This is a genomic window from Microcoleus sp. S13_C5 (assembly GCF_036700845.1).
GTDB lineage: Bacteria > Cyanobacteriota > Cyanobacteriia > Cyanobacteriales > Microcoleaceae > Microcoleus.
In genome coordinates this window covers 1-57,671 of sequence record NZ_JAUBPR010000010.1, presented here as the reverse complement: position 1 = coordinate 57,671, position 57,671 = coordinate 1, and the positions used below count along the sequence as shown (strand labels likewise).

Below are 57,671 nucleotides of genomic sequence, written 5' to 3'. Positions count from 1 at the left end.
TTTCCTTCAGCGTCCATGCGGGCGATCGCCTTAGTATTTATATCAATCTTTCTGCCGTCTTTTCCTAATACTATATTTTCGTACTGAAACACTGTTTTTCCCGTCAGCAAGCGCTGCTGAAGTTCCCATTTCCAGTCTATTTCTCCTGGAACCAAGAAATCGCTAAAAGAACAGCCGAGCATTTCTTCAGGCTCGTAACCGTAGATTTGTTTAACTGCTTGGTTCACAAAAGTAATTTGCCCTTGAGCATTGCAAGACCAAATAATATCTTGGGAAGTTTCAACTAAATGACGGTATTTTTCCTCGCTCTCTGCAAGGGCTATTTCTGCCAGCTTGCGTGGAGTAATGTCCATCAAAGTTGTGAATAGTTTTGTCACTTGCCCTTGTTGATTGACAACTACTTCTCCTCTGGCTTCAATGTAGCGGATGAAGCCGGCTTCGCTTATTTGTGATGGGCAATTATCCGCAGCAATTTTCGGTTCCGGGCGCAGAATTCGATATTCCAAACTGTAAGATTGCCCGCTAGCAATAGCAGTGTCGATAGTTGTTTGCCACTTTTGTCGATCGTCCGGATGCACGTATTGCGAAAACTCAGTTAGTGTTGGCGCAGGCTGGGTTGGATCGAGCCCAAAAATCCGAGATAACTCTTCCGACCAAGTAGTTGTGTTGGCAGAGAAATCGCATTCCCAATTACCGACACGGGCGATTCTTTGCGCTGCTGCTAAAGAAGCCGCTACAGATCGGAGTTTTTCTTCAGCTAATTTGCGATCGCTAATATCTTGAATCACAGAAATCACGCAGGTTTCGCCATGAATGTCAATGATTTCTGCTGACAGCAGCCCGGTTCGGAGTCCCCCTGTATTAGTGCGAAAATCAAATTCGTAGTTGAGAACAATTTTTTTTTCGTCTAACATTTTAAACAACTCCGCGCGGGCTTGTATATTTTCCCAAAAATTCAACTCAAGCGCCGTGCGATCAAGAATTTCTGCCGCCGAATAACCGATTGTCTGGCAAAAAGCCTCATTAATTTCTAAATAACGACCGTCATTAAGTCTGGTAATAGTAATCGGGTTGGGAGAAGAACGAAAAGCTTTAGCAAACTTTTCCTCAGACAAGCGCAGTTGTGCAGTCCGCTCCTCGACTAAAGTTTCCAATTCTTGATTCAGCTCTTGGAGTTGAGCATTTTTTTCGGCTAATTGCTTCTCCCTAAAATAACTGTTGATGGCTTCTTTTACCGTCAACTTCAAATCTTCGGACTGCCAAGGCTTCGATATATATCGGTACAATTTAGCATATTTAATAGTATTCGCCACTGCTTCTAGGTCTGCTTGCCCTGTCAGCATAATTTTGATAGTTTTTGGCGACATTCTGTGAATCTGCTTCAGCAATTCGTCCCCTTTGATATTCGGCATCAGATAGTCGGAAATCACTGCTACGATTTCGCAGCCCTCTGCCAGCAATTCCTCGATTAACTCTAAAGCATCTTCGCCGCCTTCAGCGGTTTCTAATAAGTGTTCTTCCCCCAGGGTTTTTTTTAACTCAATTTTCAAACTTTCAAGAATTATCGGTTCGTCATCCACACAAATAATCACAGGTTTATTGTTCATTTTTTGCCAAACCCGATTTTATAGTTTCTACTAATTCTTTACGATCCCACGGCTTGTACAAACAGCGGTGCAAGTTTGCTTGCTCTTTCACCCGTGCTATTGCTACTTCGTCGGCTTGTCCGGTCAGCATAACTTTCACAATTTTGGGATATTTTTGGTGAACCATAATCAAAAAATCATCTCCTTTAATACCTGGCATTAACCAGTCAGATACTATAACCAAAGTATCACTTTCATCTTCTTTGTGAATTTCCTCCAGAATTTCCAGAGCTTCATCTGCATTTTCTGCTACTTCATAAAGGTAAGCATCCCCAAATTCTTTTTTAAGTTGAATTTTTAAACTATTTAAGACCACAACTTCATCGTCAACGCACAGAATTACTGGTTTAGGCATAAAACTTTACTTCTATTAATTTTTAAAACTTGGGCTTTCCCCTCTTGTTTAAATTGCTCTCAAGGAATTTCGAGGGGCAAGGATATAGTAAATTTTGTTTGACCAGGCACGCTTTCTACTTGCAGTTCACCTTGGTGTTTTTCTAGAATTTTTTGAACTATATCTAATCCCAAACCACTGCCTTCCCCTGGAGGTTTAGTTGTAAAAAACGGCTCAAAAATTCTCGGCATAATTTCTGGGGGAATGCCGGGGCCACTGTCGGTAATACTGACTGATATTACGTCCGCTTGGTTTTTGACATCAATTTTTAACACTCCTTTGTTGCCCATCGCTTGTAAAGCATTGTGAACCAAATTTGTCCAAACTTGATTGAGTTCATCAGGATAGCATAGCACAGAGGGCAAGTTAGTACCATAGTTTCTGACTACTTCCACACCGTGTTTGATTTGGTAGTGGTAAAGTGTTAAAACAGTATCAATACCGTCGGTAATATTAGCCATTACTTTGGAACCCGACTGGTCGTAACGAGAGTAGCTTTTCAAAGCAAAAACGATCTTGGCTGCCCTATCTGTAGCAGTTGCAATATTTTTAGTGCTTTTTTGTACCGTAGCAAATTGGTAGGCAGTTTGTACAATGTTTCGACTTTGACTGTCTTTCAACAAAGGTAAAAAAGGTTTTACATTATTGCCGATGCCGATATCTAATAAAGTACAGGCAAGACTGGCGGCGTCGTCAATGTTTTCTGATTCTAATTGCCCCTGCAAAAGTTTCTTTAACTGACGTTTTTCTTTACTAGATAATGTATCTGTTTCTTGGCTGGACTTGTGTAGCAAAGCAAAAAAATCCTGCCGCCGTTCCGGGGATAGTTGTTGAAAAAAAATCGGCAACTGCTGCAACTGTTCCGTCCAGAAGTCGGCGATGTTCTGCACAGAAGAGCGAATCGCCCCTAGAGGAGAATTGATTTCATGAGCAACTCCGGCAATTAACTGTCCCAGGGCTGCCATTTTTTCTGATTGAATGAGTTCTTTTTGAGTCCGCTTCAGTTCTTCTAAGGTATGAGATAATTCTGCATTTTTTTGGCACAGTGCTGACTCGGCTATTTTGCGGGCGTTGATGTTGCGGGCCACCCAAATGACTGCATCTTTTGAGAACAGAGAAATGCAGGCGGAAAACCAAATTTCTCGCCCACAAACTCTTAAGCTGTAGTCAAAATTGAGAGTTTGTTGTGTTTCTAACACTTGCTGAACTAACACCCACCAATCATCCGGGTTGTCGTCGTCAAAAAAATGTTCTATGGTCAAGCTGACTATATCACAATCAGGCTCAGAAGCCGCTGCCACATTCGTTGGCAAAATTTCTATGTTCCGCTGACTGTCTAGCACGAGAACGATGTCGGTCATCGCTTCAAAAACGGCGCGGACTTTCTTTTCAGAAAAGTGCAATTTTTCTTCGAGCAATTTTCGCCCGCTAATTTGTTGCTGCAATTCTTCGTTACTTGCTGCTAGTTGAACTGTGCGGTCTAGAACTCGCTGTTCGAGTTCGGTGTTGAGGCGACGAACTTCAGCTTCAGCGGTGGTGCGGTCTTGTATTTCCTTTTTTAACTGACTGTTGGCATTAATTAATTCTAAAGTTCGCTGTTTGATTTGTTCTTCCAAATTATCATTTAAAAGTCGCAATTTTTCTTCGACTTCTGTTCTCCGCAACGCTTCTTTTTGCAATTGTTCGTTCATTTTGTTCAACTCCTGAATTTTGTCGGCAACTGTTTCCTGCAAAAGCTCGACATTTGCGTGCATTTCTACCGGATCTAAGGCCTGCAGCAGGCTAATTTCAGTCACAATTCCGGCTAAATATCCTTCCTCGTCCACCACCACCAAGCGCCGGATGCCGTGTTGCTGCATTAACTGGTGAGCCTGCCACAAGGTGGCTTTTACCTGCAACGGTATCAGCGGAAAACTCATCGCGGCGGTGACGGGAGTACGTGCAAAATCTAGTCCAGAAGCTTGGAATTTAACAATGTCGCGTTCTGTTATTATGCCCACAGGTTTCTGATTTTTGTTGTCGCTGTCAGTGCAAATGACTATGCAGCTTTTCCGCTGGGTTCTCATCTGTTTTGCGACTTCTAAAACTGAGGCGCTGCTTGAGGTAAATATTAATTGTCTAGTCATAATTTCTTCGGCGCGCCACATTTTCAGCAGGTCTGCAGGTTTGAGAATTTGACGGATGCTTTCGCAGGTGATAGCGCCTAGCAAGTTGCCACCTTCGTCTAGGAGGGGTAAATGACGGATTCTTTTCGATCGCAATATGCTCAATACTTTGAAGATATTTCCCGCTTGATCGAGGGAAATGGCGATCGGGTTTTCAGTCATCACCTCAGAAATTGCCACCCCTGCTAGCGGTATTTCGCTAGCAGTTATTTTCACAACATCGCGTTCTGTAAAAATCCCGAGCAATTGCTGCTCAAACGCGATTAAAATGCAACTGGCACTCGCCTGAGTCATGGCAGCAATTGCGACTTTCAAGGGTGTGTCTGGAGGCAGCACCGGCGGTTTGGGGTCGATCGCCTGTTCTAGTAAGCTTTGGGTATCAGAAACTGTTGTTGACATGGGCAAATCAAGGGGGATAGATGCAGGCGGAACCGGCACTTAATACCATTTTAGATTTCCGATTTTACTCTCGCGGTGCGCTCACCGCAATCCAGCTTTGACATCGGTCTAGAGTTGCATTTTTAGTCGCGCATTGGTATGATTTTTAATGGGAGCGCGCTAAACGGCGATCGGAATTAACACCATACATATCCTTTGAGCGATAACTGATGTTACTTCTATTTTACCCGAATGTTTTTCCACACTTTTTTAAAAAAATCTCCCGTCCCCACCCGCTGCCTTCGTCGGCGGGTTTTGTGGTAAAGAACCGAGCAAATATTCGTGGCAAAATTCCCAGGTAATTCAGTTGCCACTGACGAGCAGGCTCTGATTTTCTGCTGTCCCCTCTACTTTTAAAATTAGGCAATTCTCTATAGCTTGTAAAGCCTTGTGCATCAGATTTATCGAAACTTGTTTTAGTTGGTCAAGCTCAGACAACTATTTAGGCAGTTGAGCTTGAGAAGTTCTGACAAATTCTACTCTGTGTCCTAGTTATTTTAATCAAAAGTCAATATAGTTTTAATAGCTCAGTAATATTGGCAATGAGTTTTTTCCCTACAGTTCTAGCGAGAATATTTTTTGAAATAAAAATTACTTGGGTGGCTCTTTATAGCAAATTATATTCTTGGGAATTGGTGAGTAAAGGCTAGAGACTATCTTCCTAACTCAGCAAGTTAAGCATCCTTTAATGAAATATTTGATTGCAGCGCAAGTTTATGGATTCCTTCATTTGATCAAGCAGGTTGCTCGATTCAGAAATTCCGCGTTTTATTTCTGTAAGTTCTTGATATACCAAATAGGAATATTGAGATTTTTGGCACAATGACCTACAACTTCCAATTCCGCGTTTTTGAGAAAACTTTAATAGCTTTCTCGGAACATTGGTTGGGTTTCCCTGATAAAACTTGCTGTGAGCGATACAAGCTGCTACTAAATATAATATCCTGCCTCAGAGGCTGTGGGCATTGAACATCGATAACTGTAGCTACGTGTTGCAGTAACTAGCAGCCCAGAAAATCATGGTGCCCGCAATTGTAAATAATAACCCTGCCTTTGCGCGCAAGCATTCAAGGCAGGGTTATTATTGAGTATTCCGAATTCTCAAGGGTGAAGCGACGGCGCTGCTGCCGACTGCGGCTGCCCAGCAGTGCACTACTCGCCCAATCGAGTGATTTTAGCGCTGCGTTGGGCCAACATCAGCACTACATAAATAGTCATTACATAGCCGGCGGCCAGAATGGGAATAATTAGAGGAATATCGCGATAAATCATAATTAGAACCAAAAGTCAAGGACGAGGAGGAGCAGGACAAGTTCAAGACCTACTACATTAAGTCAGCACGCAAGACCATGCCTTGGTTCTGAAGGCTGTTTTTCCATATCAAGCCTGCGGGAACATTTAGGCGTTCCCGGTCATCAATAATGATTTACTGCTTTACAGATGCTTAAACAGCCTAAAACCATCCACTTTAGCTGCTTTGAGCTACCGTGCACATAAGATGCGCTACTCTTAACTTCTGAAAACTTTTAGCCGCGAGGAACTAAAAATCTGTACCAGAAATTTTGGCTGCGATCGACTAAAAAGGCTGGCTCTACGAAACTTTTACAGGCACCTAAAAGCTACCTGCCAGTCTGGCTGTACTTAATGTATAGAATTGTTTAAATCCTTAATACCTATAATAACACAGGGTTTCTGGGATTTAGAGATTTTTTGGCAGTGTCCTTAACAATTCGATACAATAGGGGCAACCCCTCTGACAGCCGGCGACTCGCCTCTGGGAGTCGGGTGACGACCATCGCGTGCAGATGACAAATAACTGCCGATCGCCTAGATTTTTCTTTTCTATTGCAGAGAATTACCTTAAAATAAAGATATGATATGTAAAATTTTGTTACTTTACGGCTTGAGTCGGCGTATCCATGATCTCTAGCACTCTCCTATTTTCCTCGGTTGAAGAAGACCTGCGACTGTTGACAGAAAACTTAAAACAGTTAGTGGGTGCCCGTCATCCCATCTTGTACGCGGCTGCAGAATACTTATTCGGCACAAAGGGAAAACGAGTGAGACCCGCGATCGTCCTGTTGATGGCCCGGACAACTATGCCCGATCGGGAAATCACAGAAAAACACCGCCGCCTCGCTGAAATCACGGAAATGATCCACACAGCTAGTCTCGTGCACGACGACGTGGTGGACGAGTCGGATCTGCGCCGGGGAGTGCCGACGGTTCACAGTCGGTTTAACAACCGAGTGGCAGTATTGGCGGGAGACTTTCTGTTTGCTCAATCTTCCTGGCATTTGGCAAATCTCGACAACCTGCCAGTAGTCAAACTGCTTTCAGAAGTGATTATGGATTTAGCTGAGGGGGAAATTCAACAGGGACTCAATGGATTTGACACCAGCTTGTCGATCGAAGCGTACCTCGAAAAAAGTTATTACAAAACAGCGTCTTTAATTGCCAACAGTTCCAAAGCAGCGGGCTGTTTGAGCGATGTTTCAGCGGAAATAGCAGACGATTTGTACAACTACGGTCGGAACATTGGTTTGGCATTCCAAATAGTAGATGATATATTAGATTTCACCGCTTCAACCGAAACTTTGGGGAAACCAGCAGGCTCGGATCTCAGAAGCGGTAATCTGACAGCACCAGCACTATTTGCCCTAGAAGAAAAACCTTACTTGGAAGTTCTCATAGAACGCGAATTTGCCCAAGAAGGAGATCTAGAGCAGGCTCTGGCACTGGTAGAAGATTCTAGAGGCATAGAGAGAGCGCGAGAACTAGCCACAAATCACGCACAGAAAGCCGTCGAATACTTAGCTGCGCTGCCCCATTCAGAGTCCCGTCAAGCTTTGATTGATTTGGCTGAATACGTTTTGAGTAGGCTTTATTAGAGGTTAAAAAGTTACACTTTATTGGTAATGGGGAATTCGTAAGGGGGAATTCCCAATGCCTAATGCCCTGTTACCAATTAATAGAAAATTGAGTTGTTTAGGCGATATCCGGCGGTGGAGCCGATCGATACTGTTGCAAGTAAACGTTAATTAAACTCTGTACTTGCTCGCGAGGGATTTCCGTCCCGACTTCCTGATTTCCGGGACTTTCAAAAAAAACAATGCTGTCAAGACCTTCCAGAGCTATCATCTGAAATAAAATGTGAGTGACAGGCAAAAGCACCGGTCTGAGGCGATCGCCCCCAGCAGCCGCAGCCTGCGACGCATCTTTAAGACTGTTCCAAGCATAAATCACCCTCTTCTCCCGTCCCGGTTGCTTGAGATTGCTCAAAACCACGATCGCCCAACTTTGGTCTACCGCTTGCAGGATCGAGTATTCGAGGTGCTGTAGCTGTTGGGCAATTAACACCAGGGCCGGGGCGATCGCCTTTAAGATTTGTGGCGTCGAACCGTCGGGCGGAGCTTTTTCGATCAATGCTTGAATCTGTTGGTCTAAATCCATCAGTCAGTTCTTTGATATCTAAAATTAAAAATTTCAGGTTAGCAGGTCCGCATCCAAGTATATATTACCCAGCACTGCCCTATTAAAGATAAGCTGACACCCATCTAAATTTAATATTTTGCAGCCTAGAGTCCTTGTAGCGAGCATTTGGGCAAAAAAATTAAGTGCGTAATACCTTACACAAGGTCATCCAAAAAGTCTAACCATAGGGTGCTGAGCGCTAGCCCTGTCCAGGTGTGTTAAATCTGAGCCCGATCAAAAGCCGAAAACGGTTATTTCACGTTCGGATTTTTCACACTTAAAGCTATAAAAACTGTTTGGGGGAGTTTGGTTTCAAAATAAAAACGCCCAAAGTTAGTAACCTCATGAGCGGGCTGGGTGCTGATGGCGCACCTTACCCCAGATGGCGGCTCAAAGGATTTGTTGGCCCTACTCCTATATATCTATTGTTCATATTTATAGTTGGTCGATCGTCCTTGACGCTACCCATACCTGCCGCTGCACCTCGGCCTCATCAGCTACACCCCTAACTTTTTCGTTGTTAACTGCCCCAGAGTCACCTCAAATGTAACGAAATATTACAAGATGACGTTAAAGCAGCATAGAGGCTTGACAGCAAAGAATTAAGCGGCTAATCTGATATACATACCCGGGTAAGTCAATTCACTGTCATATGCAAGAAAAGCAAAAAGTTACATTGTATCTTCCACCAGAACTGCATCGCCAGCTCAAAATCCGAGCCGCAGTCGAAACTGAACCGATGTCATCAATTGCAGAAAGGGCAATTGTCTTCTACCTAGGAAATCCCGAACTGGTTGACGAAGTAGAAGCCTCTTACGGACAAACCCATCGGGTATACAACTGTCCAGAATGCACGGGTTCAGTAGTAATGCGAGATGGAGAACTGGCATCCGTAACAAGTCAGCCGAGCGTATTGGCTGAACAGGATCTTCCAGTAAAGCAGGTGTCGGGCGTCAGTGCCAGCACGGCCAAACCGGGAGAGGAAGAATTGGTTCCCTGCTAAGAATGCCTTGCTTCCCCAAAAAGCTAAAACTGAAATTTTCAGTAAGAGGGCGAAGGGCAGCATTGAGATTCAGCAAAGATAGCACCGTCTCTAGTGGGTCGAGGACTATGCAAGAAGAGATCAGTATTCTAATCCAAGCTCAATATCCTCTGATCTACCTCGTGACATCCGAGGAAGAGCGGTGTGAGCAAGCAATTTCGACAATAGCTCAAGCGAAACCACAGCGACGAGTATTTATCTGGACTGTAACTCACGGCATTGTGGAGTATGGTCAACCCCGCACCACCACCCAACACAACACCGTCTCGCCAGAGGCAGCAATTGAATGGGTGATCAGGCAGCGAGAACCCAACAGTAACGCTAGCATCTACATTTTCAAAGATTTGCATCCTTTTATAGATTCTCCTCCGGTAACGAGGTGGTTGCGCGATGCGATCGCCAACTTCAAAGGAACGCAAAAGACAATTATACTGATGTCTCCTTTGCAGCAAATTCCGATCGAGCTAGAAAAGGAAGTGGTGGTATTAGACTTCGCGTTGCCCGACATGAAGGAACTAAACCAAGTATTGTCTGGTCAGTTGGAGCAAACGAAATCGCGACGCATTACCACAGAAGCGCGAGAAAAACTTTTAAAAGCAGCCTTGGGATTGACCAAGGACGAAGCTGAAAAAGTTTATCGTAAAGCCCAAGTTTCGACTGGGCGCCTCACAGAAGAAGAAGTAGACATAGTTCTTTCGGAGAAAAAGCAATTAATTCGGCGCAACGGCATTCTAGAGTTCATTGAAGAAGACGAAACCCTGGATGCAGTCGGCGGTTTAGAAGAGCTGAAGCGGTGGTTGAGACAGCGTTCCAACGCCTTTACAGAAAGGGCGAGAGAATACGGTCTGCCCCAACCAAAAGGGATGTTAATTCTAGGCGTACCGGGATGCGGAAAATCGCTGATTGCTAAGACCACCTCCCGCCTCTGGGGACTGCCCCTGCTGAGGCTAGATATGGGTAGAGTCTACGACGGCTCGATGGTGGGTCGATCGGAAGCAAACCTCCGCAATGCCCTCAAAACAGCAGAATCCATCTCTCCAGCCCTCCTCTTCATCGACGAACTAGACAAAGCCTTTGCAGGAGGCACTGGTTCTGCCGACTCAGACGGAGGCACCTCCAGCCGGATTTTCGGTTCCTTCCTCACTTGGATGCAAGAAAAGACTTCCCCAGTCTTCGTAATGGCAACAGCCAACCGAATCGAGCGGTTGCCGGGAGAATTCTTGAGGAAAGGCCGATTCGACGAACTCTTCTTTGTTGATCTGCCTACCAAGGAAGAACGCCAAGATATATTTAAGATTCACCTGTCAAAGCGCCGTCGGGAAATTACTCGCTTCGATTTAGAGCAACTTTCCACTGTTTCCGAGGGCTTTTCAGGTGCAGAGATTGAGCAAGCGCTAGTAGCCGCAATGTACGAAGCCTTCGCTCAAGATCGAGAGTTTACGCAGCTAGACATCATCGCGGCCATTAAATCCACAATGCCACTGTCTAAAACAATGACCGAACAGGTCACCGCCCTGCGAGATTGGGCTAGACAGCGTGCACGGCCCGCTGCGTCTTCCGTCGCTGAATACCAGCGAATGGAATTCTAAAAGCTTTCTCCTGGTCCAAACAGGAGCAAAGGCTAGCAACAGCTAGCAGTTCGATTGAAAAGCCGCCAAGCGGCACCGTTAAATCCAGACCGTTGTTGTTTCTCTCTCAGTTGTATTAGGAGGAAATCCAATGTCTCACTTTAGCACACTGCGTACCAAAATCACCGATGCCGAAATCCTGAAAGCTTCCCTGCGCGACTTGGGCATTTCAGTCAAGTCAGAAGCTGATGTTCGTGGCTATAACGGTCAGCGCGTTCGCTCCGACATCGTGGCGATTCTCGAAGGCGAATATGACCTGGGTTGGTCTCGCAATAGCGATGGTTCTTTTGACCTGATTGCCGACCTCTGGGGCGTCGCCAAAAAACACAATCAAACTGAGTTAATCAACTCCATCAACCAGAAGTACGCAGTTAACAAGACCTTGGCCGCAGTCAAGCAGCGTGGTTTGCAAAATGCCAACGTTAAGCTGGTAGTGCAAAACTAATTGATCAGCAGGTTTCCAAGCTCGCGGGTTAACCAAACAAACGGGTTAACCCGTTTTTAGATCGCTAGGATGTAGAGGGGGGTCTTTGGGCCGCCACATACTTTTTTAGCACCCCCAAGCAGCAGCTCTCCAGGTGAAAGCTGCTGCTTTATGCTTTAATGGTCGGCTACCTAATGCTTCGGGCAATCGTCGATCGTTTGTTGATAAATTTCAAGTATTCGATCTACTTTGCGTTCCCAATCAAAATGCTGCCGGACTCGTTCCCGTCCCGCACAACCCATACTCTTCCCCCATTCTGGTGAATGAGCGAGCTTGAGCATCGCATCTGTCAGTCCCTGGACAAATCCTTCTTTAGAAGTCGGTTCTACTAAAATACCGCAACTGGAATTCAGATAATCCGCGGGACCGCCCCAGTTCGTTGCTATGACTGGCAAGCCCACTGCCATTGCCTCCATTACCACTGCCCCGCCGCATTCCCGCAAACTGGGAAAAACCATTGCATGAGCTTGTTGCATTTTGAGAGCGCACTCCTCCTGAGACAGCCAGCCACTAAATACAACGCGGCTGTCGATGCCTAAACGAGCTGTTTGAGCTTCTAGTTCCCCTCGGATGTGCCCATCACCGATGATTTCCAAGACAGCATCAGTTTGAGCGACGACGGGCGCGAAGGCTTCCAGCAGCAAGTCTACAGCTTTCCAGTCGATCAGCCGGCCTAAAAAAATAAAATGAACCTGCCCGGTCGCTGCTCTTGATAAGCTAGAGTCTGATCGCCAGACCGAGAAATCGACGCCGTTTTCCACAAGTTCAATAATTTTACCCTGCACCCCAGATGCAAGTGCCTGCTTCGTGCGATCGTTTGCCACTAACAGCGTCTCGGCTTTGATTTTACCTGGAAAAAGGCGATTGAAGAAATCGACGCACTTGTGACCGAGCTCGATTAAAATATCAATGGTAGGATTTTGGCGCGATCGAAAAGCCAGAGGAAATTTAACCGACGTGTTCATCGGCCCGATAACTACAGGCACTCCCAATCCGAACATCAACGAAGGAACTGTTGCCGAGACAGGTGTCGGTTCGTGTACAATATCAATCTCGTGTTCGCTCACGAGCCTCCGGACAATGCGACGCTGTAACACTTGGGTGTACAGGTGACTGAGCAGCCCAAAAGTAAATTCATTAACTCTTGCAGGGATAAATCGCCCGCAATTATAAAGCAGCCGGTGCAGCCAAGTGTCGGGTACAAAGTACATTCGATCGCGCTCTTCTGGAAATAGTGCTGTGAGTTCTGCCTGGGTGCGGGCGTGCGCCACTAACCATGTCTCTATTTGGCGCGATCGAAGTATCCGGAAGTAGTTGAGCGGCAGCAATGACTCGCCGCCGAATTTAGTTGAGGCGTTCTGAGCAACAATTAAAATTCGCATAACTTGTTTGGGACTCAACTAGATTTATGTAGGGCTTGCTGAATAAGTTAGGAAAAATCGCGATGCCTCCAGCCGGCGGAGCCATCACACTTGCTTGATGGGTGATTCAAGCTCGATGAAACATAATCTTTTGTTGACTATAACTTGCCCAGTTATAGCTTTTGATAATGATTGGCCCGTAAACAGGTGTGATTTTCGGTTTTTGACATAAAAATACACAAAAAACCCGTCTTAACCCGGTAGAAAGGTTCATTACTAAAAAAGTAATAGCAATAGCTGTTTCAGAAGTATTATCAAGTTTTGCTATCACTCGATTCACGCTGAATCTTCTTTTTCGCAAGTCCCAAATTTGCCCTCCAATTGCATTCCTAATTCTCTCATCTTCTCAGGCTTGTTTCTTGGTTTCCTTAGTCACAATTGTTGGTTGCCTTCCTAACGGAGGTCTACTCATTCTAATTCCTCTTTCTTTACACGCCCGCTCGGTCTTCCCTTGTTCGATAGATGCGATCGGCATGGACTGATTCGGGGTAATCCGGTGTAGCTTTTAAATGCTTCTATTTGGGCTTCTAAGTCTCCCAGTTCGTTAAAATTCTCCCAACTTATCGGGTATAAAAATAGATATCCTTCAAAGCAACTTGCTGCTTTTTTAGCTCCCAAATCTACGGTTTTCCCTGGCTTTCCTCCTGCCTTTACTCGGATAATTGGACGGATGTGGGGTTGGCTTAAACTTACTATTAAGTCCTCTATGCTCTGTTTGTTATTTGACCATAACCATAGTTGTTGGCGATAGACTTCTGTGAGGACTAGCAAGGTTTTATATTGCTTTTTGCTCAGACTTTGTAGGGTGGCACCTTATTCGATTAGTTGTTCAATATGAGCGAGGTTTCTTTTGATATAGTGCAGTTGTTCTTTAAGTGCTTAATTTTTTTTTCCGGGAGGCTCGTTTTTCTTTGGCTACTGCTAAGTAGCCTTTTCTGGCTATTTTTCGGTAGGTTCTGGGTTTTTGCTTAATTTTTTATTTCAGGTATTTATAGAGGATAGCGATGATTTTTTCGGTATGAACTCTGGCTCGGTTTAATAACCCTAAGTCCGTCGGATAGCTAATATCCGCTGGAGCACAGGTCGCATCTACAATTAATTTTCCTTGATTGGATGATTCATTTTTTGCGTCCGAATCCTTTTTTTTCGGGTTTGACTGGGATGGTTTCGTGCATTTTTTCCACCAGGCGTTTGTTCACTTTATTAATTAGATTCGCACTAATTTGTTGCCGAAAGTGAACTAATAGCGACGGGTCAAATGAGATATCGTTGCTGTAGATTGATTGACCGATCAAGTATTGCAGATACGGTTTTTCACGGATTTGTTCTACTGTTTCTTGCTGAGCTAATTCCCACTTTTTCTTTGATGATTAATGCCCCCAATGCCATCCGAAATGATTTCGCCCTTAAGCCCATTTCGGTGGGGAAATTTTCAGCATATTCTGCTTCAAATTCATCCCAGGGGATAAGTTCGGCCATCTTTACCCAACGGTTATCTGCTGACAACCTTCCTTCAAAGGGTAGTTTAAAGTCGGATGGGGGGCTTGGGGCAAGCTCAGATTTTGTGTACACGCTCGCAGGTGGTGATGCACGGGTTTTGAGTCATTATACCTGTTTTTCTTGCACTCTTCCACCTTTTTAGGGTAACACAAGTCATACAGTGTTTACTTTTGCAACTGCTTCAGCAAACCCTATGTACTCTGAGATTAAATTTCTTCTTTGGAATAACTAAGACAGGTTAGTTATTCCAAGTTTTTCCAAGCACTGAGCTAAAGTTTCTGCACTGCGGCCGTGGCTAAATTTGGCAATGATTTTTTTCCGAGCTTCCTGACTGAGACTCAAAGCAAGTTCTGGATTTTGGAGGAGATTGGCGATCGCATCTGCCATTTCTTCGGGTTTTTCTGATTGGACTAATACAGCATCAGCGCCGTCATCTACTAGCTCAGAAGTTCCGCCTACATTAGTAACTACCGACGGCACCTCCATCGCCATTGCTTCCATCACAGCAACCGGAACTCCTTCATTCAAACTCGCCAAAGCGAAAACGTGAGCTGCTTCTAGACCTTGGCGAATTGCCTGTTCCGAAACAGCCCCACGTAACTCCACGCATTCGGACATCGATTTAGATTCAATCATTTTTTGTAGCTCTTGGTGATATCCGCTGCCCCCTTGTTCATCCTCGCCTGCAATTTGCAGCCTCACGTCATATCCCCGATTTCGCAGCAATTCTACAGTTTCAATCAAGTATTGATGACCTTTCACCCGGTTGAGGCGGCCGCAAGCAAAAATCTTGCACGGACTTCCTTCTTGCCAAGGCGTGTAAGGGTGGCTGCGTTTAATTTCTGCAATATTAACTCCCATTGGAGCAACAGCTAATTGTTTGGGCAGGAAGTTCGCTAATTTATGTTTGACATCATTGAGAAGTAGTTGAGATATGACGATCACAAAGGCAGCATTTTTCCACTTTTGTTTCTGATTTGACCCGTACACTTCTAGAGTAGGCCCGTGAAGAGTCATACTGTAAGTACAGCTTGTAAGAATTGAGTTAAATAAGGCTATATTGGCGGCATTGGCACAGGAATGAACGTGGATGTGAGACCAACCTTTTGTTTTTGTTAACCCTGCTAGTTTGCCAGCCACAAAAATCCATGCTAAGAGTCGCACCTTTTCAGATAACGATGTGTCACTCGCTTTGGCAATAACTGCGAGGCACTTCCACCATGCAGCGGGACCAGCTTTGAGAACCTCTAGGAATGAGTTAATAAAATCTTTCGCAGCAAAGGGAAATAGATAAACAGTATTTTTTTGAGCTTCTTCTGCCCATACGTGAGAAGCGATCGCTCTGGGGGGCGGTTGAGTTGATACTAAATCTGTTTCAATTCCAAGTTCTGCAAGAAATTGTCGCTCCCGCCACAAAAAAATGTGTGTTTGTCCTGGAAATTGTGGAATAAAGTATCCAATTTTTGCCTTCATTTCGTACCTGCTTTCTAAATTTTAGCTCAAGGATATTTATCTACTATGCCGATGTACGAACACCTTTCTCACCGAGCATTTTTTCGTAAATCTCGGCTATTTTTCTGGCCTTGTTCTCCCATTCAAACTCTTTTGCTCTTTCGATCGCCTTAGCTGACATACTTTCCCGCAACTTATCATCTTCCACCAACATCTTAATTTTAGTTGTCAACTCCTGGGTGAGATACTCTCTAGAAATCGGCTCGATCTTAAAACCAGTTTCTTCATTCACGTATTCACCAATACCCCCGTTATTGGCAACTATGCAGGGCAGTCCGCAAGCCATAGCTTCGATTACCACTGCGCCACCAAACTCTCGAATCGAAGGGAAACAAAAAATATCTGCTTTCCTGTAATAATCCAGAGTTTCTGATTGATTAACCCATCCTGCAAAGCTGACTCTTTCCGCTAAATTAAGCTCCTGGACTCGGTTTTCCAAGTTATTTCTTTCCGAGCCATCTCCTACGATAGTTAAGCGTATTTTACTTTGCATTGCCTGGTCTAATTTCCCAATAGACTCTATGACAACATCGGCGCATTTGTAAGGCACTAACCTGCCCACAAAAAGTAAATTTATGTGGGAACCTTCTTCTTTTGGTGGTTTGACAGACATTAAAAATTCCTGGGCAATCCCATTTTCGTAAAACAGCTCTATTCTTGTATCGGGGATAGCAAACAATTTTTTTAGCAAATTTAGAGTATATGTTGAACCTGCCAATACTTTGTCTGCTTTCTTGTAAGTTTCTACATAACCTGGAATTAATGCTCGCCCAACTGCTCTCAAAAAGTTGAATTGAGCAAATTCTTGTCTGGCCGTTTCTTGAAACCCCGGTGGAAACGGAATGCCCCCATTCACAGGTCCTAGAATAAAAGGAGTCTGCTGGCACACACTGACTACCTTAAACGGATACCGCGGCATTATCGGGGTAATTCCATGAACTATGTCATAATCTCCGTTGAGAATTTTTCCTTTGAATTTTTGATAGACTTGCTGATTAAATTCTTCATAAATTGGGTAGCTCAATGCATTATAAAGAGGCCAATTTACTCGTCCCTTGGCTGTAATTTTTTCGACCAGTTTATAATATTGTTTACTTAATTTTCTTTCCTCAATGTAGAAAATTTTTTTGAATTCTGGGTGTTTTTCAAGAGCTGGTTTATTTCTAATATGGGTAACGAGTGTTGCATCAACTAAATTGTTAATTCCTCGAAAATAATTGTAGCCCTCCAAAGGTACAGATGCCCACTCAGGATTGCACTGCTCTACAATTAGTAAAACTTTTAATTTTTTATTACTCATTTGTTTGCTACTCAGGGGTGAACTTTCTGGGACGTTAGCTGTAATTCTAGCTGGCTGAATTAATAGAGTTGGTTGTTTTATATTCGATTAGTTTGCTCTGCTGCCCCAGCAATCGGCGCTGGTGAAACTGGATTTGACCTTGTAGCTGGGGAAATTTGGCTAATACGCAAGACAAAGCGTAGATGGCAGCGTCTTTAGTTGTGATATCCCGATGCTTTAGATAATAGTTATAGGTGCGATAGGTTGCTAAGGGGTAGCCACTCAATAGTAACAGGCTCCAGCCTTTTGTTGACAATGCCATTGCTAAGGCTAGGGCTGGTAAGACTAATCCCCACAGCCAGGTGCTTCGGGTTTCTTTGACCCAATGGCGCTCTGGTTCGCTTCCGTGCATCCAGGAACCCTCGGCATAGGCGTGACCCGCTCTTTGAGCCCGCTTCCACCACTGAGCGAAACTGGTCATTTGCGCGTCGTGCAGGGTCATTTCTGCATCTAAGCGGAGGATTTTCCCACCTTTTTGGCGCAACCGCACGCACATTTCTGGTTCTTCGCCGGCGATGAGTGCTGGATTAAAACCGCCGACTTGCTGAAATGCTGCTGCCCGCATCATGAAATCGCCACCGCAGGCTTTGGTTTCGCCGATAGGGGTATCCCACTCGATGTCGCACAATTGGTTGTAGATGCTTGCTTCGGGGTATCGTTCGCGCCTGCGCCCGCATACTGCTGCTACGTCTGGTTTGGCTGCGAGTTCGCTGTAGGCCCGATCGATCCAGCCGTCAACGATTTCGCAGTCGCCGTCTACAAATTGGACAAATTCGATGTCTGGAACTAATTGCAGCAAGCGGGCAAAGCCTTCATTTCTGGCGCGTGCTGCGGTAAACGGTATAGATAGGTCGAGTTCAACTGTATCGGCTCCGATCGATCGGGCTAACTCTAGGCTACCGTCTGTTGAGCCGGAATCGACATAGACGACGCGGGCAACTTTATTGGTGGCCGAGACTAGGCATTGGCGGAGGCGCTGCCCTTCATTTCGTCCGATCGCCACTAATCCAATTTGTGTCAAGTTTTACCTCTTGAATTCGACTACTGAGTAGTTCGTTTTATATTTTAATAAAAGTCCAGCTAATTTCATAATTTTTCTGCGACTTCTATAATTTTTCTCAGACTTTCGGGGTCTTTTTTTCGATAATTTTTGCGGGTATTCCCACTGCGGTTGCGCCCGGTGGTACGTCGCAAATCACCACAGCATTAGCACCAATCAAAGCATGATCGCCGATCGTTACGGAGCGAATAATTTTTGCACCTGCACCGATATCGACGTGACCGCCAATTTTAACATGAGCAACAATTGTGACCTGTTGAAAAATCATACAGTTCGGGCCAATAGATGCCTCTGGATGAATGACAATCCCATTAGGATGAAGCATAACGAGTCCCCCTCCTATCTGGCAGTTCAAAGGGATGTCAGTTCCAGCTACAATAGTCCAGAATAGATGCGGGATTATGTTGAACCGGGATAAAAAATATCCTAAAATTCCACCTCGCTGCTGCCATTTTTGATAGTTGCGGATAGATTTTAGCAGTTGGCGACTGGGTTCCCACCAGTTGCTAAGTTTTTCGCGGCTCCAGTCTGCTTCTGTAGCAGAAACCATTGGCTCAGTGATGGATCCAACCATTGTTTGTGCAATATTTTGATGATGTAGACAATTCGGCCTATTTGTGCGGTTTATCTTAAGAGGAATGTCTAACTTGACGAGGGAGATTGTGAGAATTGGGCCACCGTTGGAGTTGATGTGTTGCCGTAGAAGTGCGACACTCGTAACTTTACGAGATCGGGTTCAATTTCGGGGTCGAAGCTGCCTTTGCGGCTCTTAATCAAATCAGCCCAGGGTAGGCTTTGAGTTTGGGCTTGCAATTTTTTCACTAAGTCTTCGACGCGGCCCATCGGTCTGGCGGGGATATCGGCCACTATATCGCCCTCGGCGACATCTTTGGTGACGACTGCACCGGCGGCGACGATCGCATTTGGGCCGATGGTGACGTTGCGAAGGACGCTCGCATTTAAGCCGATAAATACGTTGTCCCGGATGTCTATCTTGCCTACGGCATCTACTTTAACGTTGTAAGCCCGGTTAAGCATGGCGATCGAGCCATCGTGGCAGAGGAGGGTACCATATGAGAAGTGGACGTTGTTGCCGATGCCGACGTAGGCGGGCTCTGTAAAGACGGTGCTGGGCAGGATGCTGCAATTAAAGCCGAGCGCGTACAAGTAGCCGTGCCGACGGAGAAATTCGGTGTATTCTTCGGAACTGGGGTTGCAGAATTTGGTGTAGAGGCCGGGGAACTTGCCGTAACGCATCGCCAGGTGGCGGAGGATTTTTTGCACTGTTGATTTAAGCATTTTCGTGGTTATTAGTAGATGCAAGAATCTTCGCGGGGATGCCCACTGCTGTTTTGCCTGCTGGAACATCGGATAAAACTACAGCATTGGCGCCGATATTTACATCGTCTCCCAGGTTGACCTTGCCGAGGATTTTTGCCCCGGCGCCGACGTTCACCCGATCGCCCAATTGAGGAGATTCTAGCGGTTTGTCCAAATAGCGGTTTCCCAAAGTTACACCTTGGCGGATAATGCAGTCGTCGCCGATCGTACAATATCCGTGAATAATAATAGCGTTTTGATGTTCAATCACCACGCGACGACCGAGCTTCACAGTGTAAGGCAAGTCTATCCCGTAACTATTGCGGACTTTTCGGTAGAGCGAGCGATAAATAATGCTCAAAGGCGCTCGAAGTAATTTCGGTTCTATTTGCATTCTCCAGACGCCAAAACGCTGCACTGCTACGGCACGAAATCCCGGTTTGGTCCAATCTCGACCATGAGCAATCCAGTCTTCTTTAATTTGCTGCCACAGTCCCAGGCCGGGGTCTTCTACTTGATTTTCACTGGTGATTAAGTTTTGCTCAGTTACCATAAGCTCTAATTCACACTATTTCTTGTTTACTCTATTGCTAGATGCCGACGGTATTAATGGGTATATCAGGTTTTTGAGGAAGTAGCAAGCCGATTTTATCGAGCGAGAATACTAATTTCTCTGCTGCATCATAAAATATTTTGCTTGCCTAGGTTAACCTGGTTTAGTTGGCTTTTACCGATTTACCAACTCCCTTTAAAAGTTTTTGGATTTTTCAATCTTACCCCCCTTAAAAAATACACTATTTAATACAAAATCCCTCAGCAATTGTGGTGGATCGCCATCTGGTTTGCCTTGAAGTACGCGGCGCAGCCTCCAGGCTGCAAAACCCGAAGCCCATGATATATCAGTTAATGCTGTGTAAACCAAGCCGTAGTTTTTGATAAAGTACCTACGCCGGGAATCAAACCAATAGGTAGGCAGCCGCTTGGCGGGCTTTTTGGTGTCAGTGACGCCTGAGCTTTGGCCGACTAAGTGGACAACGCGACTTTCGGGTACGTACCAGCAACTCCAGCCAGCTTTGTTCGCTTGCAGACAAAAGTCCATTTCTTCGCAGTACATGAAATAAGCTTCATCCATTAAGCCAATCTTTTCAAATACTTCGCGACGGACGATCATGCTGGCTCCAGCTACCCAATCAGTTTGACAGGTTTCTTGGGAAATGGGAGGCGCTGCGGCCCAGTTGGCTAATAACTTGGATATAAAACCTGTGCGCCAACCAAAATCGACTTCGGTAAAGATGTTGTGAAACCGAAAAGCTGACTCCTGGGGGGTGCCGTCGGGGTCTTCCAAGCGGCTGCCGGCGATGCCGGCTTCGGGATGAGTGTCCATGAAATCGACGAGGGCTTTTAAGGCACCGGGGCGAACTATGGTGTCTGGGTTGAGCAGCAGGAAGTAAGGGGGGGGATTGGTGGATTGGAAGGCGGGACGAATCAGGGCGTTGTTGCCGAAGGCAAATCCGCCGTTACGCTCTAGGGGAACGAAGGATGCCCATTCATTCCAGCCTTCTGAGGCGATCGCACTGCTAATTTCTTCGACGGAGCGATCGCCTGAAGCATTGTCGGCAACTGCAACTCGCATACCGGGCAGCGATTCGACTTCGCTAACTAGAGAGCGCAAGCAGTCAATTGTCAAACTAGGGGTTCGGTAGTTAACAATGACAACCAGCAGTGGATAGGGGTGATTGGACTCGCTGGCCTTCGACATAAGTACCGTTGTTTGTTTAACAACTTTTTAGCTCAAGTTGTACCGTTCTGGCAAGCTGGAGCGATGACTAATAGTATTTTTATTAGTTTCGGTGAGGGAGACTGTTTTTTCGGCCATATTTCGGAAGTCTCGCCGCTCTGCATCAAAGTCGATACTGCCTGTAGGCTTGACTGGCGGCTCGGTGCAGCAGCGAATGCCGGTAAACTAACCCCTTAGCGTCATCGGAATAGCCTCCGCCAATCACGCAGGCAACGGGGTAGCCCCCAGCCAAACACGCCATCAAAACTTGCATTTCCCGGCGAAATAAACCCGTATCAGTTAAAGCTAATTTTCCCAGTTTGTCGCCCTGATGAGGGTCTACTCCAGCATCGTACAAGACTAAATCTGGCTTGACATTTGAAAGCAAATCTGGTAAAAATTTATCCAATGTTTGTAAATATTCGTCGTCCTCAATACCCACAGGAAAAGGTACATCTAAATCGCCCTTTTGTTTAGTGCCGGGAAAATTGACTTCGCAGTGCATTGAGAAAGTAAAAACGCTGCTGTCATCTTGGAATATTACGGCGGTTCCGTCTCCTTGGTGGACATCTAAATCGACAATTAAAACTTTGCGAACTAAACCATTTTTTTGTAAGACGCGAGAGGCGATCGCCAAATCATTAAAAATACAAAAACCAGACCCAAAAGCAGGGAAGGCGTGATGAGTTCCGCCCGCAGTATTGCAAGCCAAACCGTACTCTAAAGCGAGCTTGGCAGTTAGTACAGTTCCTGCAACCGCAGTGCAAGTGCGATTAGCAAGGGCCCGACTCCAAGGCAGACCAATTCGCCGAGTCGCTTTGTTATCGAGCGTCCCGTTGCAGTAAGCTTGAACATAGGAGTGGTCGTGGACTAATTCAATCCATTCTTGAGGCGGAAGTTCGGGAGCGTGAAATTGCGATTTATCTGCTACCCCGTCCGCGAGCAGCATCTGGTAAAGCATCCGAAACTTGGCCATCGGGAAGCGGTGATCCGGTGGCAGAGGTGCAACGTAATCTTCGTGGTAAATAATTGGTAAGTCCATTAAAATTATTGTATAACGAATGAATCTCCAATTGAACGCCTGCAATCTCAAATTTAAATTCGCTGGAGAACCTGTATATGCAACAACTAAAAACAGTCTGGCAGTCCGGCAGCAGCCACCCCGAAAATGCTGACAATCTCGATAATATCAGTCAGTGGTGGGGAAACCTGAACGGGAAAGAAATTAGCTGGGTAGAGCGACTGATTCCGCAAATCGGCGGTCTGAGCGAAATTCACTGGCACCCCCAGCGTTTTGACGAAACATTTGTGATAGTCAATCCCGAAATTCGGGAGGAAACTCTCTATTGGTACAAACCAGATTCTCCTGTCCAACGTAACAACACTGTTGGCAAATTAGAACTTGACAACTTGCAACAGCAATTGTACATCTATCCTCAGTTGGAATCGGAACTGGTAATTCGCGTAGGAATTCCGGAAGTTAAATATCAAACACTTGAATTAAACAATCCCGAAATCGCCTTGGGCGAAGATAATATGCTGCTGCTGTGGGAATCTGACCAAGAACTAGAAATTAAAATTTACTTTAGCAATGAAAATATTGCTAAACTTAAGGAATTGCTGACCTAGAAAAGACCGAGAAAATAGTTTATATGGTAGGCTTTGCGTGCGGGAGGAGCGAGCTATTCTCTTAGTTACCTATAAATATCTTAATACTGATGGGCGGGTGCGTCAAAACCGAGGTTTTTCACAGCCATACTTTGTGGCAGGGACAAGAGTAAAAAAAAACGGTTTCTTCCCCTCGCGGTACGTCCAGGTGTGTAGCTCGGCTAAAATCCTTTGAAGGTGGCAGCAAAATGTCAAGAAACTTGCGTTATCCTCCTGGGACTTTTAATGCAAAAGTCAAGCAAAAAACTGTCCTGGACGCATCAACCGGGTTGTACGAAAATACTTGGTCGCAGCCCTTAAACAAAGTCAAAAAACCCGATTGCTTTGGTCAGGAGTGCCTAAGCGATGATTGTTGTTATGCCAACTTAATTGGGACATAAAATAAGGAGATTTGTTTCGGTAATAAAATATGGTTAAATACGGTTAATTTGAGTGGAAAACTTAAGACAGCCAACCAATAAGTTTAAAAAATAGAAGGTGCGTTAGTTGATGGCTAATATCTTAAATTAATCCTCTATTTGCTGAGTTTGAAAAGGTTTAATAAATAATTATGAGGGAAGGAATCGCTAAATTTATTAAATCATCAATCTGCTCCTAGCACTAAAAAATTCACAATTTTCAGACAAAAAATGATATTTGACAAAGGAAATATTCACATTTTAATTATTGATGATCAGCCCCACAACCTGCGGTTTATATCAAACATATTGACGAAAGAAGGGTATAAAGTTCAGCGGGCGATTTCGGGAGAAATGGCGGTTAATGCTAATTTCACAGTTCTCCCAGACTTAATTTTGCTAGATATTGCCATGCCCCAAATGAACGGATATGAAGTCTGCGACAGACTGAAATCCAACGAAAAAACGAGGGAAATTCCGGTTATTTTCTTGAGCATTTTTGATGAAAGTTTTCACAAAGTCAAAGCTTTTGAAGTCGGGGGTGTTGACTACATTACTAAGCCTTTTCAAGTGGAAGAAGTTTTAGTGCGGATCGAAAGTCAATTGACTATACAACAGCTATCAAAACAATTAAAACAGCAGAATGCCCAACTGCAACAAGAGGTAGAATTTCGCAAGCGAACAGAACAATCACTCCGGGAAAGCAAAGCGCGGTTGCAGAAATTGGCGGTCAATATACCGGGAGTTCTTTATCAATTTATCAAGAAGCCCGATGGAAGTTTTAAATTTGAATATATTAGTTATGCTTGTCGGGAGATTTACGAATTAGAGAGTGAGGAAATATTAAAAAACCCCGACTTTTGCTTCGATCAAAATCATCCCGATGACCAAGAATATCTTATCAAGAAAATTGCTAGTAGCGCCAAAACGTTAGAACCTTTTGCCTTTGAATGGCGGATTATTACACCGTCGGGTAAACTCAAATGGCTGCAATCTAATTCTCGGCCAGAAATGCGCGATAATGGCGATATTGTTTGGTATGGCGTACTTTTTGATATCACCGAGCGCAAGCACGCAGAAATAGAAATGGCAGGAGCTAAAGCTGCTTTAGAACGGCAAGTTCAGCGAGAATTGCTGATTGCAAAAATAACTCAAGAAATTCGCTCAAGCTTGCAGCCAGAACAAATATTTCAAATAGCTGCAACTCAAATAGGTCTGGCATTCTGCGTCAATCGCTGTTTGATTCATACTTACGTCACTACCCCCCAAGTCGATATTCCTCTGGCGGCAGAGTATCTCGAACCCGAGTGCGAATCTATTCGGAACGTACCTGTTCCAATTTGGGGCAATCCTCACGTCATACAAATGATGATACAAGATCGGCCGATCGCCTCCAACAATGTTTATTCAGACCCTCTGTTGCAAGCTGTTCAACCTATTTGCCAGAAGATTGGGTTAAAATCGATGCTGGCAATTCGCACTTCCTACCAAGGCAGGGCAAACGGCGCTATCGGTTTGCACCAGTGCGATCGTTACCGGGAATGGACTTCCGAGGAAATCGACTTATTAGAAGCTGTGGCGGCTCAAGTAGGGCTCGCTATCGCTCAAGCTACACTGATCGATCGAGAAAAAAACCGAATTCAGCAGCTCGATCGGCAAAATAAAGTGCTGCAAGCAGAAATTCGCACCCGTGTCCGCGCCGAGCAAGCTTTGCAAGAATCTGAAACAGAATTGCGGGCGATTTTTGCCGCCATGACTGACACAGTTTTAGTGAGAAATGCAGAAGGGCGCTGCATCAAAATTGCCCCTACAGCATCAACAAATTTGGTGAAACCTCCCAGCGAAATGATTAACAAAACCGCTCATGAAGTCTTGCCGCAACCTATAGCAGATTTAGTATTAAATGCCATCAAACAAGCTCTAAAAACGAAGCAAACCATCAATGTTGAATATAGCTTTCAAATGGGAGAGCGCGAAGTTTGCCTCGATGCTAAAGTTTCTCCGCTGACTCCAGATTCAGTGATTATAGTGGCGCGAGATATTAGCGTTCGCAAACAAACAGAATCCGCACTCAGAGACAGCCAGCACTTCATTCAAGCGATCGCCGATTCCAATCCCAACCTATTGTACGTTTACGATGTAATTGAACAGCGGAATGTCTACAGCAACCGACAAATTGCAACGATGCTCGGATATACCGCCCAAGAAATACAAGATATGGGTACAGAAATGATGCCAATGCTGCTCAACCCCGACGATTTGCCAGACTTTTTGGAAAGCGTCAAAAAAATAGAGCAAGCCCAAGACGGCGAGGTCATTGAATGTCAATACCGAATGAAACACAAAAACGGTGAATGGCGGTGGATGCACAGTTGGGATACAGTATTTCTCAGAACAAATGATGGTAAACCCAAACAAATTCTCGGCACTGCTAATGACATCACAGACCGCAAATTAGCCGAAGAAAAACTGCTAGCATCGCAGCAAAGAATCTCATTTTTATTGCAGCAAACGCCGATCGCAATTATCGAGTTAAACCTCAATTTAGAAATTATCACTTGGAATCCCGCAGCCGTTGCTATTTTTGGCTACAGTGAGCAAGAAGCGATTGGTCGAGTCGCCTCCGATTTGATCGTACCTGAAAGCTACCACCCGCAATTATCTGAGATTTTCAATCATGACTTGAATGCCAAATCCAGCGGGACTACCGAAAATCTGACTAAAGACGGCAGAATTATCATCTGCGAGTGGTACAATACTCAGCTAATTGACGATAACGGTACAGCAATCGGCATTGCTTTAATGGCTGTAGATATTACTGAACGCAAGCAAGCAGAAACCGAACTGCAAGAAAGTGCTTTACGACAAAGAGCGATCGCCCGCATCATTGAAAGAATGCGGCAAACTTTAGATATCCGAGAAATTTTTTACGCCACAACCCGAGAATTGCGCCAAACCATGAAGTGCGATCGAGTCGCCATTTACCGTTTTAATCCAGACTGGAGTGGCGAATTTGTAGCCGAATCCCGTGACCACAGGTGGGTTTCTTTCATCCAAGCACAGGAACTCGATTCTCACCTTACTGAAGGCGCTTTAGACAGCGAACGTTGCGTTGTCAAAAGATTAGATAGCACCTCACAAGAACTACGCGATACCTATTTGCAAGAAACCCAAGGCGGAGCCTACAGCCGAGGTAAAACTTACCTTTGTGTCCCAGATATTTACAAGCAAGGTTTCGATAATTGTTACATCCAATTGCTAGAAAAATTTCAAGCTAAATCCTACATTATTGTACCAATTTTTTCCGGCAAAAAGCTCTGGGGATTACTAGCATCCTATCAAAATTCTGCTCCCCGCCAGTGGAGTGAAGCTGAAATCAACGTGGCAGTTGATGTAGGTACTCAGCTAGGAGTAGCATTACAGCAAGCGGAATTGCTCGCCCGCACTCAAAGGCAGTCGATGGAACTGATGAAATCCAAAGAAAACGCCGAAGTGGCCAACCGCGCCAAAAGCCAATTTCTAGCTTCCATGAGCCACGAACTCCGCACACCTCTCAACGCCATTCTCGGTTTTTCCCAAGTCATGGCCCGCAACAGTTCTATCACGGAAGAACAAAAAGAATACATAGAAATTATTAACCGCAGTGGCGAACATTTGCTCGAACTCATCAATGATGTTTTGTCAATGTCCAAAATAGAAGCAGGTCAAATTACCATCAATCCCAGCCGCTTCGATCTCTACAACCTTCTCAACAGTCTCAAAGAAATGCTGCAACTAAAAGCCAACTCAAAAGGTTTGCACCTAATTTTTGAAAATGCCGAGGATTTGCCGCAGTACATTCAAACAGACGAAGCTAAATTGCGGCAAGTTTTAATTAACCTACTCGGCAATGCGATTAAATTTACTCAACAGGGAACCGTTACTTTGCGCGTCAGCAGCAACGAGGAAAAAGACCCGACAGAAGAAAACAAATCCCAATTGTATTTTGAAATTGCCGACACGGGGCCAGGCATTTCTCCCTTGGAACTTTCCACATTATTTAAGCCCTTTGTGCAAACCGAAACTGGTCGAAAATCCATGCAGGGAACTGGTCTGGGGTTGCCGATCAGCCAACAGTTTGTCCGGATTATGGGAGGTGATATTGCTGTTGAAAGTCAACTCGACCAAGGCACAACTTTCAGTTTTAATATCTGGGTTAACTTAGTAACAGAAAGTGATGAACAAGAAAAATCGCCGATTAAACAAGTTATCGCTTTAGAAGCCGGACAAGAAACTTATCGGATATTAATAGTTGAAGATGTAGCGGAAAATCGCCAACTGCTGCTTAAGCTGCTGGTTCCCCTGGGATTTGAAGTCCGGGAAGCAACTAACGGTCAAGAAGCAATTGCTTTGCATTCAAGTTGGAAGCCGCACTTGATATTAATGGATATGCTGATGCCCGTGATGGATGGGTATGAAGCGACAAGACAGATCAAAAAAACTATAGAAGGTAGAGAAACAATAATTATTGCCTTGACGGCCAGTGCTTTTGACGAGCAGCGGCAAGTAATTTTGTCTGCTGGTTGTAACGATTTGATATGTAAACCGTTTCGGGAAGAGGTACTCTTTGAAAAGATAGCGCATCACCTCAACCTGCGTTATATTTATGAAAAAGAAAACTTATCTACTTCTTTTGCAACACCGACGCTGCTTAAAAGTTTGACCACCGAGGATTTGAGTGTAATGCCCACAGACTGGGTGGTCGATTTGCACCGAGCAGCACTTTGTGTTGACGACAACCGCATCCTCGAACTGATCAAGGAAATTCCCGAAACTGAGGCAAATCTCGCTAACGCTTTAACAGATTTAGTCGATAATTTTCGGATAGATATCATTATCGATTTAACTCAATTATATGATGAACGACCATCCATTACCAGCGACTCCTAAAGACATTCTGATCGTTGACGATATGCCGGATAATTTGCGACTTTTATCCACTATGCTGACATCTTACGGGTATCATGTCAGGAAGGCTATTAACGGACACTTGGCTCTGCAAGGGGCACAAATATCTCCTCCCGATCTAATTTTACTAGATATTAATATGCCGCAAATGAACGGGTATGAAGTTTGTGAGCAGTTAAAGTTAAGCGAAAAAACTAAAGATATTCCGGTAATTTTTATTAGTGCGCTAGATGACGTGCTGGAAAAAGTTAAAGCTTTTCAAGTAGGAGGAGTGGATTATATTACTAAACCGTTTCAAGTAGAAGAAGTCTTAGCCCGCGTCCAAAACCAACTTTCCCTTCGTTCGCTGCAATCCAAACTGCAACTGCAAGCTAGGGAACTGCACGATCGCAATTCTAGATTGCAGGAAGAAATCGCAGAACGGCAGCGGGCTGAAGAATCAATCCGGTTTTTGCTGGAAACTACGCGGGCGATCGGCGAAGCTGTAGACTTTCACTCAGCTTTAGAAGTAATTCTGCACCAAGTGGGCGAAACAATCGGATGGGATGTAGGAGAAGCTTGGATTCCCGATGCAGAAGGAACTGTCCTAGAATCAGCCCGGGGCTGGTATGCCAGCAACGCCAGCATGGAATCGTTCCGTACCCAAAGCCAACAACTGACATTTGCCCAGAATATAGGACTACCGGGACGAGTTTGGGCATCCAAGCAACCGGAATGGGTAGAAGATATTACCCGTGGATACCCCCATTTTCTCCGAAGTCAAATAGCACTAGAACTCGGATTCAAAGCGGGTTTTGGTGTGCCGATTTTGGTAGGCGATGAAGTATTGGCAGTGCTAGTTTTCTTTAAAATTTCGTCTGGTGGGAAAGACGCACGATTTATAGACGTTTTTAATGCGGTAGGCACTCAATTAGGTTCTTTAATTCAGCGTAAACAAGCAGAAGAATTGCTGCGTATTGCTCAAGAAAAATATCACAGCATTGTAGAAAATGCGATGGAAGGCATTTTTCAAAGCACGCCTTCAGGAGGCTATCTCAGCGCTAATCCAGCTTTGGCAAAATTGTACGGTTACGACTCGCCAGAAGAACTGATGTCCGAGATTAAAAATATTGCTCAGCAACTTTACGTTGACCCAGAACGCCGCCTCGAATTTGTGGCTGCTATGGATGCTGAAAATGCCGTTTCGGGGTTTGAATCTATGGTATGTCGCAAGGACGGACGCCGTATTTGGGTGTCAGAAAATGTTCGGGCTGTTCGAGATTCAAAAGGTGAGCTGCTCTACTATGAGGGTACTGTTTCTGACATTACAGAACGCAAATTAGCGCAAGAAGCGCTAAAAGTTCAACAAGAACAAAGCGAGAAGTTGCTGTTAAATATTTTACCCAAACCAATCGCAGAACGCTTGAAGGCAGAGCAAAGCACGATCGCCGACAGTTTTGCCCAAGTAAGTGTTTTATTTGCTGATATTGTTGGCTTTACTGAGTTATCGGCGAGAATGTCTCCCACCGAGTTGGTAAAGCGCTTGAACGTAATTTTTTCGCACTTCGACCAGTTAGCTGAAAAGTACGGTGTGGAGAAAATTAAGACTATTGGCGATGCTTACATGGTAGTCGGGGGGTTGCCTACGCCGAGACATGACCACGCCGAGGCGATCGCCCAAATGGCCCTGGGAATGCAGGCAAAAATAGCAAAGTTGTGCGCCGAGACAGGGGAAAAACTGGCAATTCGCGTTGGCATCAATTCCGGGCCAGTGGTTGCGGGAGTGATTGGTGTGAGCAAGTTTACGTATGATTTATGGGGAGATACGGTGAATGTGGCGGCGAGGATGGAAGCTACGGGTTTTGCAGGCAGCATTCAAGTTACTGATGTTACTTATAAGCTTCTGAAAGATAAGTATTGGTTTGAGAGGCGAGGCGTGATCCCGGTAAAAGGTAAGGGGGATATGATGACTTATTGGTTGCTAGGAAAAAAGTAAAAATGGGAATTGGGTATGGGGCATTGGGCATGGGGCATTGGGTATGGGGCATTGGACATTGGGTATTACAACAAATAACCAATAACCAATAACCAATAACCAATAACCAATAATTCATGACTACTGACTACTGACTACTGACTACTGACTTCTGCTATCATGAAAGTAGTTAACGAAACTTTACATAATAGCCGTGACTGCACAACAATTAGTATCTGCAACGAGTTTTGAAAAGCTAATTTGGACTTGGAAAGGTCACAAAATTCAATATACCGTCCAAGGAACCGGCCGCCCTCTGATTTTGATTCACGGATTTGGCGCTTCGATCGGACATTGGCGACAAAATATCCCCGCACTCGCGGCCGGCGGCTATCGTGTATTTGCTCTGGACTTGCTGGGATTCGGCGCTTCCGCCAAACCTGCCCTCGATTACACTCTGGAATTGTGGGAAGAATTGCTGACAGATTTCTGGGCGGATCTGGTACAGGAACCGGCGGTATTTGTCGGGAATTCGATCGGCGCTTTGCTGAGTTTGATGGTAGTCGCCAACCATCCAGAAATATCAGCAGGCGGTGTCTTAATCAACTGTGCCGGCGGGCTCAACCACCGGCCCGACGAACTGAATTTCCCCCTGCGAGTAGTGATGGGGACTTTTACTAAATTAGTTCGATCGCCCCTGATCGGCCCCTTTGTCTTCAACAACATCCGCCAAAAACACCGCATCCGCAACACCCTGCGCCAAGTCTACGGGAACCGCGAAGCCATCACCGACGAACTCGTAGAACTCCTGCACGCCCCCTCCTGCGAGCCCGGAGCTCAACAAGTGTTTGCCTCGATTCTCACAGCCCCAGCAGGCCCTCAACCGTCAGAACTGCTGCCCAAAGTCGATCGTGCGTTATTGGTACTTTGGGGCGCAGACGACCCCTGGACGCCAATCGCCGGCAGCCAGATTTATCAACAATTGGCCGCCAACGGTAAACCAGTGAAATTTGTGTCAATTCCCAATACAGGCCACTGTCCCCACGACGAGCGGCCAAGTGAAGTCAACGCTCTGATTTTGGACTGGCTGGTGGAATTGAAGTAAAATTTTTCTGCTCAAGGCAACCCTTGGGCGATCGACAAAAACCCCTGCATTACAAAGGTTCAGCCTCGCTCCACCGCACCAGCACCCCGGCAGCAGCCGACTCACAAAACAATTTTTGTAAAAAGTATTGACACAATTTACTGAGTCAGCTATATTGATGGACGTGTGAGGAGCGAACCAGAAGAAGCACCGAGACGAAACACGGCCAGTCGTCGGTGCTTTTTCTGTTGAAACCCGTTTTTAAGAGTTTTAAATTATCTATAATTCACATCGAGAAGATCTGTAAGCCCGCCACGCTTTCTTCATATCTTCCTACCCTTCGGGAACGGCTTCGCCGAACGCGTTCTTAGCGTCTTGGCGGTTCGTTAAATAAATATTCGGATGTTGCAAAAAAAGTAATTGACTGGACTTAATCTCAAAAAATCACAAATTGTGGATTTTTTTTATAATCAAAATTTGATTGCATAGAACTCAAAACTAGAGAGTTATATAATAATAAATTGTCGCTGGGTCGGGGCGGGTTGATATACATTTTTTCCAAATGTCGCTAAACCCGCCCCTGCGGTGTGGGTGTAAAAATATCAACGATCGCCCAAAACAAATTGTTCGATCGCAGCCGCCACCCCGTCTTCCTCCACATCCGGTGCCACCCAATCAGCAGCAGCCTTCACCCCATCAGGAGCATTGCCCATCGCCACGCCTACACCCGCGTAGGCAATCATTTCTACATCATTAAAATTGTCGCCGATCGCCATCACATTCGCCGCCTGCAAACCCAAAAGTTCCTCCGCTAAATACTGCACCGCATCTCCCTTATTCGCCAAAGGATGCGTAGCTTCAAAAAAAGTAGCAACGGATCGAGTCAAATAAAGCTCCGCAGGCGTGTAGCGCTGCCGCATACTGCTGAGCAAGCCGTCGAGTACCCCCGGATTCTCGCACAAAGCCAAAACTTTCGTCGGTTCCCCCGGAAGATCTCGTCGCAAATCTTTAATCACCATTGGTTCAATGCCCGATCGTTCGGCATAAATTCGGGTAGCTGCGGTAATTTCCGGCACGTAAAGTTGGTCGTCAATGTAGAAATGGATCGAAAGCAGCGGTCGCAAATGCGGTTCTTCAAAATAATCTAACAGTTGCAGAGCAGTTTGTTTCGACAGCGGCAAGTGCCGCAGCCGCTTTTGAGTAGCGTGATCTTGAATCCACGCGCCCTGGTAGCAAATCAGCGGCAATGTTGAGCCGATGTCGCGGTGAAAACGCAAAGCTGAGCGGTACATCCTGCCCGTAGCGACGGCCACTTTCACTCCCCGCGATTCGGCAGCCAAAATTGCCTGCTTGACTGGTTCTCGGATGGTATTTGACAAACCTGCGATCGTGCCGTCTATATCCACTACCAGCAATTGAATGTCTGCGGTGCCAAAAGCGCGATCGGTCGCATTAGCTGGATTTGAGGCAGTTATATTCTGCATGATTTTTTTAGATTTTAGCTGTTGATTTGCAAGCACCCATTTATTTTGCCACTGGCGGGATAGCAAAGTGCAACTTCTCATTTTTTGAAGACTAAAATATAGATAAGTAAATAAGCAACAAAAAAAGTATCTAGGAGGGCCCTTTAGGGAGGGATTTAGCTCAGCTATATAATAGTAGCCAGTTTACTGCCGTAAAAACCACACTCGCTCGCGATGTGTATTTCCACTTACTTAATAATACTTGTGGCAAAAAAGAATGCAACTGTACGTCTGATCCCAAACTTTATGTCATCAATCCTTCCCAATCTAACATTTAAAATTGTATAACCAGATCTTTCAAATTACCCCCAAATATCATGATTTCTATCCCTGGATACCGCATTGAAGAAGAAATTTATACAAATCCTCACACAGTTATTTATCGAGGGATGCAGCTTGAGGAACAAAAACCCGTTATCCTCAAAACTCTCACGCCGACATACCCTACCCCAGCGCAAATATCCCAACTCCTGCACGAATCCGAAATTCTTAAAAATTTGAGTTTGCCCGGAATAGTCAAGCTTTACAAAATAGAAACATACAATCACTTTCCTGTTTTAGTTTTAGAAGATTTTGGTGGCATTTCTCTCAAAGACTTTATCGGCAACAACCAGCTAGAGTTACAACAATTTCTGCATATTGGCATCAAACTAGCAGAAACTATTGGGCAACTTCACGAACACCACATTATTCACAAAGATATTAAACCCAGCAATATTATTGTCAATATCGAGACAGGAGATGTCAAGATTGCTGATTTTGCGATCGCCTCCCTGCTACCGGGCGAAAACCCTGCCCCCAGCCATCCCCATTTACTCGAAGGCACTCTCGCCTATATGTCTCCTGAACAAACGGGACGCATGAATCGGGCGATCGACTACCGCACCGATTTTTATTCTTTAGGCGTCACCTTTTATGAAATGCTGTGTGGCGAATTGCCTTTTCAGGCGATCGATCCCATGGAATTAGTACACTGCCATATTGCTAAAACGCCAGTTTCTCCTTGTGAAAACAGAAAGCAAAAAGTAGAAAGCAGAAGCATAGAAGGCAGAATCAATCAAGTAGGAACCAAAGAGATTCCTCAAGTCGTTTCCGATATCGTCATAAAACTCTTAGCAAAAACAGCCGAAGACAGGTATCAAAGTGCTTTCGGACTTTTGTACGACTTGGAAAATTGTCTCGTTCAACTGCAAACAACAGGCAAAATTTCTCACATAACCCTCGGCGAACAAGATCGGTCAAGTCACCTGCAAATTTCGCAAAAATTCTACGGGCGAGAAGCAGAAGTTAATATGCTTCTCAGTATTTTCCAGCGGATGAGGCCAGGCAATACAGAAATCGTGCTGATTTCTGGTGGTGCAGGTGTGGGCAAATCGTCGTTAGTATATGAAGTTTACAAGCCGATTCGGCGGGAAAACGGGTATTTTATTGACAGCAAATTTGAGCAATTTAAGCGCGATATTCCCTACGCTTTTTTGCTCCAAGCTTTTCAAGATTTGTTGCGGCAAATTTTCACAGAAAATGCCGCACAAATCCATGTTTGGAAACAAAAAATTTTAAAAGCACTCGGCGGCAACTGCCAAGTAATTATTGAAGCTATTCCCGAACTAGAACTGATTGTGGGGCCGCAGCCCCTCGTGCCCGATTTAGGAGCAAATGAATCTCAAAATCGCTTTAATTTAGTATTTCAAAACTTCATCCGCGTCTTTGCTCAAAAAGAACACCCCCTAGTAATTTTCCTCGACGACTTGCAGTGGGTCGATTCAGCATCTCTCAAGTTAATAGAACTGGTAGCAACTGACCTGGAAACTCAATATTTATTAATAATTGGAGCTTATAGAGACCAGGAAGTAGATGCAAATCATCCCCTAATGCTGACCGCCGAAGCAATTAAAAAAGCAGGCGGCACTGTGAGGGTGATCGCCCTTCCGCCTTTAGATATAAGCAGCGTCAACCAATTCGTTGCCGATACTCTGAACTGCGCCCCAGAAAAATCCCTAAGTTTAGCAGAATTGCTTTTGCGAAAAACCGCTGGAAATCCATTCTTTTTAACTCAATTGATAAAATTTATTTATTCAAAAAACTTAATTCAATTTAAACTTTCCCCCTCTAATAATTTGGTCAATCTAGCTGAATCTAACCTGTCGGGCTTAGCGCAACCAATCTCAGAGCAAATTGTGAAAAAATGCCATATCACAGGCGAGTGGCAGTGGGATATCGAACAAATACAAGAAATGGGAATAACTGACAATGTTGTCGAATTAATGATAGATAACATTCAGAAATTTTCAGAGGCTACCCAGGAACTGCTTAAATTAGCCGCTTGTATCGGAAACAAATTTGATTTAAAAACTCTCTCGACAATCGCCGAAAAACCTCTGGCGTCCGCAGCCACCGACCTCGGTGAGGCACTTCAGTCAGGTCTGATTTTGCTCGTGAATAACGCCTACAGAATTCCGATATCACTAACAGCAGCAAGCACAGAAATAACAGACACAATATCTAGAGACTTTACCGATGAATTTTCCCTACCACTGGCTGATGTTCCTAGCGCAACTTACAAATTTTTGCATGAGCGAGTGCAGCAAGCAGCTTATGCTTTAATATCCGATTATCAAAAACAAGAACTCCATCTAAAAATAGGGAGCTTTTTACTACAAAATGCACCCCCAGAGCAATTAGAAGAGCATATTTTTGATACTGTAAACCAACTAAATTCAGCCAAAGAAATCATCAGCAGCAAATTACAACAATTTCAGTTATGCCAATTAAATTTAATTGCAGGCCGCAAAGCAAAAGCAAGTGCAGCTTACGAACTTGCCCTGAAATATTTAACCGCAGGTATTGAACTGCTGCCCCCCGAGAGTTGGCAAACTGACTACGAATTGACTCTTGCACTCTACGAGTCAGCAGCAGAAGCTGCTTACCTCAATACCGACTTTGAACCAATGGAAGAATGGGCGAGAATTGTCCTGCAACACGCAAAAAATGAACTAGACAAAATCAAAGTGTTTGAAATCAGAATCATAGCTTGTGCGATGCAAGCCAAACTCCAAGAATCGGTAAAAATTGGTCGCGAAGCACTAAAAATGTTAGGAATAAACTTTCCAGATTCGCCGATTCCCCTCCACATTCAGCAAGCATTGGCTAAAACGGCAGCTTATTTGTCCGACCAAAAAATAGAAGATTTAATTAACTTGCCGATTATGACAAATTCGCATAAATTAGCAACTATGCGCGTGCTTTCCAGTATGTTTTCAGCAACATTTATAGTTGAACCTGTGCTGCTGCCGCTGATTGTGTGCGAGCAAGTGAATTTATCTCTTAATTACGGAAACTCTACTTTTTCTGCCTTCGGCTATGCTAATTACGGAGCCATTTTAAAAGGAATAGTTAGAGATATTGAATCTGGCGATCGCTTTGGTCAATTAGCTTTAATGTTGAGCGAGCGATTAAATGCGTTAGAATTCAAAAGCAAAACGCTTAATTTAGTAGCATTCATTTTGATGAACGGCAAGCATCACGTTAAAGACTCTTTGCCGCTATTAGAGGAGGCCTATCAAAGCGCGCTAGAAAATGGGGATTTAGAATCAGTCGGATATTCAGCCGTAAATATTTGTCAGTCTTTGTATTTCATCGGTCAAGAATTGCCACAACTGGAACGGAGAATGGTAAGTTACAACCATTTGCTGTTTCAACTCAAGCAAGAAACTGTATTGAATTGGAATCAAATATATAGGCAAACTATTTTGAAATTGATGGGAGAATTGGAAATTTCACACCTGGTATTAGGTGAAGCATACAGCGAAGAAAAATTGTTGTCGCTGCTGTTGAAAGCTAACGATCGGGTGGGACTACAGCACTTTTATGTGCAAAAATTAATACTAGCGTATTTATTTGGGGATAGCGCTACAGCGCTAGAAAATGCAGCGCAAGCCGAAGTATATTTAGACGGAGTTGCAGGCTTTATTAATGTTTCTGAATACCAGCTATACGATTCTCTAGCCCGCCTAGCAGCCTATCCATATGCGACAAATGAGGAACAAGAAGAGCATATTTTTTACGCTGTCAGTAACCGGAAAAAACTGCAACAAAAAGCGCTTTCGGCGCCCATGAATCTTCAGCACAAATGCGACTTACTTACGGCAGAAAAAGCGCGGGTTTTGGGCAATGTTGTGAGAGCAATGGAATATTACGATCGCGCAATTGAAGGAGCCCAAGAAAACGGATACATACAAGTCCAAGCACTAGCAGCCGAATTGGCAGGAGCATTTTATCTATCCATAGGACGAGAAAAAAATGCTAAAACTTACTTGACAGAAGCGCGTTATTGCTATCAGCGCTGGGGAGCAACAGCCAAAGCAGCGCATTTAGAATCGAAATACTCGCACTTGCTAACTTCAAGCTCGATTTCAACTAATATTGAAACTCACAAATCTACCAGCAGCGCTTCCACGACAAAGGACAGTGCAGGCGTGCTAGACTTGACCACAGCAGTTAAAGCATCGCAAACCTTAGCAGGCGAAATAGTTCTAGACAAACTGCTGGCAAAAATGATGAAAATTGTTATTGAAAATGCGGGGGCGCAAACGGGCTTTTTAATACTAGAAAAAGAGGGTCAATGGGTGATTGAAGCATCAGGCTCTGTAGATGGCGATCGCGTTGCTGTCATGCAATCAATTCCGATAGATTTTGTAGCCGACGATCGAGAAGTAACTTTGCTGGCAGTTGCAGTTGTGAATTACGTCGCCCGCACCCAGCAAAGTATAGTTTTAAACGATGCCAGCCGCGAAGGACAATTTACTCGCACACCCTATATAATGGCAGCTCAACCTAAATCAATTCTTTGCACTCCGTTAATTAATCAAAGCCAACTCACTGGCATTCTATATTTAGAAAACAATCTGACTACAGGCGCTTTTACACAAGACAGGTTAGAAATATTAAAACTGCTGTCTTCTCAAATTTCTATCTCCATCGAAAATGCTCAACTTTACGCGAACTTGCACCAATTCAATCAGAATCTAGAAAATTTAGTACAGCAGCGTACCTCCGAACTCTCCCAAACTTTAGAAGACTTAAAATCGGCTCAAAATAAACTGGTAGAGTCGGAAAAAATGGCTGCCCTCGGCGGGTTGGTTGCAGGTGTCGCCCACGAAATCAATACTCCCATCGGCATCGGCATCACCGCCGCCTCCCTGCTTGCTGAAAAAGCCACCAAGTTTTTTGAGGTTTACAGTAACGGCCAAATAAAACGTTCAGAGTTAGAAAAGTTTCTGGATACCGCCATCCAAAGCAGTAATATGATCTTATCTAACCTCACGCGGGCAGCCGACTTGATTCACAGTTTTAAAGAAGTAGCTGTAGATCAGTCGAGCGAGTTAAAACGCACGTTTAATGTTAAAAACTATCTAGAGGAAATTTTGACATCCTTAACAGCCACACTAAAAAGAACTAAGCACAAAATACAGATTAAGTGTGATGAAAATATTGTAGTGGACAGTTACCCCGGCGTAGTGTATCAAATTGTGACAAATCTGGTGTTTAATTCCCTAATTCACGCCTACGATGGAGAAGACGAAGGAGTTCTGGCTTTTGATTTCAAACTAGAGGGCGATCGGCTAATATTTGAATATGCCGATAACGGCAAAGGTATTGACCCAGAAAATCTCAGTAAAATTTTTGAACCGTTTTTTACCACCAAAAGAGGTCAGGGAGGCACGGGATTGGGACTGCACATTATTTATAACCTTGTTACTCAAAAACTAAAAGGCACAATTAGCTGCACAAGTCAAGTAAAAAAAGGCACAAAATTTATGATTGAATTTCCCGCTAACATGAGCAGTTAGTTATTAGACCGCCAACATGGATATAAGTTTTATATAGGAGAACGATATATGTCAGAAGCTAGTAAAAACCTGTTGGCTGCAGGCGATGATGAATTAATCGCCGCAGGCGACGATGAATTAATATTTGCCGAGGAAGATGAGGCTGAACAAAAACCGCTAGAAGAAAGTTGGAAAATATTAATTGTGGATGATGAAATAGAAATTCACAATATTACTAAATTAGCGTTAAATGATTTTAAATTTGAAGGAAAAAGTATAACATTTATCAGCGCTTACTCAGGAAAAGAAGCTAAAGAAATAATCCAAAATAACTACGACATAGCATTGATTTTACTCGATGTAGTTATGGAAACAGAAGAAGCAGGCTTGGAAGTAGTTAAATACATCCGCGATATTTTAAATAATCAAGTAGTGCGGATTATTTTACGCACTGGACAGCCCGGGCAAATACCAGAAGATGTAGTAATTGTCAGCTACGATATCAATGATTACAAAACCAAAACAGAACTTACTAACAAAAAATTATTTACCACAGTAGTCACCGCCCTGAGAGCATTTAGATCACTCAATCAAATCGAATCCAGCAAAAGCGAACTCGAAAAAATTGCAGCCGCATCAGCCCGTTTTGTACCCCGTGAATTTTTGAAATTTCTCAAAAGAGAAAGCATCGTTGATGCGAGACTAGGAGACGCTGTACAAGCAGAAATGACGATTATGTTTGCCGACATTCGCTCATTTACAAGTCTTTCAGAAAGTATGTCTCCCCGAGAAAATTTTGAATTTCTTAACTCTTACTTAAGCCGAGTTGGCCCGGTTATCCGCCAGTACAACGGTTTTATAGATAAATATATTGGCGACGGAATTATGGCTTTGTTTCCTAACAGGGCTGAAGATGCTGTGCAAGCAGCAATTGAGATGCAGCAGCAAGTGAAAATTTATAACAGACACAGGCAAAACAGTGGCTATCAACCTATTTCGATAGGGATTGGTTTGCATACGGGGACTCTAATGTTAGGTACGATTGGCGAAGCGGAACGAATGGAAAGTACGGTGATTTCTGATGCCGTTAATTTAGCTTCCCGCGTGGAAGGATTGACAAAGCTTTATGGGGTGGCTATTGTAGCTAGTGTCCAAACCCTTTGCCGGATAGACGATCCTCAACATTACAAGTGCCGGTTTCTCGATCGCGTTCAAGTAAAAGGAAAACAAACACCTGTGGCTGTATTTGAAATTTACGATGGCGACTCGCCGACAATGATCGAACTAAAAGCACAAACTCAAACTTATTTTGAACAGGGAATTTTTTTTCACTACCAGCAGCAATTCGCGCAAGCAAGACAAATGTTTCTGCGCGTTTTGCAAATTAATAAGTATGATAAGGCAGCATCTTTTTATGCAGAACGCTGCGATATGTTGATGAAGAATGCAGTCATTATGACTCTGGAAGGAATTGAAATTTAGTTAAGAGGAATTGGGAATGGGGCATGGGGAATGGGGCATAGGGAATTGGGAATGGGGCATGGGGCATGGGGAATTGGGAATTGGGCCGAAAAGAATTAGGAAATGGGCATCCGCTAAGATAGTGAACAGTGAACAGTGAACAAATAACTTAATTTATGCGCTTAAAATCCCTTGATGTTTTTCGCGGAATTGCGATCGCCTCGATGATTCTAGTCAACAACCCCGGTAGTTGGGAACAGGTATATCCACCGCTAGACCACGCAGAATGGCACGGCTGCACCCCGACAGACTTAGTATTTCCGTTTTTCTTGTTCATCGTTGGCTGCGCGATGTCTTTCTCGCTGTCTAAATATATTCAAAATTATCCAAAAACCCCAATAGAAACCTCAAAAATTACACAAACAAAGGAAAAATCAGAATCTGCTAAAAACCCTCTTCCTTCTTCCTTCTTCCTTCTTCCTTCTTCAAATATTTACTGGCGAATTGCGCGCCGCGCCGCGATTCTATTTATATTAGGATTGCTGCTAAATACATCTTCGATCGCCCTTGAGGTACTTCTCAACAGCGCCCCCGTAGAAAACTTCGGTAAAATCCGCATCATGGGAGTATTGCAGCGGATCGGCTTAGCTTATTTCATCAGTGCGATCGCCATTCTCAACCTTTCCCCCCGCAATCAAAAGCTGCTCGCTGTTGCTGTGCTGTTGGGCTATTGGGGCGCATTAACCGTGTTTACTGTAGGGGGGTACACTGCCGGGGAACTCACGCCAGAAGGAAATTTAGGAGGATATGTCGATCGGCTAATTCTCGGTAGCCAACACCTGTACAAAGGCGGCCCCTTCGACCCCGAAGGATTGTTGAGTACCTTACCCGCAGTTGTAACAGTCCTGATCGGCTACTTTACAGGAGAGTGGCTGCGACTAGAACCAATCAAAACCCGCACCAGTATTAACTTAGCAATCTGCGGCCTCTGTTGCGTGGTAATCGGCCACTTGTGGGGATTTTCATTTCCGATCAACAAACAACTTTGGACAAGTTCCTATGTAGTTTTTACGGCTGGTTGGGCGTTGCTATTGCTAGCAGCTTGCTACGAAACAATTGAAGTGCGAGGTTGGAAATGGGGGAAGCCGTTTGAAATCATGGGAGTGAATGCAATTTTCCTGTTTGTTGCTTCCGGTATAGTTGCCAGAATCCTGTTGAAAACCCATATTGGCAGGGGCGAAAGTCCTCCAAGTACCTACACTTGGATTTACGAGAACTGGTTTGTGCCGTGGGCGGGGCCGCTGAATGGTTCCCTAGCGTTTGCCGTGAGTGCGGTCTTATTTTGGTGGTTAATTTTGTATGGAATGTACCGACGTGATTGGGCGATAAAAATTTGAGTAGTTTGGTATCTAGTGGATATAACTCTTTTATGGGTAGCGCCCGATCTACTTGAAAAGGCTTTGGGTATTGTCGGTGAATACCGCGGTAAAACTCGGGCTGACTATATTGTTTAATTACTAAATTAACTACAAGAGCATACTAATTCGGTGACGATCGCTACCACTGCGTCTGGATCGATAGGTTTAGCAAGGTGACGTTGAAAGCCTGCTGCGATCGCCTGCTGTCGATCCATCTCCCCAGCATAGGCAGTCAGGGCGATCGCAGGAATTTGTCCGCCTTGCTCAAGCGGCAGACTGCGAATCTGACGCATGAGCATATAGCCATCCATTTCTGGCATTCCAATATCACTCACAATGATGTCTGGAACTGCTTGGCGAAACGCTTGCAGTGCCTCGATTCCAGAGGCGACGTTAGTGACGATCGCCCCCGCTTGTTCTAAAACAAACGCTACAAACTCCCGGGAGTCTACCTCATCATCCACGACTAAGACGTGAATGCCGCTTAAATTTCCCGTTGAGTCAGAGGGCTGCTCGATCGCGGGCAATTCATGAGAGCGAGGCGCAAGCGGAATGCGAACTGTAAACGTCGCTCCTTGTCCTTCACCAAGGCTATCAACCGCGACTGTTCCCCCGTGCAATTCCACAATTTGCTGCACGATCGCCAGTCCTAATCCCAAGCCGCCAAAGTTGCGGGTGGTGGCTCCATCTTCTTGCCGGAAATGCTCGAAAACATAGGGCAGGAAGTCAGAGCGAATGCCTTTTCCAGTATCAGTAACTTGAATTTCAGCGTGGATTTCATCCACAGCTAGAGTAACAGCGACTTGTCCCCGGTGAGGTGTGAATTTGACCGCGTTAGACAACAGATTCCAGATTACCTGCTGCAACCGTCCAGCATCGCCGATGACGATGCCAACACTGGGTAAAATCGTTGTGCAAATTTGAATGGCTTTCGCTTCTGCGGCTAATCGAACCGTCTCCAGCGCTTCTGAGATGACTTTACTCAGATCGACCGGCAACACGGTTAAAATCAGTTTGCCGCGCAAAATCCGAGAGATATCCAGCAAATCGTCAATGAGTTGCGCCTGGAGTCGGGCGTTACGCTCGATCGTCATCAATGCCATTGCGGTTTTTGCCGCGTCCAATTTTCTCTGCTGCAATAGTTTTGACCAGCCGAGAATCGGATTGAGGGGCGATCGCAATTCATGGGACAGCACCGCCAAAAACTCATCTTTAATCTGGTTGGCGCGATCGGCAGCTTCTCGCGCAACTTTCTCTTGCGCCAGCAGTCGTTCCAGTTCAGTTTCAGCTTGCTTTTGCTTCGTGATATCGCGGGAAATTGCTAAAAGTTGCGTCACTTGTCCAGTGGTATTCCGCACGGGTGTGATAATAATGTCCCACCACTTCGGGGTGCCCTTGTAAGTGGGAAGATAGCCTTGCAACTGACCTGTATTGCCTGCTTTGGCAGCCGCGATCGCGGCCTTGGCATTTTCATAATATTTACCTTGCCAGATATCTTGCCAACTGGTGTTTAGAACGAGTGACGGATCATCGATTTCCAACAGGCACAACCCGCCTGGATTGATATAGACGATTTCGGTATCGAGCATTAAGACTTTAATGCAATCTTGACTGCTTTCCAGTATGCGTTGCTTTAGTTCCTCACTGTCGCGCAAGGCTGCTTCGGAGCGGGCGCGTTCGGCTGCCGCCCAAGTACGCTCGGCAACTTCTTCCACCAGAGACACCTCGTCCAGCGTCCAAGCTCGTGGCTCGGATGTGTGGACTGCCAGCCCCGCTACAAACTCGCCTTCCTTGACCAGGGGTATACCGATGTATGCCCCAATCTGGCTCGCGGCGTAGGCCGATCGCTGCTCTGGGGATAGGTTGGGATCGGCTTCCACATCGGATGCGACCACAGGGCAACCCGTGCGGTACGCTGCAAGCAGCTTTGGGCCGAACGAATCAATCGCGTATTTGCCAGCCATTGTTGCGGCTCCGTTGACGTAATCGCGCTCAACGACGTAATCAGCGCCGCGAACCTCGAAGTACAGCACGCGGTTCGCGCCGAGATATTCGCCCAGCACGCGGCTGGCCGTAGCCTGAATCTCTACTGGGTCGGCAAGCGGGCGGAGCGCGTCGGCGATAGAGACACGGAAAGCATCAAATTCGGCGTTTCGCCGCGCAATTTCTTCTGCCCGTTTACGATCGCTAATATCTTTGAAGACGATCGCTACTTTTCGCGCTTGGGCTTCACCGGTGCGACAGGCATACACATCGAACCAACGGTTCAGTGCTTTAGCATAATTCTCAAACTGAAGCGGTTCGCCCGTTATCGCGATTCTGCCATAAATTTCAAACCAATGCTTCTCATGATCTGGGGCGAGTTCAAGCATCCGCTTGCCCACTGCCTGCACCAATCCTGATTGTTGTTCAAACGACGGATTGACTTCTAAAAAGCGGTAGTCAATCGCGCGATCGTCTTTATCAAACAGCATCTCGATGACGCAAAAGCCATCGCCAATCGACTCAAACAGCGTCCGGTAGCGTTCTTCGGATTGACGCAGAGTTGCGGCAGTTTGAATCTGCTCGGTAAGATTTTTGAAATAAACGGTGATGCCGTTTGGGGCGGGGTAGGTGCGAACTTCGTACCAGCGATCGTGGTTTTGGTAAAACGCGGTCATTGAGGCAGCCACGCGATCGCGCATGGCCCTCCAGTGAATCTCCTCCAACTCATGGCCAATCAGTTCTGGATATTCTTCCCATAAATTTTTGCCAATCAAATCATCTGGAGGGCGATCGAGCAGTACCCCAGCAGATCGATTGACGTAAGTGAACCGCCAGTTTTCATCCAGGGCAAAGAAGGCTTCAGCGATGCTCTCCACAATATTCCGAGTCTGCTCCTCGCTTTGGCGCAAGGCTTGTTCTGCCAGTTTGCGATCGGTCATGTCTCGCGTCACGCCTGCCACTGCTTCGACTGCGCCGTTTATGTCTAAAAGCGGCACGAAAATGTATTCATAGGTGCGCGTACCGATCGCGCTAGTGTAGGGTGCTTCATCCTTGAGCGGCTGGCGCGTCTTGATGACTTGTTGAATCTGTTCCTGATGTCGAGTCGCTAAATCGGTGGGATAATCCAGCTCGAAAAAGTTCTTTCCCAAAGCTTCATCCGAAGTTTTCTGCCAAAGATCGAGCAACGCCGGACTGATATAAGTGAACCGTCCTGACAGGTTGAAGGTGTAAATAAAATCGGGAATTGCACCGACGATCGCATCGAACTTTCGCAGTTGCCGTTCGAGTTCGGTGCGACTCTCAAGCGAAACGGCTTCAGCACAGGCACGTTCAACGGCTGCCCACGTTTGCTCTGCGGTTTCCTCAACTCGTCTTACCTCGTCTTCCCTCCACTGGCGAGGGTTTGCCTGATGCACCGCTAGCAACGCGACGAATCGCTCGTTCTTAATCAGTGGCACATCAATATGCGCGGCAATATCTATCGAGTGATACCTTTCCTTCTGGCTGGCTGTGTATTTAGGGTAGTTTGCCACATCGGGAACGATCGCCGTTTGCCCCGCTCGATGGTCGTCTGTTAGGTCGCGTCCGAAGTCTTCCGTATGGTACACCCCACTCAGTTCGGCAACATTGTTCGTGTAGTTTTTATGAACGACGACCTCTTTGCCACCGGGTAACACTTCAACGTAAATGACGCGGCTTGCGCCTAGAGACTCGCCCAGAACACGGGCCGCGATCGCCTGAATCTCATTAGCATCAGTCAGCGGGCGCAGCGCATTGGTGAGCTTGACTCGAAACGCATCGGCTTGGGCAGTTTGATACAAGGCATTTGTTGATTGGCGTTTCTGCGGCAGATCGGATTCTAGCTGCGTCTTTTCTGGGTGCTGGGTGCGATCGAGTTCTGTCAACAGAATTTGCACAGCAGTTTTCAGACTGTCCGGCCAGGTTTTGACAGCCCCCAGTGGTGTTTGCGACCAATCGTGCGATCGCATCAGCATCGCCATCTCGCTATCGCCTGCAAATAAATTTTTACGAGCAGCCTCATCTACCACATCAATCACACACTCTACCTCGCTGAAAATACTGAGCTAAAAGCTGTTTGCTGCCCTCTCGAATGACGATTGAAGAGGATTGACCCAGTTCAGCAACCCGCGTCCGAATTTGCCTTAATGCCAAAGGTGAGGGTTGAATCCCTCGATTCTCCCAACGATTAATCGTTACTCTTAGAATATCTCATACACTTTAAGGACATGGTATCTATCATACTCAATATCTGTCAAAAAGTAGACAGACCGATCTCCCTTAACAATAGTCTGGACAGTTTTTAAGCAGCATTGATTAAATTGTGGAAAGTTAAACCATGAGCGAAACTGACGACGAGCAGTTTTTTCATTTAAACAACTCTAACAACTGAAATTGGTCAGTTTAACCGAACCATAAACGAGCCAAATTGTTGACGATAAAACCACTAAAAACTTGTTTTGGGGTTGACGAATCGCTGTATTTGTTGTATTATTGATTTAATAATATTCATAAGCCAACCATCTAAAAAGCTGGTGTTTTTTGTAGTTTAACTTAAAATAATGCCTTTTTTTCTGTTTGTTTTTAGCTTTGATTCCACTCACTTTTTCGCTTCTGTGCTGTACTGCGTTAGCGAAGTTTGCCGTAGGCATCGCATCCCTATCTAAAACCTCTCCGGAGTATTGAATTAGTCTAAAGCAGAAAAAGCAGATCGAGCTTCCGAATCAAGAAATTGCGACGGCCCAAATGCCTCAACCCATGCCAGCTTAAGGATTTTGCGCGTAAAAGCCGATCGCCCGCCACCGATCGCTAGCTATAACTGAGCCCTAATCGCTAAAATTAAAAAAAGATACGTAATAGGCAGGCAGGCGTCAATGATCCCAACAGTTATAGAACAATCCGGTCGCGGCGAACGCGCCTTTGACATTTACTCGCGACTCCTGCGCGATCGCATCGTCTTCTTGGGCCAACAGGTTGACTCAGACTTGGCTAACCTGATTGTTGCCCAATTGCTATTTTTAGACGCCGAAGACCCGGAGAAAGATATTTACCTCTATATCAACTCCCCAGGGGGTTCGGTAACAGCAGGTATGGGCATTTTTGACACGATGAACCACATCCGCCCCGACATTTGCACTATTTGTCTCGGTTTGGCAGCCAGCATGGGCGCTTTTCTGTTGAGTGCCGGCGCTAAAGGCAAGCGGATGAGTTTGCCTCACTCCCGGATTATGATCCACCAACCTCTAGGCGGAGCTCAAGGACAAGCAACCGATATTGAAATTCAGGCCAAAGAAATTTTGTACCACAAACGCCGCCTGAACGAACATCTTGCCAACCATACCGGTCAGCCGCTTTCCCGCATTGAAGAAGATACCGAACGGGATTTCTTCATGTCCGCTGAAGAAGCAAAGGACTACGGATTAGTAGATCAAGTGATCGATCGCCGTCCTTCCGCCAGCCGCCCGATCGCCGCTGTCGTCTAAATGAAAAGTTAAAAATCAAAAATGAGGAAATCTTCTTCATTTTTGATTTTTAATTTTTAACGGTCATATAGCAGTTTTCAGTGGAGTGAATTACAGATGTTGGGGCGCATGATAGTTAACTCCTTACTGTATTTCATACACTTGAAAACTGCTATATGTAGCTTTTTCTAAAAAAACATCACACCTAGAAACCCTACATAATTACTAGGGCAAAGATTCGAGATATTGCAGGAAGTCGAGCAATTCTACTTGATTTAAGAAATGGCGCGCTTCTTTGCCATAACCTTGTTTGAGATAATCTTTTCCTTGGTTGGCAGTCCAGCCCAACCGCTTGATTTCTTCAGTAGTTCTGCTGTAGATTTCCAGATATTCTAGGAAATCTACCAACTGTTCGCTAGAAAGCTCTCTCTGCGACGACTTGCCGTAATTTTGTTCGAGACAGTCGCTTTCCTGTTTTTTCTTCCATTGCAGGCGTTTGAGGATGGCGTCTATTTGGGCGATCGTATCAGAATTATCCTCGATCGCATCGCTCGGAATTCCCACTGCGATCGGTTGCAATTCCCTGACTTCCGCCGCACCCTGTAGCAGTTCACTTTGGCTAGAAGTCGGCATCTCCAGTTCCGTGATCGGTTCGCCGTAGCTAGAAGAAAGCCAAGCGTCCGAGTCTAACTGCTTTGGTACAAACCCAGTAGCCTCCGTCCGATCGACCGTTGGCGGCAGCGGTTCCGGTACAGGTGCGATCGGCTCTTCATTTAATTTCGCTTCAGTCTTGACAAAATTGCTTTGATGTGTATCAGGCACTTTGTCAGTAACAGGCATTTCTAGAACCGGAAGAGGAACACTTGTCGGCCCCACAGGAACCGGAACAGCAGGAGGAGGGGGAGGGGGAACAGCAGCAACCGGGGAAACAGCAGGAGGAGGGGGAACAGCAGCAACCGAAGCAACCGGAGCAACCGGAGCAACCGGAGCAACCGGAGCCGGATCAACACTTGCGATCGCACGATCGGGCGCAGCAGATCCAAGAACCGCGATCGCTCGCAACCGGGCCCGGTCTTCAGCATCCTCAACAGACTCAGCAGCCGACATAGCCGTAGCCAGAGTTTTGCCGTCAACCTGAACCAGACAGCGAACAACAAACTTACCGTGATGAACAGTCAGCAACTCACAAATTAACTGTCCAGCGGGATAAAGGGCGCGAAATTCAGCAAACATAATTTTTTGACCCCGAAACCAGAAGGGGCTTATGACTTAAGTGTAGTACAGCCTAGAGAAAACAATTTTCTGAAAGCACATATTCAACATACAATAAATTAAAGGTGAGTCATCCGCGCAACCTTTCACGCCACTAAACCCCATCCCACATCCAGCGGTTTAAGCTAACAAGCATCGGGCGTCATTTCTACCTATAGGAGATGACACAGCAACTAAGCAAAAGTAGTAAAAGTCTCCGGTTTTGTGTACCTTGCACTTTCTACAGCACAGATTGCTCCCGACCCGCTCGTTGCACCTCTGTCCGCAAGGGCAGATAGCGTGCAAAAAACAGGGGCATCGCAGCAGCGAGCTACTAGCAATTTTGCCTTGATGCGGTAAATTCTTTGCTAAAGCAAGAAGCAAGAGGCACTTCAAAAGGAAGAAGGAACAAGGCAGAAGGAACAAGGCAGAAGGAAGAAATGCAAATTTTCTCCATCTCCATCCCTCCATCGGCTCATCCTCGACTCAAGCCGTCGCTTTCAGTATCGAGCCATCTTTTAAGAACCGACAGGGGCTTTCTAATTCGCAAAGTGCTCGGCGCTGCTGACCTAAAAGCAAACAAACCAATGCTAAAAAATTGTATTGGGGAATAGCGTGCGGGACATTTGTCTGCACCGTCAGCAGTCAGTTCAAGACAGACTGCAGACAATTAGCACCAAGCCGGTGTCGGGAGAGAATCTCAAAAAAACCTCGCGATGAAACAAGGTGGCTGTGCTCGCGTCTCCACCTATCAACCCGCGCATTTGTTGGGAAGCAGGCACTACGAGGGCCCGAGGGGGTGCGGCTGATTTCGCCAAAATTAGACTAATTGCTGGAAACAAGAGGATCGATCGCTACATGGAATTTTCTATCGCTGCACTGCTGGCAAATTTTACAGAAGACAAATTAGTGGCCCCTAAAGCATTGGAGAAAAAACTCGACTGCAACGACGCCACCAGTCAACTCAAACTTCAAATCGCATTAGAAGCTCTAGAGAAAATTGGCATATTAGTCAAGGACAAAGGCCGATATCGCCGAGTAGCTGAAGACGACGTAGTAGAAGCAAAACTTCGTTGTTCGAGCAAAGGATTTTGCTTTGCAATTCAAGACGCCGAAGGCTCAGAAGACGTTTATGTGCGGGAAAGTCACCTCTCGACAGCTTGGAATGGCGATCGAGTCTTAGTCAAAATCATCAAAGAAGGTAGCCGCCGCCGATCGCCCGAAGGCGAAGTCATGCTCATCCTCGAACGCGCCAACCCCTCGGTACTAGCGCGAGTCAAGCAAACCGCCACCCCCACCGGCCGCGTCAGCTACAGAGCAATCCCCCTGGACGATCGCCTGTTGTTTGAACTAGACTTGCTCGCAAATGGCACAAATCTCCAAGAGGCGATCGACCACCTAGTACACGTCGAAGTCAAACGCTACCCCCTCGGCACCCATCGCCCAGTCGGCAAAGTAGTACAGGTACTCGGTTCCGACGCCGAAGCTGCTGACGACCTCGACATCGTATGCTGCAAACACGACTTGCCACGATCGTTCCCCGCCGCAGTCATCAAAGCAGCCGAAAATTTGCCGAGCAAAGTCAAAAAAACCGACATCAAAAAACGCCTAGACTTGCGTAACATTCTGACTGTTAGCTTCAGCAAAAACGAACCGGGAACAAGCAACAGCGAAAACAATGCTCCTCAAGCCCCGGAGGAAAATCTCTCCGAAGGAGGAGGCGAAAACGAGTTTGATCCAACATCATTCCTCTCCGATCCGCCAGTGGAACGCGCTTTGTCGATCGAAACCCTGAAGCCCGGCCGCTGGCAAATAGGAATCCACATCAGCGACGCCGCCGAGTACGTACAGCCAGAAACCCCGATCGACCGCGAAGCCCGCAAGCGAGGCACCGCCGCCCATCTGGGAGAAAAAATCATCGCCGTACTGCCAGAAATCCTCAACGAGCGCTGCTCTCTGCTGCCTGACAGCGAACGGCTGGCCTTCAGCATACTGCTGACCCTAGATGAATCAGGAGAACTCCTAGAATACGAGATTCAAGCCAGCGTCATTCAAATTGACTACCACCTCACCTACCAGCAAGCTCAAGCAATTCTCGAACCAGGCGGTGCCGAAGAGCACCCTTTATCCTCCGCCCTCCGTCCTTTCCTAGATCAACTCGGGGCCGCCTCACAGGCTGCCAGACAGACAAGGCTCAAGCGAGGAGCTTTTGAACTAAATTTGCCCGATGCTAACTCTCACTTCGACGACGAAGGCGAATTAGGAGCTTTTGCAGTCGCTACCCCCGCCCAGTCGGCGGTCTCCGAGTTAGTCGTACTCGCCAACCAAGCTGTCGCCACCCACCTGCAAGCCTTGGGAGTCCCAGCAATTTACCGCGTCCAACCGATGCCAGACCCGGCAGACATTCAAGAGTTCATCAAACTCTCGAACAACCTCGGAGGCGAACTGTATCTCGAAACCGAAGAAGAAGTTTTGCCCTTGGACTTTCAGCGATTTACCCAGCAGTTTGCCGGCCTGAAGTCCGAAAGAGTTCTCACCTATCTGCTCGAAGACACCATGAAGCCCGCTGTTTACAGCACAACTCCCAAGCCACACTTCGGTTTGGCGCTGTCAGAGGGTTACACGCGCTGCACTTCGCCACTTTCCCGCTACGCCGATTTGCTGGTACTGCGGGTGTTGCAAGCGGTGTTCGAGCAAGGCCGCAGCAGCCGCACAACACGGGCTAAGGAAAAAGTTGACTTGCACCATTCCTCCTGTCACGGTCAAATTACTTGGAATGTTCTCCCCCCAGATTTGCACCACGAATTTGAGACAGAGTTTGCATCGGTAGTAGTACACCTAACCGAACGCGAAAGAGTTGCTGAGGATGCCGAAAGCGATTTGCAGGGATTGAAGAAAACCGGATTGATGAAAGAACGCACCGGTCAAACTTTCCAGGGTTTGATTACAGGCGTGCAGTCTTACGGTTTCTTTGTGGAAATTGAGGTGCGGCCGCCGGAGAGCGACATCCTGCGTGTTGAGGGACTGGTACACGTTTCTTCGCTCAAGGATGACTGGTACGAGTATCGCTCGCGCCAGCAAACTCTAGTGGGCCGCAAAAACCGCAATCAGTACCGTTTGGGCGATCGGGTAGAAGTTCAAGTCAAGAGTGTTGACTACTACCGCCAGCAAATTGATTTAGTTGCAGTTGGCGGCGGCAGTCAAGCTTTTGATGATGATGAATAATCTGTTGACAGTTGACAGTTGACTGTTGACTGTTAACTTTTCTCAATACTTAGTTGTCATTGTCTGGCAACTAAGTATTAAGAAGTTGGCGAAAAACTATACTCAGCAATCATCAATAAATAATTAAGGACTAATATCAAATCTGATAGCATCGTCGGGCGTCAAATCCAGTCAACAGTCAACAATCACGGACGGTGCAACCAGAATTCATATAACTTATCTGCGTTAATCTGTGTTAATCTGCCTGTATCTGCGGTTAAAAAAAAGATAATTCCTTAACCGTAGATGACAAGGAATTGACGCTGATTCACGCAGATGAAGAAAATAGATAGATGAATAATTCCGATGCTAACAGATTTGATGTAACAACTAATTATTAACAACAGTCAACTGACAACTAACAAATAACTAATGACGAATAACTACCCCCTAATCTTAGGAGTTACTGGAGCATCGGGACTGATTTATGCGGTGCGAACATTGAAATATTTGTTGGAAGCCGATCGCGCGATCGAACTGGTAGCATCGAAATCTACTTACATGGTTTGGCAAAGCGAACAGAACACTCGAATGCCCGCAGAACCGACGCTACAAGAGGAATTCTGGCGGGAACAAGCAGGAGTCGCCACAATGGGTAAACTTCGGTGCCATCCCTGGCAAGATGTCGGTGCTAATATTGCTAGTGGCTCCTTTCGCACCCAAGGGATGATGATTATTCCCTGTAGCATGAGTACGCTAGGCAAGTTGGCTGCTGGCTTGAGCTCTGATTTGCTCGAAAGAGCGGCCGACGTTCAGCTCAAGGAAGGGCGAAAATTGGTACTCGTGCCTCGCGAAACGCCTTTTAGCTTGATCCACCTGCGGAATTTGACTACCTTGGCGGAAGCTGGAGCTAGAATTGTACCAGCGATTCCTGCTTGGTATCACAATCCGCAAACTATTGAAGATTTGGTAGACTTTGTGGTGGCTCGCGCTTTAGACCAGTTGGGGATTGATTGCGTTCCTCTCAAACGCTGGAAGGAAGAAGAAGGGAGTTAGTTGATAGTTGACAGTTGACAGTTGACAGTTTGTTATTTGTTATTGATAATTTGTTAGTTTAAATTAGCAATTCCCAATTCCCAATTAGCAATTACCAATATTTTTAATATGCGACCTGTATTTTTGCTAGTGATTGTGGTAGGGCTGACTATTTTTGCCCTGCAAAATGTGGAGCCGGCATTATCGCTGGTGTTTTTGGGAGTTCGATCGCCTGCTGTGCCTTTATCTATCTGGATTTTGCTCAGCATGGCGGTGGGAGCTCTCACATCTTTATTGATTTCTGGTTTGCTGGCTTTTTCAAATTACCTATCTTCAACGCGGACCCGCACCGGCCGATCCAGTCGCAGCCGTCCCGATACTTTCCCCGAAGACGGGAGAACACCTTACACGCCACCTCCCCCTCCTAGAAAACAGGAAATTGACCCGGATCTGAATAGGGAAAATAGCCAAACTCAGGCTGCAGGTTCCTACCGAACTGAGTACGGTACGCCGGCCGGTTACAGTTCCCGGACTTTCCTGCAAGAAACTCCGAACCCTGATGGGGCGAAGGATTACGCTCAACCGGGGAGTTATGCAGCAGCAGACGATGAGGATGATTGGGTCTCAGATGGCTCAAAATCGGGTTCTCAAGGGGGCGATGACGATTGGGGGGACGATCGCGATTTTCCCGATCAACCGCAGGTAAATGATGTTCCAGCGGCAAATCCGAGGGCTTACGAAGCTCAGCAGGAACCGAAAAGCAAGTCTTGGGCTGGCTCAGTATATTCTTACGGCTATCGAGATCCGAGCCAGTCTGGGGTGGGGCAAACTGAGGCTGTATACGATGCGGAGTATCGAGTGCTGGTTCCTCCGGGAGGGGAGATTCCTAAACCCGCTGATGAAGCACCAATAAATCCTCTTGCAGAAGCAGAGGATGATTGGGGATTGGATGAGGGTGATGAGTTTGATGACGATGATGGCCCCAGTGGCGGATCGATTAACCTGAAAAAATAGAAAAATATCGGAGGATTTGGCAGTGGATGGGTTGAGGGGAGTAAATATCTATCTTGTCGGGATGATGGGTGCGGGAAAAACAACGGTGGGGCGGCTTTTGGCAAGAAAATTAAAATACCGTTTTTTTGATACTGATGAACTAATTGTTCGAGTTGCTAATCAGTCAATTGCTGAGATTTTCGATCGAGAAGGGGAAGAGGCATTTCGGGAACTAGAAACTAAAGTGCTCGGCGAATTGTCTGCTTATAAAAATTCGGTTGTGGCTACGGGCGGCGGTATTGTGACGCGATCGATGAATTGGGGTTACTTGCACTACGGTGTAGTAGTTTGGCTGGATGTGCCTGTTGATCAACTCTACGATCGACTGCGTTCGGACACCGCTCGACCCCTACTGCAGGAGGGCGAAATCAAATCTAAGCTGCAAAGCCTTTTGAAAGAGCGAGAGCGTTTCTACACTCAAGCAGATGTCCGAGTCTGTGGAGGTGTGGGCGAAAGGCCTGAAGCAGTGGCGACTAGGGCGATCGAGGAAATCCAAAAAGTTATTAAACCAGAAACCGGGCCTGAACTCAATTGATACATTCATAAACCCGGTTTCTGAGAAAATAACAGGTTTCTCAGGACTTTTGATATTAGTTCCCAAAAATAATGCAACCCTACGCAAGCTCCAAACCACCAGATTCATCAGTCATTCCCAAAATCTAAAATCTAAAATGGTATGACTTCGGTAAAAATACTGATTTTGGTCTGAGTGTGTCCGTTTAACCACCCAATATTTTGAAATCCACCGGGTTTGAGTGGATGTGATGCGTAACTTTTATAAGTATGAGGATGTGGCAATGCGGAGATTTTATACAACAACTAATGGCAGGCTCGTCTGATGCGTTAAAGCCGGCTATTGAGTTATCCCTAAAAATAAAAGGGCCCCACCGCTGAAGGGCTGTAGGGCGCAAGGACAGTTAAACGCTAACTTGATTGTCGGGAAATTTAGCATCAATGCTATGCTCCTATGTGACGATTTTACGATCGTCCATTCACTCATCAATTTTCCCGTATCAAAAAATGTAACCCAGCACCGATCGAATTCAACCTGTCCTATTCTAAAAACAATACCTCATGCATTCTGACTAGCAGCTCCCTAAAGCTGCTTTTTTATTGCAATCGAGTTTTTGGCTGCCCGACTTGCGGACTCTTGGGAATAAAATTTTGAGCAACAGTGGCTACACCTCAATACTGCCATAGCGGTTTTCAGTTCCACTCCAGGTTCGTAGGTAATTGGTAATTGGTAATAGGGAATGGGGCATTGGTAACAACCAGCGGGGAATCGGCAATTGAGATGCTGTACCTCACCAGGCTTGAAAACTGCTATGATTACGGCGCGGAAGGGAGCATTAATCCGGGTGGGGGATTGAAAAAAAATAAGCTGTATTTATTGATGGGCGCTCTGATAGTTCTCGGCTAAATATCCGTTGCCAGTTATAGAATTTGGTTGGATGAATTTCCCGTTCCCAATCAAGAGAATACGAGCCTGCCTGTTTTTGACAAAAACTCGATCGCTCCACCCAGCCCCACACCTGCTAAAGAAATGGTAATTAATACTACAAAAGACCGCCAACTTTTCCAACCAGATATTTGAATATCGAGTCTTGCCAAAGCTCCGGCTGAAATCAAGAGTAAACAAGTAGCAAAAAGGTGCAGCCAGGTAAACACTACCACTGCCACAAAAGCTCCTACAATAATAGAAATAAAAGCACCGATATCACTTGAAAACCACCGCACAATTAAGGATTTTATGTCTCTCAGAGGGAACGACAAGGCGACAGCCAACACTAAAATTGAAGCTATGGCTAGAAACCAAGTCATGTGCGGGGGAACATCAAACTCAGATAATTGCCAGCCAAAGGCGAAATAAGTAACAAAAAGTAGAGTTAGGGAAACCCAAGAATTTTTTTTCATCCGATGGCAAAATTAGGAGAAGCAGGAAAAAAAGATGATGATCCCGATGAGTTTGTACAGGGCCTAGAGGTTAGTAGAAATAGCTTGCACGGGACAGGTAGGGATGCACTGCTCGCACACGATACACCGCGATCGAGTAAAACTTAGTTTAAAGCTTTCTGGGTCAAGGGTCAAGGCTTCTGTCGGGCAAACTCCCGTACACAAACCGCAGTGAACGCAGATATCTTCGTCTATGAGTATTTCCCTACTGGCTAGGGAAACACCGATATTTTGCGATCGCATCCAGTCGATCGCCGCTTCTAGTTGGTCGATGTCCCCTGATAACTCTAGCACCAGTTTGCCCACTTGATTCGGAGCCACCTGAGCACGGATAATGTTGGCTGCAACATTAAAATCCTTTGCCAGTCGATAGGTGACAGGCATTTGGATCGATCGTTGGGGAAACGTCAGTGTTACCCGTTTTTTCACCCTGTAAGTCCTCGGTAATTTACAAACAATCTTTGTTATCTTATGTTTTAGCGCACTTGGTCTAATTAGTGTCTTTAGCACAAATTTTTATGAGATGGGTCTGATTATCTCAAAATGTGGTATAATCTGAATCTATTATTTAAAATAAAAACATAGAAATCAAAGCGCAATTTATTTTATGACCCAGAATTCCCCCAAGTCAACTGTCGTCCCCGCCGCCAAAAATCCCGAAACAAAAGTCGCCACGCGCCTCAGAAACTTATTGATCGTGTTAACAGCGATCGCCCTTTCAATATCCATCTTCTTAGGGCTGCAAACCCAAACGCCATCAAGCAGTCTCACCGATATGGCAAAAGCTTCAACGCCATTAGAAACTGCTTTGATAAACGGCAAACCGACACTCATGGAATTTTATGCTAATTGGTGCGGTAGCTGTCAGGCAATGGCTAACGATCTGAGCGAAATCAAACAGAAATACGCCGAACCGCTAAATTTTGTGATGCTGAATGTAGACAATGACAAATGGCTGCCAGAAATCACCAAGTATAGAGTAGATGGCATCCCGCACTTTGTCTATTTGAACGATAAAGGCAGCGCCGTTGCGGAAACGATGGGCGAAATGCCGCGCAGTATTATGGAAGCTAACTTAGAAGCTTTAATTGCAGGAAAACCTCTGCCACACGTGCAAGCTGGCGGTCAAGTTTCTAATTTTACTCCCCCCACAGGGCCTGTGAAAACAAGTAGCTCCGACCCCCGCGCCCACGGCTCTCAAGTACAGTAAAAAAAGGAAGTTCGGCAACGGATTAGCTTTCTTCGGATGTAACGGATGTCAAGAAGAAAGAAGGAGGAAGAAGGAAGAAAGAAGAGGGTAAAGGGAAGAAGACTTTAGGAACAGGCAAGATGCCTGTTCCACAACAAATAAACTTTCTTGTGGAACAGGCAAGATGCCTGTTCCTGATTGCGATAACTTACAGAGATTCAAAAGCCGATCGCAATTTCTGCCAATCTGCGTTTTGGGCGATCGACTACCTCTAAAGGAATATTCAAAAAAACTTTTTTCATAATTTATTAAGATTTACTATAGTAATTGTAATGTGCGGAGCGTAAATATTCTCTCACTCCCGATACAAAATAAACCCTGACCGAAAACAATTTGGTCGCCAGCCCCGCGATTCACTTCTTTGCAGGCTGACTGACGGGGTAAACTTTTCAATCTAAAGTCTAAAGTCTAAAATCAAAAATCAAAAATCAAAAATCAAAAATCAAAAATCAAATGACTCCCGACAAACCCGGATTCAGCATTAGCGCGACCGCGATTCGCCGCCACATCGGCACTCTCATGCTGACACTTGCTATTATAATCGTGGGCTTTTTCTACATCACCCAATTGCCCGTTGACTTGCTACCCTCCATCACCTATCCCCGCATCGGCGTGCGCTTAAACGCCCCCGGAGTCTCCCCTGAAGTCGCAGTTGACGAAGTTACCCGCCCCCTCGAACAAGGACTTTCCGCCACTGAAGGCGTCATGCAAGTTTTCTCCCGCACTCGCGAAGGACAAGTCAGCGTCGATTTATTCTTCAAACCGGGGGGAAACATCGACCAAGCCCTCAACGACGCCACCGCCGCTGTCAACCGCATCCGCAACCGACTTCCCGACACAGTTGAATCCCCTACTCTCTTCAAAGTTGACCCTTCCCAGCAGCCGGTTTACGAATTTGCCCTCATACCAATTTTATGTGAAGTTGCATATAATAGAGAGATAGCTTGTATGGTGCGTTTATGAGTCGTAGTTTAAAAATA

At 45.6% G+C, this 57,671-nt stretch carries 36 protein-coding genes and 2 pseudogenes (1 of these 38 running past the window's edge); 19 read left to right on the top strand and 19 right to left on the bottom strand.

Features of this window, described 5'->3' with window-relative positions:
- The 3 genes in view from QUA04_RS04845 to QUA04_RS04835 are tightly spaced (at most 59 nt apart) and all read right to left on the bottom strand, a layout consistent with a single transcriptional unit that may run on beyond the window.
- Positions 1–1,607, bottom strand: the 5' portion of a protein-coding gene (locus QUA04_RS04845) for a PAS domain S-box protein (protein ID WP_333254292.1). The gene continues 1,552 nt to the left of window position 1, outside the view; 1,607 of the gene's 3,159 nt are visible here — the first part of the coding sequence; it begins with the start codon at positions 1,605–1,607; the stop codon falls past the left edge of the window.
- Positions 1,597–2,001: a response regulator gene (locus QUA04_RS04840; RefSeq protein WP_333254290.1), complete on the bottom strand. Its 405-nt coding sequence runs from the start codon at positions 1,999–2,001 to the stop codon at positions 1,597–1,599. Before QUA04_RS04840 ends, QUA04_RS04845 begins: the two co-directional genes overlap by 11 nt.
- A 59-nt stretch (positions 2,002–2,060) precedes the next feature.
- Positions 2,061–4,604, bottom strand: coding sequence for a CBS domain-containing protein (locus QUA04_RS04835; protein WP_333254288.1), 2,544 nt, complete (start codon positions 4,602–4,604; stop codon positions 2,061–2,063).
- Positions 4,605–6,562: 1,958 nt separating this feature from the next.
- Between QUA04_RS04835 and sds the strand changes: the two genes are divergently transcribed.
- Positions 6,563–7,534, top strand: coding sequence for a solanesyl diphosphate synthase (sds, locus tag QUA04_RS04830; protein WP_333254285.1), 972 nt, complete (start codon positions 6,563–6,565; stop codon positions 7,532–7,534).
- Between the two features lie 97 nt (positions 7,535–7,631).
- Here the strand turns inward: sds and QUA04_RS04825 are convergent, their stop codons facing one another.
- Entirely contained in the window at positions 7,632–8,096 is a 465-nt protein-coding gene (locus tag QUA04_RS04825; protein WP_006635784.1) for a hypothetical protein, read from the bottom strand.
- Positions 8,097–8,769: 673 nt separating this feature from the next.
- On the opposite strand from QUA04_RS04825, the gene QUA04_RS04820 reads away from it, so the two are divergent.
- From QUA04_RS04820 to QUA04_RS04810, 3 genes are all read left to right on the top strand, one after another.
- Positions 8,770–9,120 (top strand): hypothetical protein, encoded by a 351-nt coding sequence (locus QUA04_RS04820; RefSeq protein WP_006635783.1) that lies wholly within the window; start codon positions 8,770–8,772, stop codon positions 9,118–9,120.
- Between the two features lie 107 nt (positions 9,121–9,227).
- On the top strand, positions 9,228–10,748 hold the full coding sequence (gene ycf46, locus QUA04_RS04815) for a stress-responsive protein Ycf46 (protein ID WP_333154480.1): 1,521 nt from the start codon (positions 9,228–9,230) through the stop codon (positions 10,746–10,748).
- Positions 10,749–10,878: 130 nt separating this feature from the next.
- Positions 10,879–11,232, top strand: coding sequence for a DUF1257 domain-containing protein (locus QUA04_RS04810; protein ID WP_006635781.1), 354 nt, complete (start codon positions 10,879–10,881; stop codon positions 11,230–11,232).
- Positions 11,233–11,402: 170 nt separating this feature from the next.
- On the opposite strand, the gene QUA04_RS04805 is transcribed toward QUA04_RS04810, so the two are convergent.
- The 10 genes and pseudogenes from QUA04_RS04805 to QUA04_RS04760 form a co-directional block, all read right to left on the bottom strand.
- Positions 11,403–12,653, bottom strand: coding sequence for a glycosyltransferase family 4 protein (locus QUA04_RS04805; protein WP_333254283.1), 1,251 nt, complete (start codon positions 12,651–12,653; stop codon positions 11,403–11,405).
- A gap of 106 nt (positions 12,654–12,759) precedes the next feature.
- Positions 12,760–14,264, bottom strand: a pseudogene (locus QUA04_RS04800) (IS5 family transposase).
- 156 nt (positions 14,265–14,420) lie between these two features.
- Positions 14,421–15,665 carry an exopolysaccharide biosynthesis GT4 family glycosyltransferase EpsE gene (gene epsE, locus QUA04_RS04795; protein ID WP_333254281.1) on the bottom strand — a complete coding sequence of 415 codons (1,245 nt, stop codon included), beginning with the start codon at positions 15,663–15,665 and terminating at the stop codon, positions 14,421–14,423.
- A 43-nt stretch (positions 15,666–15,708) separates the two neighbouring features.
- Positions 15,709–17,004 carry a glycosyltransferase family 4 protein gene (locus tag QUA04_RS04790; protein ID WP_333254279.1) on the bottom strand — a complete coding sequence of 432 codons (1,296 nt, stop codon included), beginning with the start codon at positions 17,002–17,004 and terminating at the stop codon, positions 15,709–15,711.
- Positions 17,005–17,050: 46 nt separating this feature from the next.
- A complete protein-coding gene (locus QUA04_RS04785) occupies positions 17,051–18,064 on the bottom strand; it encodes a glycosyltransferase (protein ID WP_333254277.1) in 1,014 nt (337 codons plus the stop codon).
- 97 nt (positions 18,065–18,161) lie between these two features.
- Entirely contained in the window at positions 18,162–18,677 is a 516-nt protein-coding gene (locus tag QUA04_RS04780; protein WP_333254275.1) for a serine acetyltransferase, read from the bottom strand.
- Positions 18,678–18,745: 68 nt separating this feature from the next.
- Positions 18,746–19,141: a DapH/DapD/GlmU-related protein gene (locus tag QUA04_RS04775; protein ID WP_333254272.1), complete on the bottom strand. Its 396-nt coding sequence runs from the start codon at positions 19,139–19,141 to the stop codon at positions 18,746–18,748.
- A gap of 253 nt (positions 19,142–19,394) precedes the next feature.
- Positions 19,395–19,976, bottom strand: a complete 582-nt coding sequence (locus QUA04_RS04770; RefSeq protein ID WP_333254269.1) for a serine acetyltransferase — start codon at positions 19,974–19,976, stop codon at positions 19,395–19,397.
- A gap of 195 nt (positions 19,977–20,171) precedes the next feature.
- Complete coding sequence (locus tag QUA04_RS04765) at positions 20,172–21,182, bottom strand: glycosyltransferase family 2 protein (RefSeq protein WP_333254266.1); 1,011 nt, start codon at positions 21,180–21,182, stop codon at positions 20,172–20,174.
- 142 nt (positions 21,183–21,324) lie between these two features.
- Positions 21,325–22,242, bottom strand: coding sequence for a histone deacetylase (locus tag QUA04_RS04760; RefSeq protein WP_333254264.1), 918 nt, complete (start codon positions 22,240–22,242; stop codon positions 21,325–21,327).
- A 77-nt stretch (positions 22,243–22,319) separates the two neighbouring features.
- Here QUA04_RS04760 and QUA04_RS04755 point away from each other — a divergent pair, with 77 nt between their 5' ends.
- From QUA04_RS04755 to QUA04_RS04740, 4 genes are all read left to right on the top strand, one after another.
- Positions 22,320–22,829 (top strand): hypothetical protein, encoded by a 510-nt coding sequence (locus QUA04_RS04755; RefSeq protein ID WP_333254262.1) that lies wholly within the window; start codon positions 22,320–22,322, stop codon positions 22,827–22,829.
- 668 nt (positions 22,830–23,497) lie between these two features.
- A complete protein-coding gene (locus QUA04_RS04750; protein ID WP_333254260.1) occupies positions 23,498–28,195 on the top strand; it encodes a response regulator in 4,698 nt (1,565 codons plus the stop codon).
- Entirely contained in the window at positions 28,161–30,188 is a 2,028-nt protein-coding gene (locus tag QUA04_RS04745) for an adenylate/guanylate cyclase domain-containing protein (RefSeq protein WP_333254258.1), read from the top strand. The genes QUA04_RS04750 and QUA04_RS04745 overlap by 35 nt, the downstream gene beginning before the upstream one ends.
- Before the next feature lie 193 nt (positions 30,189–30,381).
- Complete coding sequence (locus QUA04_RS04740; protein WP_333254255.1) at positions 30,382–31,272, top strand: alpha/beta fold hydrolase; 891 nt, start codon at positions 30,382–30,384, stop codon at positions 31,270–31,272.
- A gap of 581 nt (positions 31,273–31,853) precedes the next feature.
- On the opposite strand, the gene QUA04_RS04735 is transcribed toward QUA04_RS04740, so the two are convergent.
- Complete coding sequence (locus QUA04_RS04735) at positions 31,854–32,735, bottom strand: Cof-type HAD-IIB family hydrolase (RefSeq protein WP_333254253.1); 882 nt, start codon at positions 32,733–32,735, stop codon at positions 31,854–31,856.
- A gap of 356 nt (positions 32,736–33,091) precedes the next feature.
- Here QUA04_RS04735 and QUA04_RS04730 point away from each other — a divergent pair, with 356 nt between their 5' ends.
- From QUA04_RS04730 to QUA04_RS04720, 3 genes are all read left to right on the top strand, one after another.
- Entirely contained in the window at positions 33,092–38,623 is a 5,532-nt protein-coding gene (locus QUA04_RS04730) for an ATP-binding sensor histidine kinase (protein ID WP_333254250.1), read from the top strand.
- A gap of 48 nt (positions 38,624–38,671) precedes the next feature.
- A complete protein-coding gene (locus QUA04_RS04725; protein WP_333254248.1) occupies positions 38,672–40,084 on the top strand; it encodes an adenylate/guanylate cyclase domain-containing protein in 1,413 nt (470 codons plus the stop codon).
- 155 nt (positions 40,085–40,239) lie between these two features.
- Positions 40,240–41,460, top strand: a complete 1,221-nt coding sequence (locus QUA04_RS04720) for a heparan-alpha-glucosaminide N-acetyltransferase domain-containing protein (protein WP_333254246.1) — start codon at positions 40,240–40,242, stop codon at positions 41,458–41,460.
- Between the two features lie 125 nt (positions 41,461–41,585).
- On the opposite strand, the gene QUA04_RS04715 is transcribed toward QUA04_RS04720, so the two are convergent.
- Entirely contained in the window at positions 41,586–45,467 is a 3,882-nt protein-coding gene (locus tag QUA04_RS04715) for a PAS domain-containing protein (RefSeq protein ID WP_445242288.1), read from the bottom strand.
- An 891-nt stretch (positions 45,468–46,358) separates the two neighbouring features.
- Between QUA04_RS04715 and clpP the strand changes: the two genes are divergently transcribed.
- Entirely contained in the window at positions 46,359–46,967 is a 609-nt protein-coding gene (gene clpP / locus QUA04_RS04710; RefSeq protein WP_006635758.1) for an ATP-dependent Clp endopeptidase proteolytic subunit ClpP, read from the top strand.
- 204 nt (positions 46,968–47,171) lie between these two features.
- Here the strand turns inward: clpP and QUA04_RS04705 are convergent, their stop codons facing one another.
- Positions 47,172–48,179, bottom strand: coding sequence for a hypothetical protein (locus QUA04_RS04705; protein ID WP_333254242.1), 1,008 nt, complete (start codon positions 48,177–48,179; stop codon positions 47,172–47,174).
- 876 nt (positions 48,180–49,055) lie between these two features.
- On the opposite strand from QUA04_RS04705, the gene QUA04_RS04700 reads away from it, so the two are divergent.
- The 4 genes from QUA04_RS04700 (at position 49,056) to QUA04_RS04685 (ending at position 54,024) form a co-directional block, all read left to right on the top strand.
- Positions 49,056–51,422 carry a ribonuclease R family protein gene (locus tag QUA04_RS04700; protein WP_333254240.1) on the top strand — a complete coding sequence of 789 codons (2,367 nt, stop codon included), beginning with the start codon at positions 49,056–49,058 and terminating at the stop codon, positions 51,420–51,422.
- A gap of 411 nt (positions 51,423–51,833) precedes the next feature.
- Positions 51,834–52,457 (top strand): flavin prenyltransferase UbiX, encoded by a 624-nt coding sequence (locus QUA04_RS04695; RefSeq protein ID WP_242718598.1) that lies wholly within the window; start codon positions 51,834–51,836, stop codon positions 52,455–52,457.
- Between the two features lie 108 nt (positions 52,458–52,565).
- Entirely contained in the window at positions 52,566–53,450 is an 885-nt protein-coding gene (locus QUA04_RS04690; RefSeq protein ID WP_333254238.1) for a LapA family protein, read from the top strand.
- 22 nt (positions 53,451–53,472) lie between these two features.
- Positions 53,473–54,024, top strand: a complete 552-nt coding sequence (locus QUA04_RS04685) for a shikimate kinase (protein ID WP_333254236.1) — start codon at positions 53,473–53,475, stop codon at positions 54,022–54,024.
- Between the two features lie 935 nt (positions 54,025–54,959).
- On the opposite strand, the gene QUA04_RS04680 is transcribed toward QUA04_RS04685, so the two are convergent.
- The gene (locus tag QUA04_RS04680) at positions 54,960–55,403 is read right to left on the bottom strand and encodes a hypothetical protein (RefSeq protein ID WP_333254234.1); all 444 of its coding nucleotides are present in this window, start codon (positions 55,401–55,403) and stop codon (positions 54,960–54,962) included.
- Positions 55,404–55,466: 63 nt separating this feature from the next.
- Positions 55,467–55,871, bottom strand: coding sequence for an NIL domain-containing protein (locus tag QUA04_RS04675; protein WP_333254232.1), 405 nt, complete (start codon positions 55,869–55,871; stop codon positions 55,467–55,469).
- A 178-nt stretch (positions 55,872–56,049) separates the two neighbouring features.
- On the opposite strand from QUA04_RS04675, the gene QUA04_RS04670 reads away from it, so the two are divergent.
- The 3 genes and pseudogenes from QUA04_RS04670 to QUA04_RS04660 form a co-directional block, all read left to right on the top strand.
- Positions 56,050–56,652, top strand: a complete 603-nt coding sequence (locus QUA04_RS04670; RefSeq protein WP_333254229.1) for a thioredoxin domain-containing protein — start codon at positions 56,050–56,052, stop codon at positions 56,650–56,652.
- Positions 56,653–56,771: 119 nt separating this feature from the next.
- A complete protein-coding gene (locus QUA04_RS04665) occupies positions 56,772–56,906 on the top strand; it encodes a hypothetical protein (RefSeq protein ID WP_333254227.1) in 135 nt (44 codons plus the stop codon).
- Between the two features lie 238 nt (positions 56,907–57,144).
- Positions 57,145–57,594 (top strand): annotated as a pseudogene (locus QUA04_RS04660) (efflux RND transporter permease subunit); the annotation flags it as partial.
- Positions 57,595–57,671: the final 77 nt, after the last annotated feature.

What these genes read in the sequence shown, in the direction of transcription:
- QUA04_RS04725 (WP_333254248.1), top strand. Translation starts at nt 38,672, where the DNA reads ATGTCAGAAGCTAGTAAAAACCTGTTGGCTGCAGGCGATGATGAATTA.
- QUA04_RS04755 (WP_333254262.1), top strand. Translation starts at nt 22,320, where the DNA reads ATGCAACAACTAAAAACAGTCTGGCAGTCCGGCAGCAGCCACCCCGAA.
- QUA04_RS04670 (WP_333254229.1), top strand. Translation starts at nt 56,050, where the DNA reads ATGACCCAGAATTCCCCCAAGTCAACTGTCGTCCCCGCCGCCAAAAAT.
- QUA04_RS04820 (WP_006635783.1), top strand. Translation starts at nt 8,770, where the DNA reads ATGCAAGAAAAGCAAAAAGTTACATTGTATCTTCCACCAGAACTGCAT.
- sds (WP_333254285.1), top strand. Translation starts at nt 6,563, where the DNA reads ATGATCTCTAGCACTCTCCTATTTTCCTCGGTTGAAGAAGACCTGCGA.
- QUA04_RS04700 (WP_333254240.1), top strand. Translation starts at nt 49,056, where the DNA reads ATGGAATTTTCTATCGCTGCACTGCTGGCAAATTTTACAGAAGACAAA.
- QUA04_RS04735 (WP_333254253.1), bottom strand. Translation starts at nt 32,735, where the DNA reads ATGCAGAATATAACTGCCTCAAATCCAGCTAATGCGACCGATCGCGCT.
- QUA04_RS04720 (WP_333254246.1), top strand. Translation starts at nt 40,240, where the DNA reads ATGCGCTTAAAATCCCTTGATGTTTTTCGCGGAATTGCGATCGCCTCG.
- QUA04_RS04695 (WP_242718598.1), top strand. Translation starts at nt 51,834, where the DNA reads ATGACGAATAACTACCCCCTAATCTTAGGAGTTACTGGAGCATCGGGA.
- clpP (WP_006635758.1), top strand. Translation starts at nt 46,359, where the DNA reads ATGATCCCAACAGTTATAGAACAATCCGGTCGCGGCGAACGCGCCTTT.
- QUA04_RS04680 (WP_333254234.1), bottom strand. Translation starts at nt 55,403, where the DNA reads ATGAAAAAAAATTCTTGGGTTTCCCTAACTCTACTTTTTGTTACTTAT.
- QUA04_RS04770 (WP_333254269.1), bottom strand. Translation starts at nt 19,976, where the DNA reads ATGGTAACTGAGCAAAACTTAATCACCAGTGAAAATCAAGTAGAAGAC.
- QUA04_RS04690 (WP_333254238.1), top strand. Translation starts at nt 52,566, where the DNA reads ATGCGACCTGTATTTTTGCTAGTGATTGTGGTAGGGCTGACTATTTTT.
- QUA04_RS04665 (WP_333254227.1), top strand. Translation starts at nt 56,772, where the DNA reads ATGCCTGTTCCACAACAAATAAACTTTCTTGTGGAACAGGCAAGATGC.
- QUA04_RS04705 (WP_333254242.1), bottom strand. Translation starts at nt 48,179, where the DNA reads ATGTTTGCTGAATTTCGCGCCCTTTATCCCGCTGGACAGTTAATTTGT.
- QUA04_RS04840 (WP_333254290.1), bottom strand. Translation starts at nt 2,001, where the DNA reads ATGCCTAAACCAGTAATTCTGTGCGTTGACGATGAAGTTGTGGTCTTA.
- epsE (WP_333254281.1), bottom strand. Translation starts at nt 15,665, where the DNA reads ATGAAGGCAAAAATTGGATACTTTATTCCACAATTTCCAGGACAAACA.
- QUA04_RS04765 (WP_333254266.1), bottom strand. Translation starts at nt 21,182, where the DNA reads ATGTCGAAGGCCAGCGAGTCCAATCACCCCTATCCACTGCTGGTTGTC.
- QUA04_RS04760 (WP_333254264.1), bottom strand. Translation starts at nt 22,242, where the DNA reads ATGGACTTACCAATTATTTACCACGAAGATTACGTTGCACCTCTGCCA.
- QUA04_RS04750 (WP_333254260.1), top strand. Translation starts at nt 23,498, where the DNA reads ATGATATTTGACAAAGGAAATATTCACATTTTAATTATTGATGATCAG.
- QUA04_RS04805 (WP_333254283.1), bottom strand. Translation starts at nt 12,653, where the DNA reads ATGCGAATTTTAATTGTTGCTCAGAACGCCTCAACTAAATTCGGCGGC.
- QUA04_RS04835 (WP_333254288.1), bottom strand. Translation starts at nt 4,604, where the DNA reads ATGTCAACAACAGTTTCTGATACCCAAAGCTTACTAGAACAGGCGATC.
- QUA04_RS04730 (WP_333254250.1), top strand. Translation starts at nt 33,092, where the DNA reads ATGATTTCTATCCCTGGATACCGCATTGAAGAAGAAATTTATACAAAT.
- QUA04_RS04775 (WP_333254272.1), bottom strand. Translation starts at nt 19,141, where the DNA reads ATGCTTAACCGGGCTTACAACGTTAAAGTAGATGCCGTAGGCAAGATA.
- QUA04_RS04825 (WP_006635784.1), bottom strand. Translation starts at nt 8,096, where the DNA reads ATGGATTTAGACCAACAGATTCAAGCATTGATCGAAAAAGCTCCGCCC.
- QUA04_RS04780 (WP_333254275.1), bottom strand. Translation starts at nt 18,677, where the DNA reads ATGGTTGGATCCATCACTGAGCCAATGGTTTCTGCTACAGAAGCAGAC.
- QUA04_RS04745 (WP_333254258.1), top strand. Translation starts at nt 28,161, where the DNA reads ATGATGAACGACCATCCATTACCAGCGACTCCTAAAGACATTCTGATC.
- QUA04_RS04790 (WP_333254279.1), bottom strand. Translation starts at nt 17,004, where the DNA reads ATGAGTAATAAAAAATTAAAAGTTTTACTAATTGTAGAGCAGTGCAAT.
- QUA04_RS04810 (WP_006635781.1), top strand. Translation starts at nt 10,879, where the DNA reads ATGTCTCACTTTAGCACACTGCGTACCAAAATCACCGATGCCGAAATC.
- ycf46 (WP_333154480.1), top strand. Translation starts at nt 9,228, where the DNA reads ATGCAAGAAGAGATCAGTATTCTAATCCAAGCTCAATATCCTCTGATC.
- QUA04_RS04715 (WP_445242288.1), bottom strand. Translation starts at nt 45,467, where the DNA reads ATGGCGATGCTGATGCGATCGCACGATTGGTCGCAAACACCACTGGGG.